This window comes from Vibrio sp. UCD-FRSSP16_30 (assembly GCF_001676025.1).
Lineage (GTDB): Bacteria > Pseudomonadota > Gammaproteobacteria > Enterobacterales > Vibrionaceae > Vibrio.
In genome coordinates, this window is record NZ_LZFW01000007.1 from 1 (window position 1) to 57,671 (window position 57,671).

The 57,671-nt window shown below is 41.5% G+C and carries 48 protein-coding genes; 19 read left to right on the forward strand and 29 right to left on the reverse strand.

Going from position 1 to position 57,671, the window contains the following annotated elements; all coding sequences use genetic code 11:
- Window positions 1–222 (reverse strand): transposase (locus A9260_RS05245; RefSeq protein WP_068696277.1); only part of this gene is annotated, 222 nt, incomplete at its 3' end.
- A 76-nt stretch (window positions 223–298) separates the two neighbouring features.
- Here A9260_RS05245 and A9260_RS05250 point away from each other — a divergent pair.
- Entirely contained in the window at window positions 299–967 is a 669-nt protein-coding gene (locus A9260_RS05250) for an SDR family NAD(P)-dependent oxidoreductase (RefSeq protein WP_269451474.1), read from the forward strand.
- A 238-nt stretch (window positions 968–1,205) separates the two neighbouring features.
- Here A9260_RS05250 and A9260_RS05255 read toward each other — a convergent pair whose 3' ends face one another.
- Both A9260_RS05255 and A9260_RS05260 read right to left on the reverse strand, forming a co-directional pair.
- Entirely contained in the window at window positions 1,206–2,540 is a 1,335-nt protein-coding gene (locus tag A9260_RS05255; RefSeq protein WP_068696884.1) for a reverse transcriptase domain-containing protein, read from the reverse strand.
- On the reverse strand, window positions 2,537–3,106 hold the full coding sequence (locus tag A9260_RS05260) for an SLATT domain-containing protein (protein ID WP_068696885.1): 570 nt from the start codon (window positions 3,104–3,106) through the stop codon (window positions 2,537–2,539). The genes A9260_RS05255 and A9260_RS05260 overlap by 4 nt, the downstream gene beginning before the upstream one ends.
- Window positions 3,107–3,723: 617 nt before the next feature.
- On the opposite strand from A9260_RS05260, the gene A9260_RS05265 reads away from it, so the two are divergent.
- Window positions 3,724–4,821, forward strand: a complete 1,098-nt coding sequence (locus A9260_RS05265) for a Fic family protein (RefSeq protein ID WP_068696886.1) — start codon at window positions 3,724–3,726, stop codon at window positions 4,819–4,821.
- Between the two features lie 256 nt (window positions 4,822–5,077).
- On the opposite strand, the gene A9260_RS05270 is transcribed toward A9260_RS05265, so the two are convergent.
- The 4 genes from A9260_RS05270 to A9260_RS05290 all read right to left on the reverse strand — a co-directional run bounded on the left by A9260_RS05270 (window position 5,078) and on the right by A9260_RS05290 (window position 9,770).
- Window positions 5,078–5,929 carry a hypothetical protein gene (locus tag A9260_RS05270; protein ID WP_068696888.1) on the reverse strand — a complete coding sequence of 284 codons (852 nt, stop codon included), beginning with the start codon at window positions 5,927–5,929 and terminating at the stop codon, window positions 5,078–5,080.
- Entirely contained in the window at window positions 5,926–7,554 is a 1,629-nt protein-coding gene (locus A9260_RS05275; RefSeq protein WP_068696889.1) for an AAA family ATPase, read from the reverse strand. The genes A9260_RS05270 and A9260_RS05275 overlap by 4 nt, the downstream gene beginning before the upstream one ends.
- Before the next feature lie 626 nt (window positions 7,555–8,180).
- Window positions 8,181–8,837, reverse strand: coding sequence for a hypothetical protein (locus tag A9260_RS05285; RefSeq protein WP_068696891.1), 657 nt, complete (start codon window positions 8,835–8,837; stop codon window positions 8,181–8,183).
- A gap of 360 nt (window positions 8,838–9,197) precedes the next feature.
- Window positions 9,198–9,770 carry a hypothetical protein gene (locus A9260_RS05290; protein ID WP_068696892.1) on the reverse strand — a complete coding sequence of 191 codons (573 nt, stop codon included), beginning with the start codon at window positions 9,768–9,770 and terminating at the stop codon, window positions 9,198–9,200.
- A 190-nt stretch (window positions 9,771–9,960) separates the two neighbouring features.
- On the opposite strand from A9260_RS05290, the gene A9260_RS05295 reads away from it, so the two are divergent.
- The 3 genes from A9260_RS05295 (at window position 9,961) to A9260_RS05305 (ending at window position 12,998) form a co-directional block, all read left to right on the forward strand.
- Window positions 9,961–12,027 (forward strand): alpha-amylase, encoded by a 2,067-nt coding sequence (locus A9260_RS05295; protein ID WP_068696893.1) that lies wholly within the window; start codon window positions 9,961–9,963, stop codon window positions 12,025–12,027.
- Between the two features lie 395 nt (window positions 12,028–12,422).
- On the forward strand, window positions 12,423–12,650 hold the full coding sequence (locus A9260_RS05300) for a hypothetical protein (protein ID WP_068696894.1): 228 nt from the start codon (window positions 12,423–12,425) through the stop codon (window positions 12,648–12,650).
- A 9-nt stretch (window positions 12,651–12,659) separates the two neighbouring features.
- On the forward strand, window positions 12,660–12,998 hold the full coding sequence (locus A9260_RS05305) for a DUF1971 domain-containing protein (protein ID WP_068696896.1): 339 nt from the start codon (window positions 12,660–12,662) through the stop codon (window positions 12,996–12,998).
- A gap of 72 nt (window positions 12,999–13,070) precedes the next feature.
- On the opposite strand, the gene A9260_RS05310 is transcribed toward A9260_RS05305, so the two are convergent.
- Entirely contained in the window at window positions 13,071–14,456 is a 1,386-nt protein-coding gene (locus tag A9260_RS05310; protein ID WP_068696897.1) for an NCS2 family permease, read from the reverse strand.
- Between the two features lie 913 nt (window positions 14,457–15,369).
- On the opposite strand from A9260_RS05310, the gene tnaA reads away from it, so the two are divergent.
- The 3 genes from tnaA to A9260_RS05325 all read left to right on the forward strand — a co-directional run bounded on the left by tnaA (window position 15,370) and on the right by A9260_RS05325 (window position 20,359).
- Window positions 15,370–16,836, forward strand: a complete 1,467-nt coding sequence (tnaA, locus tag A9260_RS05315; protein WP_068696898.1) for a tryptophanase — start codon at window positions 15,370–15,372, stop codon at window positions 16,834–16,836.
- 115 nt (window positions 16,837–16,951) lie between these two features.
- Window positions 16,952–18,205 carry an aromatic amino acid transporter gene (locus A9260_RS05320; RefSeq protein ID WP_068696899.1) on the forward strand — a complete coding sequence of 418 codons (1,254 nt, stop codon included), beginning with the start codon at window positions 16,952–16,954 and terminating at the stop codon, window positions 18,203–18,205.
- Between the two features lie 396 nt (window positions 18,206–18,601).
- A complete protein-coding gene (locus A9260_RS05325; protein ID WP_068696900.1) occupies window positions 18,602–20,359 on the forward strand; it encodes a glycoside hydrolase family 19 protein in 1,758 nt (585 codons plus the stop codon).
- A 301-nt stretch (window positions 20,360–20,660) separates the two neighbouring features.
- On the opposite strand, the gene A9260_RS05330 is transcribed toward A9260_RS05325, so the two are convergent.
- Complete coding sequence (locus tag A9260_RS05330) at window positions 20,661–22,523, reverse strand: bifunctional metallophosphatase/5'-nucleotidase (protein WP_068696902.1); 1,863 nt, start codon at window positions 22,521–22,523, stop codon at window positions 20,661–20,663.
- A 376-nt stretch (window positions 22,524–22,899) separates the two neighbouring features.
- On the opposite strand from A9260_RS05330, the gene A9260_RS05335 reads away from it, so the two are divergent.
- Window positions 22,900–25,647, forward strand: a complete 2,748-nt coding sequence (locus A9260_RS05335; RefSeq protein ID WP_068696903.1) for an ExeM/NucH family extracellular endonuclease — start codon at window positions 22,900–22,902, stop codon at window positions 25,645–25,647.
- Window positions 25,648–25,732: 85 nt separating this feature from the next.
- On the opposite strand, the gene A9260_RS05340 is transcribed toward A9260_RS05335, so the two are convergent.
- From A9260_RS05340 to A9260_RS05350, 3 genes are all read right to left on the reverse strand, one after another.
- Entirely contained in the window at window positions 25,733–26,512 is a 780-nt protein-coding gene (locus A9260_RS05340) for a hypothetical protein (RefSeq protein WP_068696909.1), read from the reverse strand.
- 163 nt (window positions 26,513–26,675) lie between these two features.
- On the reverse strand, window positions 26,676–27,155 hold the full coding sequence (locus A9260_RS05345) for a DUF4149 domain-containing protein (protein ID WP_068696911.1): 480 nt from the start codon (window positions 27,153–27,155) through the stop codon (window positions 26,676–26,678).
- A gap of 40 nt (window positions 27,156–27,195) precedes the next feature.
- Window positions 27,196–27,939 (reverse strand): phosphatase, encoded by a 744-nt coding sequence (locus A9260_RS05350; RefSeq protein ID WP_068696913.1) that lies wholly within the window; start codon window positions 27,937–27,939, stop codon window positions 27,196–27,198.
- A gap of 260 nt (window positions 27,940–28,199) precedes the next feature.
- On the opposite strand from A9260_RS05350, the gene yegS reads away from it, so the two are divergent.
- Window positions 28,200–29,096: a lipid kinase YegS gene (gene yegS, locus A9260_RS05355; RefSeq protein ID WP_068696918.1), complete on the forward strand. Its 897-nt coding sequence runs from the start codon at window positions 28,200–28,202 to the stop codon at window positions 29,094–29,096.
- 66 nt (window positions 29,097–29,162) lie between these two features.
- Here yegS and A9260_RS05360 read toward each other — a convergent pair whose 3' ends face one another.
- Complete coding sequence (locus A9260_RS05360; protein ID WP_068696919.1) at window positions 29,163–29,996, reverse strand: CPBP family intramembrane glutamic endopeptidase; 834 nt, start codon at window positions 29,994–29,996, stop codon at window positions 29,163–29,165.
- Window positions 29,997–30,337: 341 nt separating this feature from the next.
- Here A9260_RS05360 and potA point away from each other — a divergent pair, with 341 nt between their 5' ends.
- From potA to A9260_RS05380, 4 genes are all read left to right on the forward strand, one after another.
- Window positions 30,338–31,465: a spermidine/putrescine ABC transporter ATP-binding protein PotA gene (gene potA / locus A9260_RS05365; RefSeq protein WP_068696921.1), complete on the forward strand. Its 1,128-nt coding sequence runs from the start codon at window positions 30,338–30,340 to the stop codon at window positions 31,463–31,465.
- Window positions 31,449–32,306 carry a spermidine/putrescine ABC transporter permease PotB gene (gene potB / locus A9260_RS05370; RefSeq protein WP_197485253.1) on the forward strand — a complete coding sequence of 286 codons (858 nt, stop codon included), beginning with the start codon at window positions 31,449–31,451 and terminating at the stop codon, window positions 32,304–32,306. The genes potA and potB overlap by 17 nt, the downstream gene beginning before the upstream one ends.
- On the forward strand, window positions 32,306–33,076 hold the full coding sequence (gene potC / locus A9260_RS05375; RefSeq protein ID WP_068696924.1) for a spermidine/putrescine ABC transporter permease PotC: 771 nt from the start codon (window positions 32,306–32,308) through the stop codon (window positions 33,074–33,076). Before potB ends, potC begins: the two co-directional genes overlap by 1 nt.
- Before the next feature lie 114 nt (window positions 33,077–33,190).
- Complete coding sequence (locus A9260_RS05380; protein WP_068696925.1) at window positions 33,191–34,225, forward strand: extracellular solute-binding protein; 1,035 nt, start codon at window positions 33,191–33,193, stop codon at window positions 34,223–34,225.
- A gap of 291 nt (window positions 34,226–34,516) precedes the next feature.
- On the opposite strand, the gene A9260_RS05385 is transcribed toward A9260_RS05380, so the two are convergent.
- The 5 genes from A9260_RS05385 to A9260_RS05405 all read right to left on the reverse strand — a co-directional run bounded on the left by A9260_RS05385 (window position 34,517) and on the right by A9260_RS05405 (window position 42,436).
- Window positions 34,517–35,641, reverse strand: a complete 1,125-nt coding sequence (locus A9260_RS05385) for an acyl-CoA desaturase (RefSeq protein WP_068696926.1) — start codon at window positions 35,639–35,641, stop codon at window positions 34,517–34,519.
- Window positions 35,642–35,925: 284 nt separating this feature from the next.
- Window positions 35,926–36,231, reverse strand: a complete 306-nt coding sequence (locus A9260_RS05390; RefSeq protein WP_068696927.1) for a DUF2149 domain-containing protein — start codon at window positions 36,229–36,231, stop codon at window positions 35,926–35,928.
- The gene (locus tag A9260_RS05395) at window positions 36,231–36,707 is read right to left on the reverse strand and encodes a MotA/TolQ/ExbB proton channel family protein (RefSeq protein ID WP_068696929.1); all 477 of its coding nucleotides are present in this window, start codon (window positions 36,705–36,707) and stop codon (window positions 36,231–36,233) included. The genes A9260_RS05390 and A9260_RS05395 overlap by 1 nt, the downstream gene beginning before the upstream one ends.
- Complete coding sequence (gene cobN / locus A9260_RS05400) at window positions 36,704–40,525, reverse strand: cobaltochelatase subunit CobN (protein ID WP_068696933.1); 3,822 nt, start codon at window positions 40,523–40,525, stop codon at window positions 36,704–36,706. The genes A9260_RS05395 and cobN overlap by 4 nt, the downstream gene beginning before the upstream one ends.
- Window positions 40,526–40,528: 3 nt before the next feature.
- Window positions 40,529–42,436 carry a TonB-dependent receptor domain-containing protein gene (locus A9260_RS05405; protein ID WP_068696939.1) on the reverse strand — a complete coding sequence of 636 codons (1,908 nt, stop codon included), beginning with the start codon at window positions 42,434–42,436 and terminating at the stop codon, window positions 40,529–40,531.
- 216 nt (window positions 42,437–42,652) lie between these two features.
- Between A9260_RS05405 and A9260_RS05410 the strand changes: the two genes are divergently transcribed.
- The gene (locus A9260_RS05410) at window positions 42,653–43,630 is read left to right on the forward strand and encodes a transposase (protein ID WP_068696946.1); all 978 of its coding nucleotides are present in this window, start codon (window positions 42,653–42,655) and stop codon (window positions 43,628–43,630) included.
- Window positions 43,631–43,996: 366 nt separating this feature from the next.
- Here A9260_RS05410 and A9260_RS05415 read toward each other — a convergent pair whose 3' ends face one another.
- The 7 genes from A9260_RS05415 to A9260_RS05445 all read right to left on the reverse strand — a co-directional run bounded on the left by A9260_RS05415 (window position 43,997) and on the right by A9260_RS05445 (window position 49,395).
- Complete coding sequence (locus A9260_RS05415) at window positions 43,997–44,248, reverse strand: hypothetical protein (protein WP_068696948.1); 252 nt, start codon at window positions 44,246–44,248, stop codon at window positions 43,997–43,999.
- A 119-nt stretch (window positions 44,249–44,367) separates the two neighbouring features.
- Window positions 44,368–45,534 (reverse strand): tetratricopeptide repeat protein, encoded by a 1,167-nt coding sequence (locus A9260_RS05420; protein ID WP_068696950.1) that lies wholly within the window; start codon window positions 45,532–45,534, stop codon window positions 44,368–44,370.
- A complete protein-coding gene (locus tag A9260_RS05425; RefSeq protein ID WP_068696951.1) occupies window positions 45,531–46,157 on the reverse strand; it encodes an energy transducer TonB in 627 nt (208 codons plus the stop codon). The genes A9260_RS05420 and A9260_RS05425 overlap by 4 nt, the downstream gene beginning before the upstream one ends.
- A gap of 9 nt (window positions 46,158–46,166) precedes the next feature.
- Window positions 46,167–46,571: an ExbD/TolR family protein gene (locus tag A9260_RS05430; protein ID WP_068696952.1), complete on the reverse strand. Its 405-nt coding sequence runs from the start codon at window positions 46,569–46,571 to the stop codon at window positions 46,167–46,169.
- Window positions 46,572–46,648: 77 nt separating this feature from the next.
- Entirely contained in the window at window positions 46,649–47,206 is a 558-nt protein-coding gene (locus A9260_RS05435; protein ID WP_068696958.1) for a MotA/TolQ/ExbB proton channel family protein, read from the reverse strand.
- Window positions 47,206–48,597 (reverse strand): MotA/TolQ/ExbB proton channel family protein, encoded by a 1,392-nt coding sequence (locus tag A9260_RS05440; RefSeq protein WP_068696960.1) that lies wholly within the window; start codon window positions 48,595–48,597, stop codon window positions 47,206–47,208. The genes A9260_RS05435 and A9260_RS05440 overlap by 1 nt, the downstream gene beginning before the upstream one ends.
- A 3-nt stretch (window positions 48,598–48,600) precedes the next feature.
- Window positions 48,601–49,395, reverse strand: coding sequence for a DUF3450 domain-containing protein (locus tag A9260_RS05445; protein ID WP_068696962.1), 795 nt, complete (start codon window positions 49,393–49,395; stop codon window positions 48,601–48,603).
- 428 nt (window positions 49,396–49,823) lie between these two features.
- Here A9260_RS05445 and A9260_RS05450 point away from each other — a divergent pair, with 428 nt between their 5' ends.
- From A9260_RS05450 to A9260_RS17005, 3 genes are all read left to right on the forward strand, one after another.
- Complete coding sequence (locus tag A9260_RS05450; RefSeq protein ID WP_068696964.1) at window positions 49,824–50,264, forward strand: hypothetical protein; 441 nt, start codon at window positions 49,824–49,826, stop codon at window positions 50,262–50,264.
- Window positions 50,265–50,425: 161 nt separating this feature from the next.
- Complete coding sequence (gene yegD / locus A9260_RS05455) at window positions 50,426–51,778, forward strand: molecular chaperone (RefSeq protein ID WP_068697029.1); 1,353 nt, start codon at window positions 50,426–50,428, stop codon at window positions 51,776–51,778.
- Window positions 51,779–51,936: 158 nt separating this feature from the next.
- Window positions 51,937–52,101: a hypothetical protein gene (locus tag A9260_RS17005; protein WP_197485252.1), complete on the forward strand. Its 165-nt coding sequence runs from the start codon at window positions 51,937–51,939 to the stop codon at window positions 52,099–52,101.
- 286 nt (window positions 52,102–52,387) lie between these two features.
- Here A9260_RS17005 and A9260_RS05460 read toward each other — a convergent pair whose 3' ends face one another.
- The 4 genes from A9260_RS05460 to cspE form a co-directional block, all read right to left on the reverse strand.
- The gene (locus A9260_RS05460; RefSeq protein ID WP_068696965.1) at window positions 52,388–53,410 is read right to left on the reverse strand and encodes a S1 family peptidase; all 1,023 of its coding nucleotides are present in this window, start codon (window positions 53,408–53,410) and stop codon (window positions 52,388–52,390) included.
- A gap of 328 nt (window positions 53,411–53,738) precedes the next feature.
- Window positions 53,739–54,311: an elongation factor P-like protein EfpL gene (gene efpL / locus A9260_RS05465; protein ID WP_068696967.1), complete on the reverse strand. Its 573-nt coding sequence runs from the start codon at window positions 54,309–54,311 to the stop codon at window positions 53,739–53,741.
- Window positions 54,312–54,499: 188 nt separating this feature from the next.
- Window positions 54,500–55,720 carry a M20/M25/M40 family metallo-hydrolase gene (locus A9260_RS05470; RefSeq protein ID WP_068696968.1) on the reverse strand — a complete coding sequence of 407 codons (1,221 nt, stop codon included), beginning with the start codon at window positions 55,718–55,720 and terminating at the stop codon, window positions 54,500–54,502.
- Window positions 55,721–56,275: 555 nt separating this feature from the next.
- A complete protein-coding gene (gene cspE / locus A9260_RS05475) occupies window positions 56,276–56,488 on the reverse strand; it encodes a transcription antiterminator/RNA stability regulator CspE (protein WP_021714528.1) in 213 nt (70 codons plus the stop codon).
- A gap of 416 nt (window positions 56,489–56,904) precedes the next feature.
- On the opposite strand from cspE, the gene A9260_RS17170 reads away from it, so the two are divergent.
- Window positions 56,905–57,483: a prepilin-type N-terminal cleavage/methylation domain-containing protein gene (locus A9260_RS17170; protein ID WP_068696969.1), complete on the forward strand. Its 579-nt coding sequence runs from the start codon at window positions 56,905–56,907 to the stop codon at window positions 57,481–57,483.
- Window positions 57,484–57,671: the final 188 nt, after the last annotated feature.

Here is a 57,671-nt window from a genome sequence, read left to right on the forward strand (position 1 = left end):
GCTTAAATCAGCGTACATTTGTTTTAATCGTCGGTTTTCTTCTTCAAGCTCTTTCAGTCGTTTGATGTCCGAACTATCCATACCTCCATATTTGGCTCGCCAGTTATAGTACGTTGCATCTGATATGCCATATTCACGACAGGCATCAGAGACCTTTCGGCCTGCTTCAACTTCCTTCAAGATTTTAACAATCTGTGATTCTGTATAGCGTGATTTTTTCATGATCATTCTCCGTTTTATCTAGTTTAAACGGAAGAACTCTAAATCGGAATACACCTATTTTAGGGGATGGTTACAATTGGTGTTATCTGGTCGTCGTATTGAGCGATTGCTTGATCTGAAAGAAGCACTATCTGTGCCTGTACACGTCATGCAATTGGACGTTCGTGATGCTGACGCAGTAAAACAGGCGGTAGACGCTCTGCCAGATGAGTTTTCAGCCGTAACTGCTCTCGTTAACAATGCAGGCTTAGCCCTTGCGTCACAAGGTGCTCCAGAGGTTGAGTTAGCCGATTGGCATACCATGATCGATACCAATGTGACAGGTTTAGTCAATGTTACCCATGCTCTATTACCTACCCTCATCAAAACAGGCGCAGGCGCAACCATCATCAATGTGGGCTCAATTGCAGGTCAATGGCCCTACCCTGGAAGCCATGTATATGGGGCGAGCAAGGCATTTGTTAAGCAGTTCAGTTACAACCTAAGATGTGATTTACAAGGTACAGGAGTGCGCGTTACTGACCTCTCGCCAGGCATTGCAGAAACCGAGTTCACGCTAGTGCGCACTAAAGGCGATCAAAGAGCTTCTGATAATTTATACCAAGGTACAACACCACTTAGTGCCGAAGATATTGCAGAGCAGATGTTCTACATAGCGTCACTACCGGATCACATCAACATCAACCGTGTAGAGGTAATGCCAACGCGTCAGGCGTGGTCTCCATTTGCGATTGATCGCGACTAATATTGTTCGCAATTGAACTTGTAGGCCCTAGTTATCAACCAGCATCGCCTGAATATCTTGAGCATGTGATAAGCCGTTGCTGACTAGGTGCTCATTAAAGGTAATTAACTCAGTTCTGGACAAAAATGAGTTAGTGACTTTGAAGAATTGGCAAAAGATAAATCAACTCAGGTAAGGAAACTACAACAGGCAAAACCTGTCCCTATGAGGTCGTTTAAGATTAATCGTATAGTTTTACTTAGGAGAAGCTTGAAATGTCTGTTTCCATTGACTTAACTTCTCTATTTACGATGGACCAAAATCGATCCTTAATATCATTGTCTGATAACTTCAATTTATGAACTGGAATTCCCACATCATGAGAAACTACTTCTTTCATACTTTTTATTTTGTATGAATCAAAGTTTGGGAAGTAGTTACTCTTCCATTTATGATGCTTAACTTCATGTATTGCTCTAGTTAGCTTTTTAACGTTCTTATAATCCACACGATTTTTAACGCAAAGATGCTTTATCATGTTGTCGAGTTCAAAAAGCATTTTCATATCGTCAATTTCAGAAAAAAAGAATAACCACCCCTTACACTTATTGCTTGCTATACATCCGGTTATTCTCAAATTGAGTTTCCAGAATAGAAGTGCTTTTGAGCGATGTTTACCCGCATTTGCATAAGAGGTAAAAAGAGCGGCTATGGAGTCTTGAAATCGCTTTCTACTAGATTCTCTTACTGAAATTGACACTTCGTTTTTATGTATTGTTGGGTTATATACATAGCCAAGATAAGAGAATTCTTGATCTATAGGAGTTATCGTTGTTTTATCCGAGTTTTGTTCGAGATCGTGAACGTTCAAGCCTATCTTTGTAGCCTCATGAACAAAATCTTCATAGATTTTTTGAGCATCCTTTTCTTTGCAAAAAATAAGTACATCATCGACATATCTTTTGTAGAAGATGTCAGGCTTTTTCAGTTTCTTGTCTAGCTCCATCATATAAATTTCAGCAAGCACGTTTGAGATAGATAAGCCTTGTGGTACGCCGATTATATTACTTTGATTCTTCTGGAACCCTGTAGATATGGCAGCATGAATCAATTTTATTGCATCACTTTCAACACCTAGTTTAGCTAGTTGATTCAAAAGGTTTTGATGATTAACAGTAGGGTAGAAGTTTTTTATGTCTATCTTTATTGCAGTTTCATAAAGTCTAGAATCAAGAGCTTGTTTTACTTCTCTAGTTACTTGCTGAGGTACCTGAACACTTAATTTTTGTCCAAAGTTTTTCTGTAGATAATTGTTAAGGGCTTTTAGAGTAATTCGATCTCTTAGGGTAGGGATCGCAATTTGTCTGGGATGTTTGTTGGCCCCTTTAGATATCAGTTTTTCTTTGTATCTAGTGAAATTGTATTTACCAAAATAAACCTTAGTGACAATAGTATGGAGTTCTTGGCTTTGTACCTTGGAGAAATGCTTTGGTTGAATACAGTCCACACCGGTAACTTTTGATAGAGCAAAGTGTGTTAAGTAAATGTCTCTTAAGTTTTCAGGGGTAAAGGTGTCGGATATCGAAGTGGTCATAAATTAGTCACACCTTTAAAAATAGAAAAATAGATTAACAACACAGGTGCTAATATTAGTGCTGCGATGCTGATGACTTTGACAATACGTAGCCCAAAATATAAGACAAAGTCCAGCTTAGTCGCGACTATCGTAAGTTCACTTTTATCTTTGGTATTCAGATAAGCTTCTACTTTTGAGTTAATGAAGTCAGACCAAAAATGGTTTTCGCAGGAATCAAGGATCTGTGTGTATCTTGCTTCATCTTCTTCAGATAAGGAGTCTTTGTCTTTAACTTTTGAATACAATGCTTGTAGCTGGATATAGCCACTTTTTAGTTTTGCGACTCTATCACTATAGCGGCCTAATGAGGATAAAAGAGAAGCACAAAAAACAAATACAGAAAAGCAAATAAACAGCTTTGAGGTGAGATCAGGTTGCTCCGCCCCTAGCACTAGCACTGAAGCAAAAACACCACATAGTGAATACCAAAAAAGAGCTAGGTTTGACCATGTAGCCATGCTATTTAATCTTTTTTCGGCATTAATCCAGTTTTTTCGTGTCCACCAAATGTTATCTTTATTCATAGATGCTCCGAATGAATGCCCTGCGGGAATACTTTAAGACCGTTAACGCCCTTAAAAAGAGCTACTTCACAAAGGAAGTAAGCGATAAATCGCTTCATGATTAGAATCACCTCTTTTGGAGGCTTGTAGACATACACACCGACAGGGCGGTTATGATGGTAGCACTTCGCCGTATTGCATACAATTGATGGGAGTGGAACCAGATAAAATTTTAATCGGTTTATTAATATGTTAGCGTCTTTTCCTTACTATACCGATGGGGATAATTGATTATAAACCTGCCAAGCCACATTTAAACTTCTATACCCAATAACTTAAGCTACGTCTTTAATTAGTCGACCAATGTTCTTTCGGATAAGATTCAGTAGTGGAAATGTATGCTTCTAGATTTTAAAAATCATTTGATCTAACGCGTATTGGGGCAAAAGTAATTCAGCCATATTGAGTCAAAGCACAAAAAATGCAAATCATGCCATGTTTACCCTTAGCCACTTCTTAACATTGGAATTCATGATTCGAATTTGACCATTATCAAATCATTTCTTGAGTTGAATAAGGGTTAATTACGCATCATAATATGATTCGTATCGTTCGCTTTTTCAAATCAAGGAAACTATATGTGGATCTGGCAGCAAGAAACTTGGCCTAAATTTAGCTGGGATAAAAATACCATCGAGCCAATCATTAGACAGACTCGCTTAAATCAAGGCATTCTCTTGGGCAAGATCTATGCCCACTCTCAAGATGAAAAAGCAAGTATGCTCGATACACTTTTGGCCAATATTGTTCACTCAAGCGCCATTGAAGGTGAAAAACTGAATGCATTTTCCGTGCGGTCTTCATTAGCGAATAAACTTGGAGTCTCTGAAGAGCGTCCTTTTCCTACTACAGAACAAACTGACGGCCTAGCGGAAATCATGTTAGATGCCGTTGAAAATTTAGATACAGATTTAACACTGGAAAGGATTTTACACTGGCATCATCGGTTGTTTCCTGCAGGTTACACCATGTTTAACCCTGTGATAGGAGGGCAATTACGAGGCGATACACCGATGCAAGTCGTCTCTGGGCGTATCGATAGGCCAATTGTTCACTTTGAAGCGCCAGAGCGAGATATCTTAGATAAAGAACTCGGCTATTTTATTCAGTGGTTTAATGACTCTAAAACGGATATTTCAATAGACCCATTAATTAGAGCGGCAATCACTCACTTATGGTTCGTAACGCTTCATCCGTTAGATGATGGCAATGGACGTATCACTCGTTTGTTGACTGACCTCGCCTTGGCTCAAGCAGAGCAGCAGTCCGTGCGATTTTACGCAATGTCTGTGGGCATCTTAGCGAATCGAAAAAGTTACTATGACATCCTTGAGAAAAACCAAAAAAGCAATACTGACATTACGGCTTGGCTAGTTTGGTTTTTTGAAATTCTAAATAATACATTTGATGAAGTGCTAAAGGAGATCGACCAAACCATCTTTAAAACCCACTTTTGGCATGAGATTGACCAAACTAAGCTGTCTAAAGAGCAAGTCAAAGTACTAAATAGAATGCTCGATGGGGATTTTCCTGATGGAATAAATACATCTCAATACCATAAAGTCACAAAGGTAAGTAAACCGACTGCGACGCGACATTTAGCTGCATTGGTTGAGAATAACGGCTTGGTCAAATCAGGTGTAGGGCGTAGTACTAGATATCGACTAAGGAAGTAAACCGACCTCAACTGGCAAACAAGGGGGGGGGGGTAATAATCAACCTACCTCAGCTTGCAAAAAAAGAGGGAAACCGTAACTCATTAAAGGTAATTAACTCAGTTCTGGACAAAACTTTGTTAGTGATTTTACTAAATTAGTATTTTACGGATTACTTCGGGTATTGAAAACTTAATTGAGTGGCCAGCATCATTCATTCACTAAAAGGTCAATATCAGCTGTATTGACCTTCGTTCCGAAAGCATGTTTCTAAATACTATGGGTACATCACGTTGTGCTTACTGTATAAGAATCGAACTACGCCTTGAGAGTTTAGAATTCCATGAATGAAGATTGAAAACCAGTTATTGGGTGTACTGTACGACTGATCATACCGATTCAAGGCATCATTCAAATATCTCGAAAAGTCCGCTACTGTCGGAATATTGGCTAACGGTAATGTTTGAATTTTAGAGCTTGGATTTTGCGTAGTTGTATCCCATTCACCTTCTAGCCAATTTATAATTCCTGATGGAATAACCACTTTTTCAGCATGATATTTAATGCTGTTAATCTCAGGGTGTTGTGGCAAAACATAATCTATTTTAATTTTAGCGTTTGGGAATTGAGGATCTTGAACAATACTGCACGACAAAAGCCTCTGATTAAGAATAAGATCGTAATAAGGATGTAGTATTCTTTTACTCACACCCTTTAAATTTTTTCCTCTTTTACTATTGCAATCACAAGCTGGAACTAGATTCTTAGAATATACAGCAAACCAAGGGTAATCATCTTTAGGAAATAGGTGATCAAGAGTCCCTGTTTTTAACGAACCACACATTGGACAGACGTTCGGTGAAGATGCTCTCAGTTCATCAATAAACTTTAGGTCAGATGGTGGCGAAGCATAATGCTTCTTTAGGGCTGACGATAAGTTATTGGTAATATTGACGTTAGCAACTAATAGAGCGTTACCATCATTAGCGTCATAGTTTTGATATCCATTTAAAATGGCTTGTAACTGATTACTCAAATAAGGATAGCTTGTTCTATCGAGTCTAGTATTTTGAGAAGTAGCTGTTATTTTTACAGTATCATTTACTACTGGTGCAGGAAGCTTTTTCAAAGTTTAGCCTCCATCATGCGTTTTAATCGCATTAAGGCTGATAGTGATATTTCATTTCCAAGCTGTTCTTCTATGTCAGAAAAGTTCTTGTCTTTCACTTTCTCGTAGAGCTTTTCTGAAAGTCTTATTTCAGTATCTTCCTGAAAGATAAACTGCGAAATAGAGTCTACTGTTGCACCAAATGTCGGTAGCCTAGGTTTATCGGTCAGCAGTCTATTACCTGATAATGAGAGCACTGCTACCTGTTCATTAGGTACTTCACGGACAAAATACGCTGAATGAGTCGCTATGAGTGCCTGAGAGCCTGTTTTTTCTAGTAAGAAGTCTAGTAGCCCTATGAAATCAACAATCATGTTCGGGTGCATGTGTGTTTCAGGTTCATCCATCAGTACAAACGTACCGTTTTCAATGAATAAGCAACTCAGTAAGGCAAACTTAAAGAAGGTTAGCTGACCACTACTAAGAGGGTAAAAACCATCTCCTCTTTTTGCTTTTGGATCTAAATTAGGTTCAATATCAGCCCAGTGGTTTAAAGTGTCCTGTTCAGCACTCCCACATATAAATGTTGATAAGTTTAAAAGTCGTTCTGACTTTAATTGAACATAAATTTTATTAGGGTCTAAGCCTGCTTGCTCCAAAGCGTCTAAGAAAAGCTCTTTACGTGAATATTCACCAATCTCATCTTGACTTCTTGCTAATTTCACTAGGCAATCACCAATATAATGTGTTCCTTTGCGAGTAAGGGTTAAGCGTCGATAGTAGAGCTTTTGTGTTACTTTTCTTTCTTGTGGAAAGGTATTTGTTGTTTCTCCAGGTGTCGCTATCGCAATTATACGGTTGATAAGAGGTCGCTTGCCGTTACCATCAACCAGCGACAATCCTTTATCTTTGTATTGAAGTGCACCTCGACAAAATGCCTTTAGTGATTCGCTTTTGCCAACACCATTTTTACCAATAAGTACAAATATTCGCTTTGGTATAATACTCTGATGATTGTATTTTAGTGACAGCTGATGAGGTTCCTCAAAACCATCTAGGTTGAACTTAAGTTCTAACGAGTTAGATATAGCACTATCAGTTTTTAGCTCTTCACCAATAACAATACTATTGGCGTTATGATAAGCGAAGAACGGCTCCGAGTTCCGCATGAAACCAAGTTTAAACACTTCAGTGTCAATGGCTTTTTTTACCCACTTTTCATCAGTATTTTTATATTTAGAAAGATCGTTTACTGAGCATAAGAATAGTTCGACTCCTTCACGGCCAAACTCGTCGTAAAGGTCTCGGTAGCTTTGCATTTCAGGTAGCAAGGTAAAAAATGGAGGAAGGTCTTCCGAGTAAACGACCTCTTGATTGGTCTTTATAAGGTGTTCCGATAAAGTTTTTCTTTTTTCATAAAATAGAAACTCTTCCTCTTCTTCAATATTGTCAGGTGCCATAAAACCAATGAGCATTGACCCTTCCATCGGTCTATGGTCTTTAGATATACAAACCTTGAATTCACATCTAATTTTGAACCCAAAGTCATTCCATGATGTTTCAGTAGGTGAAATGATCACTTGACCAGGCAGTGGTACATGTTCAGCGCTTTTATTTAAGCTAAATAAAACCTGTAGTAGTTCCATTTATTATTCCTATTTACTGATAGCTTTAACAGCAATAAATTTGGCCAACCTATATACCCAAGTAGATGGTTGTTTGGATTGAAGTTCTATCACCGATTCAGTTTTTAGCTGATGGTTGAAATTTCTTTCAGGGCCTTTCATTCTAATTCTGCTAATTGGAATCGCCCAGTGGCCAAACATTTTATGAAGCGACAGGCTCATTTTCTAGCTGCCTCTCTTCTGCTCATACTCTTATAACCACCTAAATAATCACATAAAAAATGAACATCAACCACATTTACCTGTTGGAAAATGAACTAATTCAGATTTCTTGACATATCCTCCCTGATAGCAAGAGCTAATTTCCTCACTGATAGGATGATTACCTGTCGCTATGTAGCATTTGAGCGACAATGTTTTTCAATGACAATGCCAATATGCAAGTTCTAGTCATAATTTTTTCTAATGCAAAATTCTCTTACTATAGAAGCTAGGAATGCTGATGAAACTCGCCTTGGGGCAGAACTTTGTTAGCTGAACGGTTGACTCAGCTCACTTCTGGGCATTTACATGTTACGATTTTAGTGAATGTGGGACTTTCGGATAAGTTTTGTAAGGAAAAAAGAAAGACTTAACTCCGATAAATTCTAAAAGAAATACTCGAAAGAAGTCACTACCAAAAGCAATAAAACCCATAACATCAGTTTGAACGTCGTATTGTTCGACTTTATCATCAAAAATATTTCTGCAAGGTAATGGTCGTATCGCCCTTTCCCCTGAGCAGAAGAAACCGTTTTTGAATCTTTGAACAATTCCAACGCATGGTAGCAATTTAAATATTCCAAGCCTGCAACATATCGCCGACGTTGCTCTGCTGGTATATACACATTACCTAACTTATGAGGTGCCTTAATGGCTAACGTGATAGAAAACTCACGATAACCCGCTATCAGTGCCCGTTCAAGTTCAGCAAATTCACGCTCAGTAATGGCCAGTTGCACATAAGCTTCATGGACATCCCCCCCAATACACCCATCTTTTATCAAGGTCGCAGGGTCATCATCAAAGGCGTTGAGCGACAATTTGATTCGGTCTGGACTCTGATAATTACCATCATCATCTTCAAAATAGAAACCATCCCCAACCGACGTTACCGTTAGCGTTGCGGAAAGCCCTCTTTTGACTGTAAAGCGTACGTGCTCAGCTAGCTCAAAACGCTCGACTTCCTCGAGCTCACGCTTATTTGCAGGCTCATTAAAAACCCACGGCGCTGAGCGTTCGCTCCAATACTCATACCCTTGCATCTCAAACTTTTCCTGAGCGCAACTTAATGTCGCTTGCCTTAAAGCTAATTCGTGTCCAATTATCGACAAGTTCCACAGTTGCCCCTTCAAGTTTTATTGTCGTGACCACTGTAAACCATCGATATTGAGCCAAGCACAGCGCAATCTTAGGTTCTATTCATAAGCAATGTGACATCAGGAGTGTAGTGGATTAACAGATTTGGCCACATAGCTAGAGTTTTTGCCATAAAGAAAAGTATGTCAGACACCTAGCTCTATACTACTTAGAAAATCCAGCGTAAAACATAATGGGGCATAGATGAGTTTGGAGTGTTTCTAACTAATAAAAAATGCTTACCGAAAAATAGGGTTCATCAACGATTATCGAGTATAGGTAATCGTGATGCCGTTAAGATCACTTTTCCATACAGCAGAACGACTTTTATCGGCGCTTTGCCAGTATAAAGTTCGTGGTTTAGTGGCCGAATAGCGGTTGATCAGCAGCAAAACTTCTCGGTCTACAGAGGCGACAGATTGGTGCTTCATTTCTTGCTCTATATCTAAAGTGACCCCATCAATCAACAGTTTCTTTAACTTAAAACCATCTTGGCGTAGCCCAAGTTGCAAGTTATTAAAATTAACGAGTGAAAATTCACTACTGAGCAGTAATGTTGTCGGTGATGTAGATTTTGTAGAAGTTGCAGATGTGTCATGCTCAAAACTGATCGTGGCATATACCTGTGTGGCATGAATAGTGACTAAGTCACTGCAAAACAGAGGCTTATCTAACTCTGAACACTCAAACCATGCATTTGATGATTGAAAGTCTTGTTCAAGCCAAGGACTGTATTGCGAAGAAATAAAGGAGTAATACCAATAAGGATTAGCGGCGGCCGACACATACACCGACATCATAAGGCTACAAATTAACAGGATAAATTTTTTAACACTCATGTATATGAACTTGATTTCATGGCTGTTTTACTAATATAGCAAAATAAAAACATCAATTTATACCTTTGCGCTTGCGCAGTTAATGATCTGTATTACAAATTCCTTACAGGAGGTTTGAGCTCCTCTCTTAGCTTCGTCATTCTAGCAACATATTATTATAAGAATGATTTGAAACGGAGCATCAATAACAATGAAAAAAAGCCTTACTTATTGCGCTATATTGTCGGCCATCACTTTAACCAGTCCTCTTCTTTACGCCGAACCAAATATATCGATTGCCACTAGCACCACTGCGCGAGACTTTCCGCTCAATGCTAATGAGCCTTTAATTGTGACACTCAATAAAAACAAATATGTTTTCAAGGTTGCAGGACTTGAGGGAAATTGTACTGCGCCAGAATCACAGAGAGTTCGCTTTAACACGCCACTTGGCTTGAATTGTCAAAGCGATACTGAACTGCCATTTAATATTCGTTTTTCTGGCGATTACGCCATTAGTTACGATGAGCAAGCACAAACGTTATCAGTAAAGCGCCAGCCCACCACATCAAAGACTCAACAGTTTGTCAGACCACTACCAAAAGTAGGCTGTGAAACGTATACCGATATGCCTGCTGTCATTAAGGTCGCTGACACTTTTGCTGACGGTACGCAATTAAAAGAAGCCTTTAGTGGGCAAACGGCCACGGTCAGTAATGGCACGGTCACCTTTAATCCAACCCGCAGCACTGGCGGAGTTATGTTGATTGAAAAGGTCGCTGCCAATAAAAAAATCGACCAACCTTTAGATTGGCGAAATGCCAACATCTACTTTGTGATGGTCGATCGCTTTAATAATGGCGATAACAGCAACGATCACAGTTATGGTCGTAAAAGCGATGGGCAACAAGAAATTGGTACTTTTCATGGTGGCGACCTCAAGGGTGTGATTGAGAAACTAGATTACATTCAATCGCTTGGCACTGACGCTATTTGGCTTTCACCTATTGTTGAGCAAGTGCACGGGTTTGTCGGAGGTGGCGACAAAGGATCATTTCCTTTCTATGCCTATCATGGATATTGGTCTAGAGATTTCACTAAAATCGACCACAATTTTGGGGATGATAACGATCTCAAAACCTTAGTCGAAGAAGCTCACAAACGTGGCATCAAAGTGATGCTAGATGCGGTAATTAATCATCCAGGTTACGCTACGTTAGCCGATATTCAATTTGATGATATTGCGGTTCTTACCCCAGAAGCAAAAGGCAAAGATCTGACGCAGTGGAAACCAAAGCCAGGTAATAACTGGCACTCTTCCCATGAATTAATTGATTATAAAAGCCCTAACTGGTCAACATGGTGGGGAGCTGACTGGGTGCGTAGCGGTCTACCTGGGTATGACAAACCGGGAAGTGGCGCTAAAACACTAACATTGGCTGGGCTTCCTGATTTTAAAACAGAATCCGACAAGTTTGTGACCCCTCCACAATGGCTGTTAGATAACCCTGGCACTCACGTCATCGCGCAAAAAGACTATCGAGTGGCTGATTACTTAGTTGAATGGCAAACCGATTGGGTGAAACGTTTTGGCATTGATGCCTTTCGCGTTGACACGGTTAAGCATGTTGAAGGTGAGGTTTGGCTAGATCTTAAAGCGCAAGCCAGTAAAAAACTGGCCCAATGGCAAAAAGACAACGATCGCCCGCAAGAACCCTTTTGGATGATGGGTGAAGTATGGGCTCACTCAGCTTATCGTTCGCCGTATGCCGATGAAGGCTTTGATGCATTGATTAACTTCGATATGCAAAAGCAACTGGATAGAGGCGCAGTGTGTTTGTCCGATATGCGTAATACCTATACAAACTACGCTAAAGAAATTCAAGAAAATCCAGGCTATACACCGGTAAGTTACATGTCTTCTCACGACACGGAGCTGTTCTTCGCACGCTTTAAGTCATTTGAAATGCAACGAAATGCCGCTAATGCGCTATTGCTCTCTCCTGGAGCCATTCAAATTTACTATGGTGACGAAGTCGCAAGAGACATTGGGCCGTATGCTGACGACTTCCACCAAGGCACTCGCTCTGACATGCCATGGGCGCTAAACGAGCAAAGAGAAGCCCTACTCAATCACTGGCAAACCCTTGGTCAGTTTCGTCAAAGGCACCCTGCTATCGGCGGTGGTATCCATACTGACTTAACGCAAGCTCGAGGCTATGCTTTCTCTAGAACCTTAAATGATGACTCGGTGATTGTGTATTACTCGGGTAAATAACTAATATTTATACCCATCACGTCTATTTAGCCCTGCTCTACCTGCAGGGCTATCAGGTACTTTCCAAATAACACTCTACTTTCAAATGGCAGTCTATTTTGTCAATGACGCCCCATTGTTACTGGTAGCCACCCTTTCATTTTTCATTCTTTTACTCTTTCTCTTGGCACACTTCAATTTAAAAAATACGCATCGGCTATTTTTTGAAATTGGTTCAGCAAACATTATCTAAATGATAACTATTTGCATTATTGACAATTGATTGCTGTTGTCTTTATGACAATCAAATAAGTCCGCCAATCATAACCAATTGAATATATTGGTTTTATTTTTTTGGCACGCCATTTGCTATGTATATAGCATCAACCAGACAATCAATTAGACAAGAGAACCTTATGTATCAGATGTTTCTAGAAAATAAAACCGACGAGGCTTTTATTGAAGAACTGCACTGCCATTCAGCTCACTGTGTCTTAAATGATCGCAAATCACTGCTTAGTTCATTTGTTTGCAGCGCAGTACATCGCTTTCACTCTGTCTTGTCTAAATCATTAAGTAGCATGCAGGTTAAACCCGGTCATGTTGCACAACACTTTACATCTATCACACAAAACCATGTGTAGGAGAAAAAAATGAGCCATTTAAGAATCCCAAAAAACTGGACTGTACAACGTTCTACTCCTTTCTTTACTAAAAACAGCGTGCCACCTGCATTGTTGACTCATCACAACACAGCAGCAGATGTATTTGGACAGCTTTGCGTAATGGAAGGCACAGTAACTTACTACGGCTTTGCTGATGGTGATGCGACTGAACCAGAAGTTTGTGTTGTGATCAATGCAGGTCAATTTGCAACAAGTCCTCCGCAATACTGGCACCGCATTGAAATGTCAGATGATGCGCAGTTCAACATCAACTTCTGGTCTGATGCAGACAAGCGAAACCAACAGATGTTTAGCGCTAAGAAATAAACTGATTAAGTTCAGACAAAAAAATACCCAGCCAAATGGCTGGGTATTTTCATATAAAGAAATCGCTTTAGGTTAGATTGCCCAACCACCAGCATAGAAAACAACAAGCATGATGGTAATTAATACCACACCAAAGTTAAGTTTTTTCCACTCGCCAGCAAAGATACGTCCCACTACAAGACACATAAAGCCAAGCATAATACCCGTTACGATGTTACCGGTTAGTACGATAAATACCGCACAAACTAGTCCAGATAATGCATCAACAGAATCGTCAAAGTTAAGCTTACGAACGTTACCTAGCATAAGCAGACCAACATACATCAATGCTGGCGCAGTTGCGTAACCCGGTACTAAGTAGCTAATTGGTGCGACAAATAGCATGAATAAGAACAATACGCCAACAACCACCGCTGTTAGACCTGTTTTACCGCCCGCTGCTGTGCCCGCCGCAGATTCGATATAAACAGCTGCTGGTGCGCCGCCGACTGCGCCAGAAACAATGCTAGACACTGAATCTGATGTTAGCGCTTTGCCACCGTCAATAATGTTACCGTCTTTATCAAGCAAGTTTGCTTGACCTGCTACCGCGCGAATGGTGCCCGTTGCATCAAAAATTGCGGTCATTACTAGCGCAAGAACACTTGGCAATACAAGAGGGTTAAGTGCGCCCATGATATCCATAGTGCCAATCAAAGAGTTTTCGCCACCAAAACTTGGTAAAGCAAAGAAGCCTTGAAACTTAACTGAAGGATCAAAGATAAGGCCGATGATAGAGATCGCCACGATCACAATCAAAATACCACCCGGTACTCGGCGTTTTTCTAGACCAAAAATTGCCGCCAAACCAAGAACAGACATGATCACTGGGAAAGAAGTAAATTCACCTAACGTTACAGGAAGACCTTCAAACGGGTTTTTAATGACAAGGCCAACACCGCTTGCCGCGATAAGAAGAAGGAATAAACCAATACCGATACCTGTACCGTGTGCGATACCTTCAGGTAGGTTAGTTAAAATCCATTGGCGAATGCCCGTTACTGTAATAGCAGTAAACACCACGCCCATTAAGAAGACTGCGCCCAGAGCAACAGGAATTGAAACGCCCTGCCCTAGAACCAAACTAAATGCAGTAAATGCGGTTAACGAAATGGCACAACCAATCGCCATCGGCAAGTTTGCCCAAAGACCCATTAGTAGTGAACCAAATGCAGCAATTAGACAGGTTGCAATAAAGACAGAACCTTGGTCAAAACCTGCCGCACCCAACATGTTTGGTACCACAATGACCGAGTACACCATTGCTAAGAAGGTAGTAAAGCCCGCTAATACTTCACGACGAACATTACTTCCGCGCTGTGAAATTAAAAAGAACTTATCAAGCCAACCACCTGAGGCAGGTGCACCATTATTGTTCAGTCCCGATTCTTGGGGCTGAGTTGATGTATTCTCAGACATGTTATTTCCTTCGTTCTGGTCGAAAAAGTACTTGCTGTAAGTGCCCTTTCGTAAAATGTAAGTAAAAATTTCAGTGGCGAGAAAATACAGGTAAACGTTTGCGTGTGCAATAGATAAAGCTCTAGGATTCAGATTTGGAAGAAAAAACTACAGAAGTATAGGTTTGGAAGCATGCTTCACTGTTAAAAAGTGTGGGGGGCTGGTCCTTGGTCCTTGGTCCTTGGTCCTTGGTCCTTGGTCCTTGGTCCTGCATGATATGAGTCACTAGAATTATTAGTGATAACGATCACTTAATATTATCAAAATCTGGCTATATATTACCTATTTTATCCTTAGCAATTATATATGTGATCTCGATTTGTCTATTCGTCACAATTATAATTAACTTGTATTTTATTAATTAATTATTTGCCTTATTATTCCTGACATCAAGTTATACATTGCAAAATAAAACGGAGACATCAAAATGTCTATGTATCTAAAATCGCAATTTAAAGGAGAGCTGATCATGTTGGCTTGGTATAATATCGATCATCAACTGTCGTTTCACCTTTCATCAGAATAAGCCTTCAACTACTTGTCATTCGATCTATCTCGATAATGACTAAACCACTGTACAGCCAAGCGTAACAGGCAAAGACAACCTCTTTATTTACAATGGCTTATGGTCTTTTATTTATTATCTACAAACTTAGTTTAATCCTTAAGTTCTTTTATGCAGTCTTATTGCTTTATTCTATTTAGATATACCGAATGACATCATCAATTAAATATAAAATTAAAATAACTTATTAATCTCTCTAGATAATAAGCATGTATATTTACGCTTTAAATAAATAAAACAATAAGCGTATTTAAATAAAACTAATTATAAAAGTGGTGTTTTAAACACCCGAAATCTAAAGGTAATATTATGGAAAACTTCAAGCACCTACCAGAACCATTCCGCATCCGTGTTATTGAGCCAGTAAAACGTACCACTCGTGAGTATCGTGAAGAAGCAATCATTAAGTCTGGTATGAACCCATTCTTGCTAGACAGCGACGATGTGTTTATTGATCTACTAACAGATAGTGGTACTGGTGCAATTACACAAAAAATGCAAGCAGCAATGCTTATGGGTGATGAAGCATACAGTGGCAGCCGTAGCTACTACGCACTCTCTAATGCAGTAAAAGACATCTTTGGTTATAACCACACCATTCCAACTCACCAAGGACGTGGCGCAGAGCAAATTTACATTCCGGTTCTCATTAAGAAGCGTGAGCTAGAAAAAGGCCTGGACCGCACTAAGATGGTTGCCCTATCTAACTACTTCTTTGATACCACGCAGGGTCACACTCAAGTGAACTGTTGTGTAGCGAAAAACGTTTACACAGAAGAAGCATTTGATACCTCTGTAAATGCAGACTTTAAAGGCAACTTCGACCTAGTAAAACTAGAAGAAGCTATTTTAGAAGCTGACCCTAAAAACGTTCCTTACATTGTTAGCACCATCACTTGTAACTCTGCCGGTGGCCAACCAGTTTCTATCGCTAACTTAAAAGCGGTTTATGAAATGGCGCAGAAGTACGATATCCCAGTTGTTATGGATTCGGCTCGTTACGCTGAAAATGCTTACTTTATTCAGCAACGTGAAGAAGGATACAAAGACTGGTCTATTATCGACATCACTCGTGAAACCTATAAGTACGCTGATGCACTAGCAATGTCTGCTAAAAAAGATGCAATGGTACAAATGGGCGGCCTATTGTGCTTCAAAGATGACTCAATGCTAGATTCTTACACTGAGTGTCGCACGCTTTGTGTTGTTCAAGAAGGTTTCCCAACTTACGGCGGCCTAGAAGGCGGCGCAATGGAACGTCTTGCGGTTGGTCTTTACGATGGCATGCGCCAAGAGTGGCTTGCTTACCGTATTGGTCAGGTTCAATACTTAGTAGATGGCCTAGAGAAGATTGGCGTTATCTGTCAGCAAGCCGGTGGCCACGCAGCCTTTGTTGATGCAGGCAAACTGCTTCCACACATTCCTGCAGGTCAATTCCCTGCGCACGCACTAGCATGTGAGCTATATAAAGTGGCGGGTATCCGCGCTGTAGAAATCGGTTCACTACTTCTAGGTCGCGACCCTGCAACTGGCGAGCAGCATGTTTGTCCGGCAGAGTTACTTCGCTTAACCATTCCTCGTGCAACCTACACACAAACGCACATGGACTTCGTTATCGAAGCCTTCCAAAAAGTAAAAGAAAATGCCGCTAATGTGAAAGGACTTGAGTTCACATACGAGCCTCAAGTATTACGCCACTTCACAGCGCGACTAAAAGAAATCGAGCCTGCGCAAGTTGAAGTTCAAACACAAGAGAGAGTATTAGAACCAGCATAATTTACTGATAAACAAGGCCTCTTTTGAGGCCTTTTATATTTCCAGCCCAAAACCAACAAAAAAATAAAATAGGTTTGGGTATTAGATTCTAATAACGTGAAACAAGGTATTATCTATGGAACAAACTATTGAGTTAGCACCCGAACGTGGTGCTAAAGACAAAAGCCCATCCTTAATTGGCGGTGCTTGTATTATCGCAAGTGTCTGTGTTGGCGCCGGAATGCTGGGATTACCTAGCGCAGGCGCAGGCGCATGGACAATGTGGTCAATTATTGCCATTTCTTTAACTATGGTGGTCATGACTATCTCAGGTTGGATGCTTCTAGAAGCGTACAAAACCTACGATCTAAAAGCCTCTTTTAATACAGTAACCAAAGACATACTTGGTGAGAAAGTAAATTTCTTCAACAACTTAACGGTTTATTTTGTTGGCGGTATTTTACTTTATGCATACACCACATCTTCAGGTTTGATCCTGCAAGGTATGCTCGGTGTTAGCAGTCAGATTTCTTCTATACTATTTGTTTTAGTGTTCTCCATTTTCGTCTGGCATTCTACTCGCGCGGTTGATCGCATCTCGGTTGTTCTTATCACATTTATGATTCTTAGCTTCGTATTTGGTGTATCAGGACTGGCCTTTAATGTTGATTTCGCCATTTTAACCGATTCGATTAATACTAATGCGACTTACACACCGTATGTATTAGCGATGCTGCCAGTTGCTTTAACCTCTTTTGGTTACCACCACTCAGTAAGTTCAATGCGCGCTTACTACGGTAATGAACACAAAGCTAGCCGCGCTATTTTACTTGGCACTGGCATTGCTTTAGGGCTTTACTTCTTATGGCTATTTAGCATCTTTGGTAACCTGCCAAGAGAGCAGTTTATTCCTGTCATTGAACAAGGCGGAAACATTGATGCCCTATTAGGTGCATTAAGTACCGTGATTGAATCAGACAAAGTAGCCAGCGCAATTAACACCTTCTCTATGGCCGCTATCTTGTCATCATTCATTGGTGTTGGCTTGGGTGTGTTTGATTATCTTGCTGATTTATTTAAGTTTGAAGACACCAAACAGGGCCGTACTAAAACTTGGGCAATCACCTTCTTACCGCCTCTTGCTCTGTCTTTACTGTTCCCATTTGGCTTTGTTATTGCCATTGGTTACGCAGGCGCAGCAGCAACGGTATGGACATGTATTATCCCTGCACTACTTGTTTATAAAGCACGTCAAGCACATAAAGGCGAAGAGTCCTTTAAAGCTCCAGGCGGTAACGCGATGGTATTTGGCGTAATTACTTTTGGTGTCCTAACGGCAATCTTCCACTTAATGTCGATGGTGGGTCTACTGCCTAGTTTTGTGGGGTAAGGAAATCTAAACCCTAGAATAAAAAATAGAGTGAATGCGCTCAGATTACTAACAAACCCCGCTTTTTAGTGGGGTTCTTTTTTTTAATAAGCGACCGTCAGAAAGCGCTTGAAATTTATATTAATGATTTTCATTTTCTGCAAATTCGTTCCTCAATATTTACGTCTATTTGTATCACCTAATCAATACCGCTTAATCAATCAATTTAATTATAAAAACACCTTCTCAGATCACAATTATAGGATGTGACTATTTGCATATTCTCATCCTCACATAGACTAGTCGAAAAATATAACTAACTGATTTAAATGCAAAAATTAACTACAGTCACTTTGGTAGCTTTAGTCGATTTAAGAGTTTTAATCACTTCAATCACTTTAATAACAGGGTGTTATTATGAAATACAAACGCTTAGTCATTCCCATGCTACTGGCTTTTTCGAGCGCTGCTTTTTCTGCTGAAATTTATGATCAAAACAAAAGTTACACTGGCGGTGAGCGTGTCTCATTCAACGGTGCTATTTATGAAGCTCAGTGGTGGGTAAACCCTAACCAATCTCCTGCTGATGTGACTGGAAATAGCTGGGAATCTCCGTGGATTTTAATTTCTGAATCCGGTGGTGAGACGACCCCTCCTCCAGCTGCTCCTGATGAGCCAGTAGAACCAACTCCGCCAGTTGTACCGCCAATCGAGGGCGATTACCCAGCTTATGTTGAAGGTGAAACCTATGTTGGAGGCGATATAGTGCTCAACTCGGGCAAACTGTACCGCTGTAAAGAGGGTGTTACTCAAACATGGTGTTCTGGCCCTGCATGGGCTTACGCTCCGGGCACGGGAACGGCTTGGGATCAAGCGTGGGAAGAAGTTGCAGACGGAACTCCGCCGTCGGATCCACAGCCATCGGATCCTGAAGTTACGCCAGATCCAGACCCAACACCCGACCCTGCTCCAGAACCCGATCCAAGCCCTGACCCAAGCCCAGATCCTGAACCTACTCCAGATCCAGAGCCTAGCCCTGAGCCAGAAGACGGCTATGTGGTTTACCAAGAGGATTTGGACGCTAAAGAAGCTGAGTTAACCAACTTCCCAGCAATGGCATCGGTAAAAGAGTTAATTCGCACCATTGATAATGCCACCGTAAATGCCATTAAACCGCTAGCAGAGAGCAATCCTGACAACGTTAAGCGTATTGAAAGTATTGTTTCAGAAGCGGATTGGGAGTTTATCTTCCCAGATCGTACACCTGAATATACCTATCGCCACTTCTTGCAAGCTACTGGTAAATTCCCTGCGTTTTGTGGCACTTACGATGACGGGCGTGATTCAGATGCCATTTGTCGTAAAGCATTGGCAACTATGTTTGCTCACTTTACCCAAGAGACAGGCGGTCATACCGCAGATTGGCCAGTACCAGAATGGCGTCAAGGTTTAGTTCATGTCCGTGAAATGGGCTGGGATGAAACGATGCGCGGCGGCTACAACGGTGAATGTAACCCTGATGTATGGCAAGGACAAACTTGGCCATGTGGCACCTTCGAAAATGGTGAGTTCAAATCATACTTTGGTCGTGGTGCTAAGCAGTTGAGCTACAACTACAACTATGGCCCATTTTCTGAAGCGATGTTTGGTACGGTTCGCACCTTACTCGACAATCCAGAAATGGTGGCGGATACGTGGTTAAACTTTGCTTCGGCAGTCTTCTTCTTTACCTACCCACAACCGCCTAAACCGGCCATGATGCATGTCATTGATGGCACATGGCAACCAAACGAGCGTGATTTAGCCAATGGCTTAGTTTCTGGTTTTGGTGTCACAACACAAATCATCAACGGTGGCGTCGAATGTGGTGGATCAGTGGAAATTGCCCAATCATTAAACCGCATCGACTACTACAAAAACTTTGCTCAATATTTACAGGTACCAATCGCGGATGATGAAGTCTTAGGTTGTAAAGAAATGAAGCAGTTTGATACTGATGGCGCTGGCGCACTCAGTATTTACTGGGAAAAGGACTGGGGATGGTCATCAGACACACCAACTGGCGAAACATATTCATGCCAAATGGTCGGTTACCAAACACCTTTCTCTGCGTTCAAACAAGGTGATTTCACTAAGTGTGTGGTCGCTAACTTCCCTGATGTGATCATCAAGTAGTTTGATCAATAACCTAAAAGGCGGTCTCTTTGAGGCTGCCTCAGATTACAGATGAACCCCGCTTTTTAGTGGGGTTCTTTTTTAATAGGTACCCATCAAGATTCTTACCTAATTACACGGTTTGAAGTCTCGATAGACTATTTTTACTCTAAAAAGTAACTAAATAAGAGGAGTTTGCAGCATATCAGAGTATTCATATTTCGATACTCCTATATGCTCAAAGGCCTAGCTTGAAAGCCAGACCTTTGTCGGTAGTCTAAAAAAAGAGAGCGAATGCTCTCTTTTTTATCGTTTACTTAGCCTAGTTAAGCGGAGTAAAGTTTTGCACTGCCATTTCTGATACTTCAGGAATTTGCAGTGATTCACCATTGCTTTCTAGCTTTTTGATGTAGTTAATCAATGAGTCAGTGTAAAGCAGACCAGTGTCTTCACGACGCTCCGCATCTTCAAATACAGGGATGAATGAATCATAACCGTCTTTACCACCAGCAATGTAGTCGTTAGTTACCACAACATATTCATTGGTAAGTTCAATCGCGTGCCAGTCTGCAAATGAACCATCTGCATTTTTACGACGTGCTTCTACGTTAGTTAAACGCTCGCCTTTCGCTGCATTCATATCAATATCAAAACGCAGGTTAGCCGCCGCAGGGAATGAACCACTAGAGCCATTAACCACAACTGAATCAATTGCATCTTCAAGCGTATTGACTATTTCTTGGCCTGTCATATCAAGGTTAACCAAGAAGTTAGTAAATGGTAGAACATTAAACGCATGACCTACCGATACGTCACCAGCTTCGATTGTTGTACGCACACCACCGCTGTTTTGAATCGCAATATCAGAACGGATAGACATATCAACAAACGCTTCTGATACTACGTTGCCCATAATGCTGCCATGTGCATTCATAAATTCGCGCTCAGCACTGCCTTCAACACACAATGCACCAGATGAGTGATTTGAACCTGGGGTACGTTCGTTACATAAAAGGCCATCACTGTTACCGATAAGCTCTTCCATTTTCTCATCAACTTGCGCAGCAAACACAGCTAACTTATCTGCTGTCACTTGATCTTCTAGTACTGAACTCAGCTCTGGCTTATCAGCAATGTATTGCTGGATAGTGTCAAGTTCCTCAGCAGTATGAACGCCTTCGCTTTCTTCTGCTGTATTTTCAAAAGTGTCGCCAAGCAGCAAGTGAGGCGTACCCGCACATTGAGTCACATTACCTTGTGCGTCAAAGCTGACATTAAGCTCACCAAGAATCAGGCTGTTATCCCAAGCGTGCACAATACACACTTCCTCGCCGTCAGCATTGCGTACTACTGTTGGGTATTCACCCGCAGCGCTACCGAAGCCAATTTCAGTATAAAAATCATTGTCTCCAAGTAGAGTATGGCTGTCGCCACCAACAATGACGTCAACGCCTGTTAGTTGCTCTGCCATGGCAACATCATTGTTGAAAGTGTAGTGAGTCAGTAGAACAATTTTGTCTACGCCTTCTTCTTGAAGCTCATCGATATAACGCTGTGATGTTTCGACTTCATCGAGGAAGGTAGTGTCATCTGATGGCGATGATGATGCTTGCGTTTTGGCTGCGATATCGATACCAATTACGCCAACCTTTTGACCTGATACATCAAAAACTTTGTACGGCTGGTACATATCGTAAATTGGGTTAGTTGATGGTACTTCGATGTTAGCTGCAAGAACTTCAGTGCCACAGCCATCTTCGCCGTTCTGTAATGTATCGATGAAGTGAGCAAGCTGCTCGTTACCATCATCAAATTCGTGGTTACCCAGAGCGAATGCGTCAAAACAAACTTGGTTCATCATTAAGGCATCAGGAAGCTCTTCACGGAACAAGCTGTAGTACATCGTACCGGTTATTGCGTCACCCGCATGCAAACGAAGCGTGTTGTCATTTTGTAACTCATTGAACTTAGTCACAAGACGAGGGAAGCCACCGACTTCAACTTCTGTTGCAACACCACCAAGGTTCAATTCAACCCCAGTTGCATCCAATTTTGAGTGATGATCATTAATATGTAAAAGACGAAGATTAAATGTTTCTCTATCTTGCGTCTCGTTGTCTGTGCTAGAAGAGTTACAGCCAACAAGGCCGGCAACCACCGCTACTGCTAATAGTGTCTTTTTCATTTTAATTTCCATTTTTATATTTATTTGCTTGATTAACTCAGAATGTATCTCTGTATATGCGGTGCATCGTAAAGACAATAAATTACGAAAATATTACAACAGAGAATAAATATAAAAATTAAAAAATACGCATAATAAAAGAAATAAAGTTAATGAACTTATTATTACAATTATATTTAAAAAATATAATAAATGGCACTTATTCCACCATAAAAAGCCTTTAGGATCAGCGTATTGAGTAATTAACATACAGATAGATTACAGTTTGATTAAGCATTAAATATAAAAGAAAAACGACAATAAATTAAAAATATAAATGTCACATTTACATTTTAAGATTCCGGCCAAGCAAAATAACCCGTATCAAGGATACTTAATGAACAAAATAAAAATGGCTTGGTCTCTACCCTGCTTTTTAATTGCAAGCAGTGCCAGCGCTAATATTATCATCTCTGAAGTGGTCGAAGGTGCAAGCTATAATAAAGCCATTGAGATTGCCAATGTAGGACATAGTGCTGTCACCCTAGATGGCTACGTACTGCAAAAAGAAACTAACTTAGGTGGTGACTGGGCAGCGGATTACTCACTTGATGGTATCACTCTTGAACCATTTGAAACTTTCGTAGTTGGGCATGCTAGTGTTGCTGACGATCTTGCATTAAGAGTTAACGCTCTAAACAGCACTATCACCAATTTCAACGGCAATGACCCACTTCGCCTTCTCTTCAACGGTGAAGTTGTCGACCTATTTGGCCCTAGCGGAATGGGCGGAACTGGTGATTTTAATAAAGACAAAACATTCGTTCGTTGCAACTATCAAGCCAATGCATCTTGGGATGAGTCTCAGTGGTTTACGCTAGCAAAAGATGATTGGACTGATTTAGGCAACATTGAACCATCATGTGAAGGCGCTGTAGTCCCTGAACCTCCGGTTGCCGAAGAAGCAACCATCATGCAGTTGCAAGGCGAAGGCATCTATTCTCCTTACACAGATCCTGATAATTATAAATTTGAGTCCGATGAAACGTTTAAAGTCACGGGCATCGTTACTCACGTACAAACCTCAAATTTAGGTAATGACTTGCTGACTGGCTTCTTTATGCAAGATCCAGCAGCAGACACTAGCTCAAATGCTTCAAACGGCATTTTTGTTAACGCTAATGTTAGCAATATCAAGGTTGGTAACGAAGTTGCGGTTATCGCAAAAGTGCAGGAGCACTACTCTTGGACTCAGCTAGGTTCTACCTCAACACCTGCATTTGTTGAAGTGCTTGGCGAAGGTGAAAGCGTCGAGCCTACTGCGATTACAGCCCTTGAAAGCGATGAAAACTTTGAACAAACGCTAGAACGTTACGAAGGCATGTTGGTTCGCGTCAACAATGCAACGGATATGCATGTTACTCGTACTTTTGGTTTTGATTACAGCGCATACCGTAACAACATGGTACTTGCTCATCAAGCAGTCAACTACCATCCAAACCAGCTCAACACACCACTAACCGCTGGCGCTAGCGCGCAAGATGCAAGCAATGCTGACCGTCGTCTATTTGTAGAGTCATCCATTGAGGCCGCTGACGGCGTTGTACCTTGGTATCCTAACTTTGCACAAGACAACGGCACAGGCACCAGTGATGACTATATCCGTGTTGGTGCTCAGCTTAGCGAAGAAGGCTTAACTGGCGTACTGGGCTACTCATATTCTGAATACCGCTTATACGTACACAACACGGCTGACAACGGCACTTTTGTTGAAAACGAACGCTCCCTAGCGCCTAACCTAGAAGAGGGAGAGTTAGTTGTTTCTAGCTTCAACGTTCTCAACTTCTTCAACTCTCCATTTGGTGGTCGCGATAACCCAACCAACAGCAACCGTGGCGCAGAAAGCCTTGCTGAATTTGATGTGCAATTAGAGAAAATCGTTTCTGCATTAGTTGCTATCGACGCTGATATCTACGGCCTAATTGAAATTGAAAACAACGGTTTTGACGAAGATTCTGCTATTCATGTACTGGTTGAAACGCTAAATAGCCGCCTAGACGAAGCTGATCAATACCAGATTGCAATGCCTAACGATCTTGAAGGCGAAGGCTTTGTTGGTACCGATGCCATCACGAACAAAATCATTTATCGTCCTAGCACTGCTACGTTAAATGACACTTACGTGATTGAACTGCCACAGCAACACGTAACAGAAAATGGTAGCACTAAGAGCGCTTATCAGCGTGATGCATTCACTGCTTCTTTTGCTGTTGAAAATGCCGACAAAGATCTAGTGATTTCGACCAACCACTTCAAATCAAAAGGTTCGACGTGCTGGGAAGATGAAGCCACCGCTGATCAAGAAAACGACGTGAACATCCAAGGCAGCTGTGAGCACTTCCGCGTATCAGCCGCTTACCAACTGGCTCAAGAGCTAACTAAGATTGATGGCTACAAAGTGGTTATGGGCGACCTTAACAGCTACGGCCAAGAAGATCCTATCTTAGTGTTGACCAACCGTGACAATGCACCTGCAGACTATGAAATCTATGCAGCGCGCAACACTTACATTGGTGGTGACGCCACAAGCGGTACTCCACTACACGGTGAAGAAGGCGCGTTGATTGAAGAATCATTCAACTACCTAGACATTGTTGAAGAGCTTAAGCCAAAGACTTACAGCTATTCATACAATGATGCAATGGGTACGCTAGATTACGTTTTGGTTGATAATGAGCTAAAAGATTATGTTGTGGATGCCGAAGTATGGTCAATTAACGCCGTTGAATCCTCTTTGTTCCAATACGCTAACGAGCATACTGGCGACCTAGTGAAACACAATGATGCATACCGCTCTTCTGACCACGATCCAACAATTATTGTATTAGCATTCAACAATAATGATGAAGGCTCTGAAGACGGCGATGATAACTTGCCAGAAGGTGACGACGGATCTGAAGATGGAGACAACAATGCTCCTGAAGCTCCTGAAGCTCCTGAAGCTCCTGAAGATGATAATGGCAGTGATAACGACTCACAAGACGGTGGCAACAATGTAGAAGGATCAAGCGGCGGTAGCTTTGATTTCTTGATGTTAATGCTAATGGCTGGCGGATTGGTAGCACGTCGCCGTTCTAAGCAATAATTGTAAACAGTAACACTGTATTGCAAAGATAAAAGTAAGCCGGCGAATGATTCGCCGGCTTTTTGTTTTGGTCAGTTTATTTAAATTAGCCAAAAAACTTTTTAAATAAATCATCCTTACGAGCACCATCTTGTTTGGTCATCAATTGTACGTAATAAGGAATACTATCTGGCGCTTTATCGTTGGAATAACCAAATGCCGACGTTAATCTCTGTAATAACAGCGGTGCATTACTGCTGAGTGTTGCGGTATCTTGTACTTCAAACTTATTTAAATAGAGATTTGGCTGACCTAATATAGCTTGATGCCTATTAGTCCCATCAATTGAAATTAGTAACGTCTTATCTTTCCATTGCTGTGTTCTATCATTTACTACATTTTTGAATGCGACAAAATCTGCAGGGGGCATCTTGGCATCATCAACTCCTAAAGAGCAACATGCATCTGGTATAGGATTTGCGTCAAAACGGTCTTGAAACTCTTGGCTATTAAGAACAAAAGCTATTTGGCCAAGCACGCGAGTGGCATTAGTATTCTCTGTCTTCGTTGAAGTAGATGAAAACTTGAACTTTATATCGGCAAATACAGGGACCAAAACATCATTAACAACATAGTCAGCTTCGGCTTTATTATGCTCAGTCACATAAACAGCATCGCTATGAGTTAAATGAAATTTATTTTCTAATTTTTTCTCAATAGTCGCATCACTGTGTTTAACAATATCACCAAGATCTTCTCCTGCCTGATCGAGTACTTTTTTCATCTCTTTGCCAACAGAATCTACCTGTTCGCTACCACTATCACAGCCATTTAAAACTAAAGCTGCAACAGCCGCGAGTACCAAACCTTTAACCTTCAAATTCATTGCCAACACCCTAAAACCAATGCTTCATCAACAAGCGCAATATTTAGCAAACAATGCGCTCAGTTGAATAATTGGCACGGAGTATGAAGGAAGATAGCCAAAGCCCAAAACTAAACTATGTTTTCAAATATGGTTTTAAAATATGGCTTTCGTATATGAGCTTTTATCGCATTAACTTCAAAATATTGCGTATCGATAAAACAACACCTGAAAACACGGTGATTTTAAAACAAATTTCCGAGGTCTTATGAATTGAAGTAAATACGTCACTTTGTGTTACCACTGGGCCTTGCGCCTGCATGTGCACTATCTCTGGCACAAAGTAGAATCCGAACAGCAGCCCCGTTGTGACCATTAAGCTCATGCTGATGATCGCTATCCAATCGGTCCCTTTTTTGAAATAGCTGAACAGCTCAAATACGCAGGCAAAAATGCACACCATAACCAAGGGGTACGATAATCGTACAAAGACTTCGGTCATCAATAGTCCTTCTTGAAAACGGCTCAGTAACGAGCTGCCAAGAAAGCTGCTGGAGTTAAAAATAACAGGGGCGACAACCACACCAGAAAATAACGAAAAGCCCATAATAATGGTCAGCAAAATAACGTAAGTCACAGCGACTGTTTTGAACAGTTGATTCATCTCTTTACCTTAAAATTTTTAGCCGAAATCACGTCTACATTTACCAATCAAACTCATGGGCAATATCAATTCCCTTCGTTGCCAAATAGGCAAATACCGACTCGACGGTGTTATTGATTACCCGCTCTGCTGGGTAACCTACGTCAGTGATTAACGCTTTTGCTTTATCAAAGCGCCCTAGATCCCAAGCATTATGCGCATCAGAACCCACGCTAATTGGTGCATCATATTTTTTGGCTAACTGAGCAATTTTTTGACAGTTATCAAAACAGCCTTTTCTAGAATATAAGAAGGAACTATTATTTATCTCAAGCGCCACATTTTGTTGCGCGGCCAATTTTACAATCTGCTCAATATGGATAGGAAAACGAGTATTACCGGGGTGAGTCACAACATGAATCTTGCCACTTTTTATCACATTACTCATCGCTTCTGTATTGGCATCGATATCTCGCGGCGCAAATACTGGCGGATGAAAACCGGTAAGAATAATATCTAAACTGGCGCGAGTAGGCTCATCAATATCAATGTTACCTTCAAGATCTTTAATATTACTCTCTATGCCACGTAATATGCCCACGCCATCCGCAACACGAGGGAAGGTAAGGCTGTTAACAAAGTGCCAGCGATGCGGTGCGTCTTCCATATCCGGCCCATGATCGGTATTCGCAAACAAGCGAATACCTCGCTTTGGCGCTTCACGCACATAATCATGTATGGTGCTATAGGCATGATGACTGGCTAAAGTATGGGTATGCAAATCCACTTCTAATTTATAACTCATGATTCAAACCTTTGTTTAACTAAACGACTGAGATCAGTACCAATATATTTCACTACCATATACGACTTAGTTTTGATTTTCATTGCTTTGATTAGCTCTACTTTATTAAACCCTGCATTTCACCCTATCGAACGATAACCATGACACCCAAATCACCATCATCATAAACACACAAGATCCTGAGCATGAACAGCTATTAAGCATTCAATTGAACTGTGTTAAGGTTTGTATTGCTCTATAAACACGGATGAGGACTTACAGTGAAAGTGAGATTATTGCTTAACGGGAAAAAAGCATCTCTAGCGACAGTGCGAGAAGCTGTTTTTGCCATTAGGGCTGACGGAACCGACTTAGAAGTTCGCCCCACTTGGGAGGCTGGAGATATCGATCGCCTCGTGCAAGAAGCCGTTGAGCAAAACTGCGACCGGTTAATAGCAGGAGGTGGTGACGGGACAATCAATGAAGTCGTGAATGCTTTAATGAAGATTCCAAAACTACAGCGTCCAGAACTCGCAGTACTGCCACTGGGCACAGCAAACGATTTTGCAACCTCATGCCTTATCCCAACTCAACTTGAATACGATGCACTAAAATTAGCCATTAGCGGTGAAAGCCACTATGTCGATGTCATCAAAGCAGGCTCTCACTACTTTATGAATATGGCCACTGGTGGTTTTGGCGCGCAAGTTACTGCAACGACCCCTGTAGCATTAAAGAACTTCCTTGGTGGCGGCGCTTATACGCTTACTGGTTTGGTTCAAGCACTTAACTTTCAGCCTTTTTCTGGTCAAGTTATTTTTGATAATAATGTTATCGATAGCAACGTTATTGTCGGCGCGGTATGTAATGGCCGACAAGCTGGCGGTGGACAAGTGCTATCACCGAACTCATTCATAAATGACGGTAAAATGGAGGTTATATCCCTTAGTGACTTTCCAAAAACTGCTCTTCCCTTAGTGTTACAAGAGCTCAACGATCCTAAGCCTGACGGTCAATATGTGCGAAAAATTCAAGTAGAAAGCATCGAATGGCAAGCTGATACTTTAATGCCGATTAATTTGGATGGTGAGCCGATTACAAGTAATAAGATTAAATTTGAAGTCTGCGCATCTCAGATCAAGATGGTTTTACCTGCGGCGTGTCCGTTATTAAAATAACAGATGAGCATTAGATGTAGATTGTAATTTTAATAAGGCATTCGATGTTAAGTAAGGGGGTAAATCCTACCTAATCACTGAAATAGGATAAGTAAAAAACAGTAGGTGGCAAAAGTTGAATAGAAAATGTGTTAATACCGCAATCCATAATCGACCAGATAAGTGGAACATCATTCCGTAGCCTACCCCTGCAAGTGTTGCAAAAATGACAAACGCTAACCCACCCGCAATATGCGCAAAGCCAAATAATCCACTGGCTACAGCTAAAGCAATTTTCCAATCAAACTTAGAAGTTAAGCTTTGCTGAATAAGACCTCGAAAAATGGCTTCTTCAACAACACAGGTGAGTAGCAAATTATTGAGCGCAAACAGCCACCACCAAGCTGGAATCGTCACTTCTATGCCTATTTTCCCCATCATTACGGCAATGGGAAGTAACGTACTAAGAAAAAGTAATGAGGTGATGATAGCCCTTGGATTCAGTGTTTTGTTTTGCCCAAGAAGCTGAGGGTAAGCAAGCAGTAAAGCGAAGAAGATAATAGGTTTATCTAGATTTAGATACAAATTGAATGTAATGCTGTTTGGTCCAGTTCGCACATTATCGAGAACATGCAAATTATCAAAACCAGGCAATAGATGCAGTGCTAATCCAGCGCACCATGCGATAACGACCACCCATGCACTGTATTTGCGCCAACCACTTAGCTGTGGGATTTGCCAAGCCATAGCAAGGCCAAAAATGATAGTGCCAATGGCTAGAATGGACAGTCGGGACTCAAGATACGCCCCAATCACCGCAATGGCTAAACCAATAAATCCCGCTTTAGAATAACCAAACAGCGCGCAGGCCATCGCAACCGCTAACGGAACCCAAATCCAAAAATCACTACTTAATAGCATTAGTTACTAACACATATTAAAAACATATATTAAAAACATAGCGTCCTCAAACTAGCGTTGATGCAGAGTAAATACAGCCTTAACCTGCTTTTACTTTTTCTTGTGGTCATCATCAAGATAACCACAATTCAATACATTAAAGAATAATACTGATAAATCATAGGCATATAGGTGCACCACTTCAAGCATCGTGGCTTTAGTTTACGGTTGTTTTTTCTACAATCACCTATAATATTCAAAACTCTATTTGTGGTTAGATAGCCAAAACTATTTGAGATATATAATATCGCCACTTATTATCACCAAATGACCTAGTCCTATAGCCCGGAGAGAACTCAACGTTGAACGCACAACAACCCACTAAGCAATCGACTAAACAGCCCGTTATTCGTTTAACTGGAGTCAGTAAAAGCTTTGATGGCAAAGAGATCATTGGCAATCTCAATTTAGATGTTAATCATGGCGAGTTTCTTACCATTCTTGGGCCATCTGGGTGCGGTAAAACGACAGTACTGCGCATGATTGCAGGATTTGAAAACGTTGATAGCGGCAATATTGTTCTGGATAAGCAAAACGTTACCGATATCCCCGCCGAGCAAAGACACGTTAATACGGTCTTTCAAAGCTATGCGTTATTTCCTCACATGAGCGTATTTGAAAACGTTGCTTTTGGGCTACGAATGCAAAAAGTACCTACTGCCGAAATTGAACCTAGAGTCATGGAAGCGTTGCAAATGGTGCGTTTAGGCTCAATGAGTCAGCGTAAGCCAAGCCAACTTTCCGGTGGTCAACAACAACGTGTTGCCATTGCTCGCGCGGTGGTCAACAAACCCAAAGTATTGCTACTTGATGAGTCTTTATCTGCATTGGATTACAAGCTTAGAAAGCAAATGCAGATAGAGCTTAAACAACTGCAGCGCCAACTGGGCATTACCTTTATCTTTGTGACCCACGATCAAGAAGAAGCACTTTCCATGTCAGATCGCATTATTGTGATGCGAGATGGCATCATTGAACAAGATGGTACGCCGCGGGAAATTTACGAAGAGCCTAAAAACTTATTCGTGGCGCGATTTATTGGCGAAATTAATGTGTTTGATGCAGTGGCAAAGCAGCGAATCGATGATAAGCGCATCAGTGCAACCATTGAAGGCATCGATTCTGTCATCTATTTTGATCAAGATGTCACTAGCGGAGAAAAGCTGCGAGTACTGCTTCGCCCAGAAGATCTTAGGCTAAAAGAGATCAAAGAATCCGAACAAAAAGGCATTGTTGGGCACGTTATTGAGCGCACCTATAAAGGCATGACACTAGATTCAGTGATTGAACTTGAGTCTGGATTAAAAGTGATGATCAGTGAGTTTTTTAATGAAGACGATCCTGATGTTGACCACTCCCTAGGGCAAAAAGTAGCCATTACTTGGGTTGAGAGTTGGGAGGTCGTATTGCATGATGAGCAAGAAATTTAATCTACAAAACATCATCATTGCAGTCATTGTCTGTTGGTTAACGCTGTTTGTTTTAGTCCCCAATTTAATGATTATTGCCACCAGTTTTTTAACTCGTGATGATGCCAATCTTATTGATCTGACTTTCACTTTCGATAACTATGCCCGATTAATTGACCCTTTGTACGCCAAAGTACTGTGGCACTCATTTTATATGGCAATTATCGCCACCACGATATGTCTTGTCATTGGCTACCCTTTTGCCTACATCGTCAGCAAAATGCCGACAAAATGGCGACCTTTGATGCTATTTTTAGTGATTGTGCCTTTTTGGACTAACTCATTAATCAGAACTTATGGCTTAAAAATTGTGCTTGGCACACAGGGAATATTCAACAAATCTTTAATGGCCTTAGATATTATCGACAAGCCGATACGAATTATGTACACCGAAACCGCGGTCATGATTGGCTTGGTCTATATTTTATTGCCATTTATGATATTGCCCCTTTATTCCGCCATCGAAAAACTCGACAGAACCTATATTGAAGCGGCCAAAGATTTGGGTGCTAATAAACTGCGCACGTTTACCAAAGTCATATTGCCCCTAACGATGCCAGGCATCATTGGCGGATGCTTATTAGTACTTTTACCTGCGCTAGGAATGTTTTACGTCGCCGACCTCCTAGGCGGAGCGAAAAACTTACTCATTGGTAATGTCATCAAAAGTCAGGTACTCAACTCCCGCGATTGGCCTTTTGGCGCAGCCACCAGCATAGCGTTAACTCTAGTAATGGCGATTATGCTTTACGCCTACTATCGAGCCGGAAAGTTATTAAATAGAAAAGGGGAGCTAGGCTAATGGGACGCACACTTAGGTTTAGCTTTATGAGCTTGGTGTACGCATTTTTGTACCTGCCCATCATAGTGTTAATTGCCAATTCATTTAATGCCAATAAATTTGGTATGAAATGGGGTGGATTTACCACTAAATGGTATGAGAGTTTAGTCAATAACGACAGCTTAATGCAGGCCGCGTGGCACTCATTAAACATTGCAGTTTTCTCGGCAACTGCTGCGACCTTAATCGGCAGTCTTACCGCTGTGGCGCTTTTCCGTTATCAATTTAAAGGTAAAAAAGCGGTCAATGGCATGTTATTTGTGGTGATGATGTCCCCTGATATCGTAATGGCTATCTCTTTGCTGGCACTGTTTCTTGTGATTGGTGCGCAGCTAGGGTTTTTCACCTTACTGATTGCACACATTACGTTTTGCCTACCGTTTGTGGTGGTCACGGTTTACAGTCGCTTAAATGGATTTAATGTAAAAATGCTGGAAGCGGCCAAAGACTTAGGCGCAGGTGAATGGACGATACTCAAAAAAATCATCTTACCGTTGGCGATGCCTGCGGTCGCCGCAGGGTGGTTACTGAGCTTCACCTTGTCATTAGATGACGTCATTATTAGCTCTTTTGTAACCGGCCCTGCTTATGAAATATTGCCTTTGAAAATCTATTCAATGGTTAAAGTTGGCATCTCTCCTGAGGTCAATGCATTGGCTACATCGATGTTGGTAGTGTCATTAGTCTTGGTAATAATTTCACAGCTTATTGCACGAGAAAAAGTGAAGTAGTCTAGAATTATCAAGTTATCCCTCCTGCCGAATATACCAATCAGCAGGTTAATTACTCTTGTTCATTAAGGCTTTGTCATTAAAGCTGTGAAGTGACTAAAAGATGGAAATGTGATGAAACGTAAATTGTATGCGACCGCCCTTTTTATGGCGACACTGTTCTCTCTCCCAGCATGGTCTGCGGACAAAGAACTGTATTTTTATAACTGGTCAGAATATATCCCAGACCAAGTGTTAAAAGACTTTACTAAAGAGACTGGTATCAAGGTGATTTATTCAACCTATGAGTCTAACGAAAGCATGTACGCCAAGCTTAAAACACAAGGTTCAGGCTATGATTTGATTGTACCTTCTGCCTACTTTGTCTCTAAAATGCGTAAAGAGGGCATGCTACAAAAGATTGATAAATCGCAACTTAAACATTTTGCCGATCTTGATCCTAAATATCTTAATAAGCCATTTGACCCAAGCAACAATTACTCTATCCCTTATATTTGGGGCGCAACTGGCATCGGTGTGAATACCGATATGATAGACAAATCCAGCATCACCAAATGGGACGATTTGTGGGACAAAAAGTGGGAAGGTCAGCTAATGCTGATTGATGACACTCGAGAAGTGTTCCACATTGCATTAACTAAGCTTGGCTACTCACCTAACACCACCAACCCAGACGAAATTAAAGCCGCCTATGAAGAGCTTAAAAAGCTGATGCCAAATGTCTTGGTATTCAACTCGGATTTCCCTGCAAACCCTTATATGGCGGGTGAAGTGTCGCTAGGTATGTTGTGGAATGGTTCTGCTTATATGGCTCGTCAAGAAGGCGCTTCAATTGACATCGTATGGCCTAAAAAAGGCACTATTTTGTGGATGGACAGCCTAGCGATCCCATCTGGTGCTAAAAACACCAAAGCGGCGCACATGATGATTGATTTTCTACTGCGCCCAGAAAACGCGGCCAAAATTGCTTTAGAAATTGGCTACCCAACACCAGTCGCTACTGCCCAAGCGTTATTACCGAAAGAATTCTCTGAAAACCCGAATATCTACCCTCCTCAAGAGGCACTAGATAACGGTACTTGGCAAGATTCTGTGGGTGACGCCAATGTATTGTATGAAGAGTACTATCAAAAACTCAAAGTAGAATAAGCGAATAATGCTTTTCTGACTGTTATTTGAAGACATTAAAAAGCCCGCAGATGATTTCATCGCGGGCTTTATTTTTAGACCGTATCCACTAAGCGAAGCGTCAACTAGGTAGGGCGAACGCATGAGCGAACACTTATCGACCAATCATGTACATCATCTCCACAAGACGCCGTGAAATCATCCTTGATGGCTTCATAGTGGCATCCATGCTACAAATCCATGCAACAAAGGCTTGTTCCGCTAATGCACATGATTTTGTTCAAATAACGTTCGTGATCTCACCCTAGTCAACTAAGCGAAGCGCTTTACTTGGCTCATCCAAATTTGCTGCTGGGACTGAAATTGATCTTTAAGTTGCTGATGGTGAATCATAAACACTTCCAACTCATGACTTTTTAAAACCTGCTGCTTTTTGTTCTGCAATAAGTGCTTTTTGCTATTGTAGTAATCCTGCATGCTTTCAATCAGAGACTCAAATTCTTGCTCCAACTTAGTGGTAATAGAAGGACAAGCGTTCATCTCATTAAGCTTATGATTGGCATTTTGTAGCATCATCATAGCGCGCGCTTTTTCAATTTTAAATTGCGGTGTGACACGCAGCTTTTCGGTCCAACCAATCCAAGAACACGCTTTAATTAACCACTTCGTCGGATCGTAATGCCACCAACAAATCCCATTGCGATAGTCGTTCTCAAATAGATGATGGAAGTTGTGATAACCTTCGCCAAAAGTAAAGAATGCCAGTATGCCGTTATCTCTCGCCGAATTCTTTTTGGTAAAGGTTTGCTTACCCCAAATGTGCGCTAACGAGTTGATAAAAAAGGTGGTGTGATGACTTAAGACCAACCTTACAGCGCCAACCACTAAAAACATTCCAATAATGTCATTATAAATAATGCCCAGTAATATCGGGAATCCAAAGTTAGTCGCTATCGCAAGTGGACCATAATATTTATGTTGCCACTGCACTACCCTATCCTTTTTCAAATCACGACAGTTTTCATAGTTCGAATAGGTTTGCTGATTATAATCACGCAACATCCAACCCATATGCGAATACCAAAAACCGCGTGATGCCGAATAAGGGTCTTTCGAGTCATGATCCACATGCTTATGGTGCTCACGATGATCGGATGACCAGTGAAGGGCGCTATTTTGCAAAGAAAATGCACCGCCAATCGCAAAAATACCTTTCAGAATCGAATTAGCCTGATACGTCTTATGACTCCAAAGACGATGGTATCCCGCAGTAATGGACAGATTAGTAAAACTAAACGCAATAATGAACCAGATTAGATGTGCCCAGTTCAAGCCATAGCTAAAGGCATACCAAGGGGTAATGACCACAGCTAATAATAAACTCGATACAAATATAAAGATGTTAAACCATAGTAAAGGTGGACGTTGAGTGCTCACGGTAACTCCATTTTTCAGTTTCAGCTTACAACTGTTCGCTAGAATATCTGGCTTATTGCCGTAAATCAAATAGCGTGATCACATTGAAAGTAAAATTATGTTGCTGTTCGAAGCGGAATTTATCGAAATTAAAGCTTGAGTAGCTTTAAAAATAAAGCCTAAGCCGTGAACAATCAAAACTAGATCCAAACTCAAACGACCAACTGCATTTCATTAAAAATGCTTGTTGGTCGTTTTTTGTTTTCGCAATAGATTTCTTCGTTCTGAGGAGGTTCTAGCCGTCGTTACTTTTTATCCGCAGGCACGTAAATAAGCCGTCCATCATCTAGCATATAGGTTTGTCCGGCTAGGCTGCCTACCCCTTCACCTATTTCATCAGAGGTTTCATAGCGGGTCATGGTTTCACCATCTTTAATGGTGATTTTCATGTTTTCCTGCCCCGGATTTTCAATTAAAACTGAATTATCCGGTAATTGACTACTGGTTACGTTCAGTATCATCAAAAATGCCATGATAATGGCGAACAGATCTACCATATTAATTATCGATAAGATGGGATCATCGGCGTCATCAGATTCAAGAAAGCGCATTATTTTTGCTCCTTGAGTTCAATAGCGCACATATCCTCTAACATCCAACGACGACGAATGGTCATGATGCTAAAGGTAATACTGGCGGCGATCAGCGCTAGTATCGATGCCGAAAATGCCACGATCATTTCTTGAGCAACCTTATCAATCGCGCCTTCTCCCATTGCGACCAATGCAGGGCCAATGGCAATCATGGTGGTGACAATACCTAACATTGGACCTGAGCGACTCACGATGCGCAGCGGTTCTAATTGCTTGATAATCCAGAGCTCTAACTGGTCACCTTGATAGACATTTTTTGCCTTAGCGTAGCGGTGCAGTATTGGTACATAGCTTGAACGTTGGCGTTGAATAAACTCCATAGCAAAGCGCCCAACGCTATAGAGCGAATAAACAGCAATAATGATGACCAGCACCATAATCGGTTGCATGAATAGGGTTGCGAATTGGTAAATTAAACTTTCTAGTTGATTCATTTTTCATCTCGATAAATAAAGTGTTGTCGCACTGCGCCAAAGGCAATGCAGGCAAAAATAGCAATGATAAGGAACAGCATTTTTTTGTCGCTCATTGACTGCGGTTCTTCATAGGCTGGGATTTCTTGCATCACATTGCCTGAGACTGTGGGCGCACTAGGCGCTTGCCCTGCACTGCCAGATAAACCAAAGCCAGCGGCAGTCTGCTCAATAAACTCAGCGGTCACGTTATGGGTTTGATGATAATCCACCATAGACTCAAGCTGCTGATGTCGCTCTAGTAGTGCTTGTAACCTTGCCTCATCAGCTTCCCAATAGCCTTTACGCACCGCTTCTAACATACGTTCAATGATTTGCATTTGGGCGGCAGGTTGATGCTGTTTAAACCACTCATTTATCCCAAGATCGTGCTTATCATCTATATACACTTCACTTAATGCTTCCCACTGATAATCACTCACGGTTTCTGGCGCCGTTACCTGCCAGCCGAATAAATTGTTAGTGATATCAAGCATATTAAGTGCGCCAGCGTAACCTTCATCTTGCATAGCTTTGATCCAAACTGGATTCATGTAGCGAGCATTGAGCTCTTCGGCGATAAATTTACCGGCAGAAACCGTGCGACTGTTAGACTCCCTTAAATCATTAATATACAGAGAAGGATCTTGACCTGATGCTCGACGTACAGCGGCGGCTAAGCCACCGAGATATTCAAAAGGATGATCGGTTGATAGCAAGCCGTGCAGACGACTGGTTCGAGTCATAACCGCCGCATCAACAGAGGCTAACTGAGATTCAAATAAATTGGTGTCACCCAATTTTTCTCCCCAAACCTGCGTGCCATAAGCGTATTGCAGTCGGTTGGTAAATTGTTCACCAAGTGCATCATCGTCTTCCCAGTCTTGCGACTGAACAGCAAGATGGTTGACTCCACTGCCATAGTCACCCGGTTCATTGCTAAAGATCCGCAGTGCCGACAACATAGACGCACGTTCACTGCTATAACCAAGATCTCTAAGCTTATCGCTCAATTTTTGGCTATTTTTAGCTATAGCATTACCATCATCAAGCTGACTAAGTTGCTCAATCGCATGACTTAGCTTTAGCATAAACCCGTCAAATTGATCGCGATAAACTGATGTTGCTTGAATAACGACATCAATGCGCGGATGAGTAAGCTCCGAGGTTGGAATGATATCAAGGCGAAGCAAATTGCCGCCTCGATCCCAAACCGGTTTTAACCCTAGCGCACGTAATACCTGAGCTTCTAGCATGCCAAAGTGACGTTGGGTTTCTCCTGCCCACAGCGAAAAAGCAATTTTATTTGGATACTCGCCATTTTCCGCTAAATGTACATCCAGTAAGTTTTGCAGCTCTTTTTCTGCCGCAGTATAAGCCTGTGAACTTGGGACTTTGGCTGGATCAAAACCAAACAGATTAGTGCCACTGGTGGTTGATGGATTTTTCAATGGATCGCCGCCACTCCCCGCTTTTAAAAACCCGCCATTCATGCCCGTAATCAGTGCTTCTATCTCACCCGGTTGGGACAAGGATTGATAAGATGTGACAATGCTTTTTGCCACAGTTTGTCGCGCCGGTTCAACACTGGTTGGATCTTGCAATGCTTGGCTTAACCACTGGTAAGGCTTGGTATGCTCAAGAGGATCAAGACTGCCTTCAAACTGTTTCCAGAAATTAGCAGGCTCATCCATAAACAGCTTTAGGTACTCATCACCTTGCTGCTGCAAAATGGTGTACAGAATATCTTGCTGTGATTTTGTATGTCCAAATACATGTAAGCCCAGCGGCACCGATGATGCAGCGAGTCTATCGATATGCTCTTCGAGCTCATCCAATACATCGTCAAAATGATTTTCAAGCTCGGTTGCCTGCTCATTAATCGAGACACCCATATCATCAAGGACATTAAGCTCTAGTATTTTGTTGCGCAGTGATAGTTGAATCTCATCTTTGACCGAACCTGGTAGCGCTGTTTTGTAATCCCCTAGCAGACGATTTAGCTCAACGTATTCACCATATAACCCCGCAGGACCAAACGTTGGCGTTTGATGACTAATGATGGTCGCACGGCCTCGGCGTTTTGCCTGAATCGCTTCGGCAATATTGTCTTGAATGTACGGATATAAGACCGGAAGGTCACCCAAAGTAAGAAATGGGAAATCGTTTCTTGATAACCCTCTAGATTTACCCGGTGTCCATTCTTGGGTGCCGTGAGTACCTAAGTGGACTAACGCATCTAGATTGTTTTCTTGATATTGCAGTTGCAACCACAGATAAGCGGCAAGATACAAATGATTGGGTGGCTCTTTTACTGCATGAATAGAATGGCCAACTTCTCCAGCGCGAGGAGGCTGTGGCAGTAACCACAAATTGCCTTGCTTGAGCAAAGGAAACACAAAAGCGGGTTCACCATTAACTTGCAGTAACCCCTTATAACGCAATGGATGTCCCCACCACTGATTGACAAAAACGCGCGTTTCCATCGGCATCGTTTTATACCAACGCATGTAAGATCTCAGTGGCAAAGCAACGGCGTAGCCTTTATCTAAAAGTTGTTGAAGCTGACTTGGTTGGTAGTAGCCCGATAATAATTCCTTGGCATCAGCAATGACTTTTTGCTCATCAAGCTGCGGAATATCAAAGCCTTCTTCGCGTAAACCACTGGCAATACTTGATATGCTAAGTGGAATGTTAAGGTTTGAGGCCGAAATATTTTCAGCCCCAGCAGGTGCATTCCAAAACATAACGGCTAAAGACTTATCCTGAGTCACTTTTGTTTGCAGGCGATAATAAGAGTGAGCACGCCCAAACAATAGCTCCAACTGCTCTGGAATGTAGTGTTTATCAGTATCACTTTCAGCAGAAATCACTAGTGGGTCTGTTAACCCCCATGTTTCTGGCGTAGAAAGCATGACTGATGCACTGCGCTGATCAATTCCAACATCGCTATTTCGCCAATCATCAATGGTCCCACTACGATAATGCAGAGTTTGGATCATTGGCACATTCAGCTTTGCTAGCTCACTCTTACGCTGTTCACCTTTCTGCAAGTGCGTCATATTGACTAGCATGGTTGGTTTGATGTCATTCCATGGCCAATCCAGTCCATTATCGTTATCTAAATAGAAAATAACAGGAGTGATATTAGCTTTATTAGCCGCTTCAATCAGCTGGTCAAGCGGTTCAAATTCTTGATTGGTAATTTGGTTTCGCGCAGTGACAAAGCCCACCAGCGGTTGATCTTTGTTGTATTTTACAGATTTTAAATAGGCATTAAGATCCGTCGTTGTCCCTTCATTATAATAAATGCCGTGTGATGGCACACGCTCTGCTACAGGCAAGTTTTTAAGTGAGCGACCATTATTTTTCGCATCGATAGCAGCAAAAAACGCATTATAATTATTCACTGTGCCATTAAGGTAATAGCCCATGAGAATACGATGGAATCCTGTGTCGATTTGGTCGCTTGCACTTGGCGGCCCCCCACCCAGCATTACCCAATTTTTAGTCTCGGGAATGGATGAAACAATCTCCATTAACCTTTGACGGTCGGGTCTACGAGGGGTGTCTAATACCACCAAATCAACATCATTTAACAGGCCAACATTGTATTCCAACGGAGTGTAGCTAACTAACTCAACTTGTTGATTATTAGCGTATTGTTTAAGGCGCTCTATTTTGGCATGAGGGACAAAATCCGTATGCACTATAGCAACTTTCGTTGCTACAGCAGGCGTTGACAAAAACAATAAAAAGCAGCCAATAACCATGGCTGCTTTGTTTATTAAATTATGCATCCATTAAAACCTGTATGTACCGTTTAGGTAAACTTGACGAGGCTGGATTGCGTAAGTAAAAAACTCTGACTCATCTTCTAAATAGGTATCAAGTAAATTTGAGACACCCATAGAGACATCAAAACTATTTAGGCTATAGTTTGCTGCAAAATCATAAACTTGGTATGCAGGTAGTTTTTCACCTTCATCCGTTTGAGAGCCAATATGACGCATACTAACTTGAGTGGTTAACTGCTCTGTAGTTTTCCAATTAATGGCTAAATAAGCTTGTGATTTAGGCTTATTCTCAATGACTTCACCTGTTGATTTATCTTCTGTATCCAGCAGGGTCAGGTTCATGTTTACGTACCAAGCAGGAGCTAAGGTAACATTACCAGACCATTCAATACCTTTGATTTCTGCTTCATTAATATTGACGTATTGATATATCGTTGAACCTGCAATAGGACGACCACAGCTTGCAATACATTCCAAATCAATAAGATTTTCTACGTTATTTTGAAACAATGTAACCGTACTTCCCCAGCGTTCAGTATTATACGCTGCTGATATTTCATACGATTTATTCACTTCAGGTTTTAAATCTGCATTGCCTTTAAGATCAAATGGGCGACCAACAGCGGTACTGTAGTACTCTGGAGAAGATTGCTTAATGGTTGGTGCTTTAAAGCCTTCACCATATCCACCTTTAAAGGTCCAATTTTGCGTTGGGTTATACACTAAGTAAGCACGAGGAGAGAAATGGCTACCAAAATCGGCATGGTTGTCATAGCGACCACCTAAAAGCAGTGACAGTTCGTCAGTTAGACTAATATCATCTTGTAAAAATAGCGCACCTTGGCTTGCCGAGCCTCCACCAGTGGTGATGTCAACACTATCAAGACGTTGCTCACTCCATTGGCCACCCAGTGTTACGTGATGAATATCAAAAGCAAAGAACTGGATGTAACCATCAACAATATCTTCATCAATATCGTTGGGATCGTTTGGTGCACCTATTGTTTTTTCATTGGTTTGAGAGACGCGTGAACCGTATACGCGCAGCTGAGTGTCTGCAAAATCCCAATAACCGGAGTGTGTAACGCCATATTCAAAGGTATCGTAAGTCGTTGTGCTGCGGATTTTATCACCCGAGGTATCATCATTTGAGTCATACCAGCTGTCAGTTTGTGCGACGCGAGTATAAACATCGACTTCTTGTTGTGGGCTAATAATAGTTTGCAGTTCAACATCAACAAAAGTATTACGATTTCCGGCAATATCCGTCTCATTTTCACGATTACGATTTTCGATAAGGCCTTGATAAGCATGCCCTGTCGTCACTTTCATCAATACCGTGTCGTCAATAAGAGCACCCGATGCACTGACTTCAATATTTCCAGTATCACCATCTTCACCAATCGCAGTTGAGCCGCCGCCACGAACACTGCCAGACCATTCATTCGATTTTGGTTTTGTAATAACGTTAATCACGCCACCCAAGGCATCTGAACCATAAAGAGCTGACATAGGGCCTTTGATAACTTCAATACGCTCAATGTCTGAAACTGGGATATTTTGCAGCTCAAAGTTAGAGTGACCTAGCATGTCCGAAGCACGACTCATGCGGCGACCATCAATCAATATCAAACTTTGTGAAACGTCCATTCCTCGAATCTCAATACCCTGACGACCTTGACCGATATCAGCAATATGAACACCAGCGGTCGTCGCCAGTGCGTCAGCTAAATTGTTGTATGGCATCAACGCCAACTCTTCTTTAGTGATGATCGAAACACTTGCCGGTACTTCAGATACTTTGGTTTGATAAGAGGTTGCCGTGACAACCATTACTTCATCTGTGTTTTGTGCAGCAGAGACACCTGCACAGAAAAAAGCAGCCGCCAACGGGGCTAAACGAACGTTATTCATAAAATTCCATAATACTTTGAGTGAAATTACAATCGGTCGATATGTTACAACATAACATAAGACTTTCAAGTGCTTGTTTACAAAAGATCAGAAATAATTAAGAACAACGTAATATGCATGTCACTTATCTAGAGCTTATCTAGCCACCCAAGTTAAATCGCACAATCCACAACCATCAACTAAACTCATACTGTCAAAATATGTTGGAGAAGTACTATGCCTCGCCCTCGTAGGACTCAAATTAGTATTGAAGACACACCTTATTACCATTGTTGTAGTCGCGTTGTTAGGCGTGCTTATCTTTGTGGTGATGACCTATTTTCAGGCAAAAATTATGACCATAGACGAAGCTGGGTTGAAGGTTTATTGGTTAAATTGGAAGCTGCATTCTCCATCGATATAGCAGCTTTCGCAGTCATGTCGAATCATCTGCATGTGATACTACGAATTGATGTTGATACCGCAAATAATTGGAGTGATAGAAAGGTTCTCCAGCAATGGCACAAGTTATTTAAAGGCGATGAGTTGACACAAAAATTCGTTCGAGGTGAACTAATTGAAGCCCACGAAGTTGCTAGATTAAAACATTCTATAGCAACCTTTCGAAGCCGATTATGCGATATTAGCTGGTTTATGCGCTGCTTGAATGAACCGATTGCAAGACAAGCAAATCAAGAAGATAACTGCGGTGGTCGCTTCTGGGAGGGACGGTTTAAGTCTCAAGCACTGCTCGATGATACGGCATTACTAACTTGCATGGCATATGTCGATTTAAACCCTATCAGAGCTAAGATGGCTCAAACATTAGAGCAGTCAAATCACACCAGCATTCAGCTCCGTATCAAAGCTGCATTGAGAGGAAAACAACCTAAAGCACTTCTGCCATTTACTGGAAATGAACGTGAGAATCAACCAAAAGGTATTGCATTTTCGCTAAAAGAATACCTTACATTAGTCGATGAAACTGGGCGTATTATCCGTAATGATAAACATGGTGTTATCAGTGAAAACAGTAAGACGTTGCTCTCTAAAATGAAAATACCTCATGACAACTGGATCAAATTAACCACAGAGTTTGGCCTGCTATTTCATGGCCCCGTCGGGACTATCGAAGAGCTTACTTACTACTGTGAGCATTTAGAAAAACAAAGACGACATTTTTCTGGCGATTGTCAGTACTTTAAGTCTGGCTAACTCTGCTACAAATTTATTATAACTCTACTTTATAACCCTATTGGCATAATGGGGATTGAGCGTGCCCAAATTTCATGTTTTCTCCATGTATCCGTTCATATCGATAGATAAACACCCGATATGCTCACTTCAAAAGCCTTATTTTTTAATATCTGTATTTCTGGGTCAGTCACAGTAAATTTATGCGGCTATGTGGTTGATTTATCTTGGGTGGCTTGATTTAAACACCATAACATAAAGGCTGCTATCATATTGATATTACTTAGAATCTTTAAGCAAAAAAATTCCAGCACACTCATGTACTGGAATTTAAAAATAATAACACGTATTTTTATTTAATATTAAACTGAGTGGACATCAAACAGATTAATGCTTCTTACGCTTTGGCCCACCACGGACTAGGTCTTGCCCTGTTTGGAATACATCTTCTGTTACCCAGCGAGACAACAATAATTGGTGCTTGTCATCTAACACTGCCACAAAACGGCGACCGTCTTTATTGCTTGTTGCCAACGCAAGACCTTCAACGTTACTTAAACTAAAACCGCCATCTTCAACAGCGATTAAGAAAGCTTCTAGCTCTTCTAAGGTAGTGATGATATCAGCATCATTGTTCATGTTTATCTTCTCTATTAAGCAATAATAATGGCGAGATGGTGCGATATTTTGCGGTTAAATGCAACTGTGTGAAAGCCCATCTGGAATATTTAATGACTTAGCCAAACATCTCACTACTTTCATTGAATCTGCGTTAAATAACGAATCCAGTTAAGCGCACTTTGACTCGATTCTATCTGATTTGCTTTTTGCGCATGACGCAGTGCGCGGTCTTTATCCCCTAAACGATAATAGGCATCCACACGAGTTAGCTCTCTTCGACTACTGGATTTAACACTGTTCAATTGGGTCAACGCCGTCTTATATTGCTTATGCTGCATCAACAATTGGATATAAGACCATTGATATTTACGGTCTTTTTCAACTGCTCTTGACCACGCTGATAGAGATTGCTCCCAATCCCTTGCTTGCTGCCAATATTGCGCTTCCCTCGCCAAATCATTGGCTTTGCTGTTGTCTGCTTTATTTAACAGATGAAAAATCTCAGCGGATTTCTGCGGTACTTTTTGTTTGGAATACAGTTGCGCCATTAAACGATATTGGGCATCAGTTAATGAAAAACCAGCACGTTCATATTGTTTTAGTGTGGCTAACGCCTGCGGAAATTGTTCAACTCTCAAATATAAATTCAGAGTTTGTAACCACCAGCGCGATTGCTCTGGCTCAAATCCTCTTAAAATCAGGGTCGTTTTTAGCGCGCTATTCCAGCGTTTTAAGGATAATTCAGCGCCCAAGCGTAAATTAAGCATCGGAACCGTTACTTTTCCGCCATTGTTGCGATAGCCATGAGTGGCCGCGATTACTGCTTTCCACTCTTCCAGTTGGTAATTACCTTGAGCAATGCGTAACCAAACTTGCTGAATGCTCGTTGCATCAATAATTTTATGAGTATTATTTTGTACGATAACCTGATGATAGGTCGCTAAAGCTTTACGGGTGTGCCCGTTAGATAGCTGAATATCCCCTAGCATACGTTGCGTTTCTATCTGTTGCTCAATGGGTAATCCATTTACACTAACCGCTTGGGTTAGCGCTTCTTCAGCTTGGTTATTTTGTTTCTGTTGCCAGTATAAAATGCCCAGCATTCGCTGCACAAAAGCAGTATCGTAAGCATGATTCCCTTTTATCTTTTCTAAAGTCTGTATGGCTTTTACATTGTTATCTTTGTTTTGTAATTCATAAGCTTGATGCACTCTAGTGGCAACAGAACGGCTTAATTCTTGCGCACTGACCTGCATTGATAGCACACTAAGTACTATGGCTAAAACAATCGCTAAATTTGTCATTTTTGCAGTTTAAACTCCAACTTTAACGTCTGGCCTTTTCTCGCCGTTGCCTTACCATCGACGATAAGCGGCTGATACTTCCAGCGCTGCAGGGCTCTTTTGGCCTCTCTGTCGAAGATTCGGTTAGGTTGACTTTGCAAAACTTGAATGTCCGTTGGTCTGCCATTTTGATTAATGGTAAAACTCATCACCACAAAGCCTTCAATTTTTCGGCTAAGCGCTCGGGTTGGGTACCTTGGCTCAATTCGATGCAGTGGCATTGCCTGCTGATTTTGCCCAATACTGAGAGGGCCAGGGCTTGAAATGGCAAGACCTGAAACTGAAGTATCAATAGACACCTGCGGCAATTCAAAATGACTTAACGCCATTGGCGTACTGGAGACATTATTCGAGCTACTGGATTTCATCTCCGGTGGCTGTACTGGCTTTTTCGGCGGATCAGGCAGTTGTCTTTGACGTCGCTGTGCTTGACTGTCTTGCTCTACTTGCAAGATATCAAAGCTCAACAATGGCTTGGTCACTTGTAGCGGCGTTTTACCTAAATTAACCAACCAAGTCATGAAACCAAATACAAATAGGGTAAGCAAAAATGCAATGGGTGCCGCGATAAATAGTCGTTTCATGAACTGTCTCTATTTCGCCGCAGTGGCAAGAGCAATTTTTTCAACGCCCGCCCCTTTTACTCCGTCCATCACTTCAACCACAGTACCGTTAAAGGCAAATTTGTCTGCTTGAATGACAACAGAAGCATCTGGCTTATCGATTAATAGGTTTTCTAGGGTGGCTTGTACACGCTCTGAGTCGACTAAGCGTTTATCGATATACACTTGATTATTATCGGTAATCGCAATAAAAATACCGGCATCTTGCTGACTGGTTGAATTTGCCGCTTGAGGACGATTCACCTCAACACCGGACTCTCGCACAAAGGAGCTGGTAACAATAAAGAAGATCAACATGATAAATACGATGTCGAGCATTGAGGTCATATCAACCTGCGCTTCTTCATTTTTCTCACGACGTCGCCCTAATCTCATTTTAATAAAACCTCTATATGACGAAACTGCAGTGATGCTCTAAAGATTGAATCAGCATCACTCATTAACTACAAAAACTATGGGGTATGAATACGAAGCAAGCGCTCTAAATGCAATTGTTTACGCTCTGCTAACCCACATAACCTTGAATACACAAACATACTGACTAAAGCTGCGACCATGCCTGCCATGGTTGGGATAGTCGCCATGGAAATTCCCGCCGCCATTAAACGAGGCTCACTATTGCCTTGCGCAGCCATGACATCAAACACGGAAATCATCCCAGTCACAGTGCCAAGCAAACCCAGCATAGGAAAGAGCGAAATTAACACCTTCATCAAGGATAACCAGCGTTTAAGATCCAACTCCGATTGCGCAAGCCAAGCCTCTCTTTGAGATAAGGCAAACCATGAATGACGGTCTGTTCGCACCTGCCATTTTAGAACCCACTTCTGCTGGTATTTTGGAAAAACCCACACAAAGTACATCACTCTATCCAGTACCAAAATCCAGAAAAAAAGCATCACAATGGCAAGCCACCATAAAACCGGACCACCACGAAACATTAACTGCTCAATTGAGCTGATAACGCTAAGATCGGTGAACCAAGTAAAATTCGTGACAAGATCAATCATTACGCAAGACTCGCCGAATTCTGCTCTGGCTGCTGCACTACATGATTCGTTTGGCTACCCGCTAACATGGCCTGTCGCTCTGCACTTTCAGCAACAAGACCGACACCCTGCTTCTCAATAATATTACGAATGCTCTCCGATAGGCTCGATAACATATTGTGAACCAGCAGTAGTGGCATCGCCGCAACCAAACCTAGCACAGTGGTAATCAAAGCCATGGAAATGCCACCTGCCATAATACGAGGATCGGCATTACCAAATTGAGTAATGGTTTGGAACGTATCAATCATGCCCGTCACCGTACCCAACAGTCCCAACATAGGGGCAATGGCGGCCAACAATTTAACCGTCGAGATGCCTTTATCTAGCTGCTCTTGCTCATCCATTACCGCTTCTAGCAAGCGCAATTCTAAAGCTTCCAAGGTCGGGCTATTATCCACTTGGTGAACCAAGATAATACGTCCAAGCGGGTTATCTGATTTTGGTGTATCAACCTGCTTTAATTGCTTATTAATTTTTGACTTAATCGCAACTAACACAATAGAGCGATACACACCAATTAATAGACCAATGCCTAACAGACTAATGATAATTTTACCGACAATGCCACCTTGTTCGATGCGCTGCATTATCGTTGGGTTATTTGCCAATTGTTCAAGCAAAGCGCCACGCGAAGCATCAATCGTCACCAGCGTAGTCGCAGTGGTTAAATTAGCAGAAACTAACAAAGGATTGCTCGGCTGCACAATATAAGACGTGGCCATTTTTTTAGCCGGATCCCATGTTAAATAACCGTGTTCATCAGCTAAGGCAAATGCCCCCATACGCAGAACACGTTTTTGCTGTATCTCACCTGCGCCATTAACATACGGCACATTAAGTAGCGTTGCTTGCGCGCTATTGGTGATTTGGTTCTCATAGGCATGCCACAAGCCATATAACTGAGCTTTAGAAGGGATTGATTTTGCATCAATAATGGTATGAATAAGGTCAATGTCCTTATCTAAACCAATCGAAGCAACCGAGCGTTCTTGCTCTAGTTGCACATCTTTTGCACCTTGACGGACAACACCAAAGATTTCACCTAAGCTACCGGTTGCCAGCGTCAGTTGCTTCTCTTTCTCTGCCAATGTTTGCTCATTATCATCAAATTGATCACTTAATGACTCGATGCTTTTATTGAGGCTATTACGCTGTTTAAGTAATGCCTTGTATTCACTTTTGAGCTGTTGCTCTGTAGCTTTAAATGCTTGTTCACGCTGTTTATTCTGCTGTTGCTCAGCCTGTTTTGCTTTTGCTGTATTTTGCAAAAGGTCTTGATTAGCATAGCTTGACGTCGCTGAAAATAGCGTAATAACAGCCAGTGTAATGATCGTGAGGTAATGTTTCATAATTTACTCCCCCTCGCCTTTAGGTAACGAACCTTTAGATAGCGAAACCGGCAGTTCTAATAGTGTTGGAGAGGCTTGTTTTGCCGCAACATCAAATGCCTTATCAATATCATGACCAATGCTACGATCCTGCGCTATCCACATTTTCTGACTGTGATCCCAAGCCCAGTAACCTTGATGATCTTTAGAGCGAGCAACCAATGAAATTCGTCCAAGATACAGTTTTTCGACAATAATTGACTGACCATCAATGACAATTGGACCTGAATACGCAGCCATCTTGGTGCCGTAGTCCATCTCAATCTGATACGCTTCAAGAATTCGACGATACTTTTCAGCATCACTAATGTCAGCTTGTGTCATCATAGTCGACAGTTTTTCTAATCGCTCGTGACGAGCTTCACAGCGGATAGGACGATCATTATCCTGAATGGTTTTCAACCCTTCGAGCATTTCGTACATTAATGGCACGATACTCTGTCTGATCTCATCAATTTGAGAAATTTGTGCGTTATAACTGTTAATTTCATCAGCTTGACTCGCAATAAGCCCATTAAGGTGTGTTTGATACACTTTTAGATTGTTGACTTCTTGCTTTAGAGCGGCAATATCCGCTTCTAATCTAATGGATTCATCACTGCTTTTGGCAACTTTAGTTTGACTATGAGCGGCATTTTTAGTGATTTGCGTTTCTAAATTTTGTGATTTCTGCAAATTGGATTGCGAAGTAGCAAACGCTAAAGTACTTGTTATCGACAAGCTTGCAACTAGCACAGCTCGCACTGATTTGTGGTTCATATTTATCTCGTTAAATCTTTGATTTAGCTTATATTGAATACGGTACTGCACCAAAGAGAGTCACGACCCTACTTTGGGATATTTGACGATATAGTAAAAACAAATCATTCGGCTATATTTGATCTCAATCCTTTTTAACCGAAATGTATTTCATTTATCGTGGTAAAACATCCATATTGTGACATTAACGCAAATGAGAAGCGGTATTATTTGCAATAAGTTTCGCCATACTAGAGATAAACATCAATTGTTGCAATAAAATTGCATCCATACCGCAAACTCTCACACAATAATAACTTGTTATATCAATTCCCTAATACTCCAGCTAGAACCCTTGCAGTTGGTCTTTACATAACCTTACATTAGCTTACGCTAACATTCATTCCAGCGCCTATTCTTTGATTGTAGACATTAATGAGGACAGGATTATGAAACACTCAACAGCACTAGCACTACTTACTACACTGATTGTATCTGTCGCTTTTGGCGTCAATGCCGCAGGCCAAGGTAAACAAGCAAACAGTGCAAACCCAACGCCAAACTTCACCGCTGTGGATGCAGATCAGGATGGAAAAGTCAGCGCCGATGAATTTAATGCCTTTAAAGCTCAAAGAATGACACAGCGAGCACAAGAAGGTCGCCAAATGAAGAATGTCTCTAAAGCTGCCACATTTGATTCTTTAGATGCAAATCAGGATGGATACATTGATAAGGCTGAGTTTGATGTGCATGCCCGCAATGCTAATCGTGACGGCAATGCTAATCGAGACGGCAAAGGCAATCGTGATGGTAGTGGTAATAAAGGAAACCGAAACAACGGCAACAAAGGAAATGGCGACGGTATAAATGCGATGGACCTTGAAAGCTAATCATTTAAATCAAAAGCGAGTACTTCAAATTCAGCCTAATTTGAAATACTCGCTTTTCTGTGCAATTTTATTCCCTCCAACTCTTGACCTAGCAAACCCAAACAGTGTTTAATTGCGCCCCTTTTATTTATGAGTCGGGCTGCAAGATGGATAAAGATACAATAGCAATAGGTTTTGATTACGGCACAGCAAACTGCTCTGTCGCCCACATTATTGATAACCAAGCTATCCAAATTCCACTGGCAAATGGTGATAAATACATCTCCTCGACTCTCTGTGCTCCAACATCTGAAGCACTGTCTGAATATCTGTATAAAAGAAAGAATATTCTCCCTGCCACTCCTCATGGCGAAAGCATTTTGCAACGTGCTATTCGCACCAATAGAGAAGAAGGCATTGATGTCATGGAAGAAGAGTTCCTGTTTGGTCAGGCCGCTCTTGATCTCTACCTGCAAGACCCAAAAGATGTGTATTACATCAAATCGCCAAAGTCTTTTCTTGGTGCTCGTGGTTTAAGGGATGCTCAACTGGCCTTCTTTGAAGATCTTGTTTGCGCAATGATGGAAAACGTTAAATCTCAGGCTGAACAGTCATTAGGCAAAACCCTTACCGATACCGTTATTGGTCGCCCAGTAAACTTTTTAGGGCGCGGAGGGGAAGAATCGAACCAACAAGCGCAAGATATTTTACTTCGCGCGGCCAGTCGAGCAGGCTTTAAAAATATAGAGTTTCAGTTTGAACCCGTTGCCGCTGGCCTAGATTATGAAAGCACATTACACACCGACAAAAATGTATTAGTAGTCGATATTGGCGGCGGTACAACAGATTGCTCGATGATTCAAATGGGCCCATCTTGGTTTGGAAAAAGCGATCGTAAACAAACGTTACTCGGTCACACGGGGCAGTTAGTCGGAGGTAATGATCTTGATATTCATATCGCCTACAAACAGTTTATGACTGAACTGGGCAGAGGCAGTCGCAAACAATCAGGGCTTGAAATACCCATCAGCCAATTCTGGCACTCAATTTTAATTAATAATGTGCAAGCTCAGCGAGATTTTTATGCAAAAGAGAATCTAGCGGTTTTGAAACAGTTGCAACGAGAAGCGCTTGAGCCGGCAAAACTTGCTCGTATGCTTGAAGTTCATCAAGGGGCGCTCGGCTACAGCATTGTTTCAGAAGCGGAGCAAACCAAAATAGCACTGTGTGAAAATAGTGACTACTTAGCCCAGCTTCGATTACTAAGTGAGACCGTCGAAATCCCGGTGCTTCAACAAGAGATGGAACGCGCTATCGAAGTCCCTAAAGAGAAAATCACCAAATTGGTACTCGAAGCGGTGCAACAATCTCAAATTACACCCGATGTTGTGTTTATGACTGGTGGCTCGGCGCGCTCGCGAGTGTTACAACAAGCGGTTAAATCTGTACTGCCAAATGTACCTATCGTCAGTGGCAATTATTTTGGTTCAGTCACAGCAGGGCTTGCTCGCTGGGCAGATATTTGCTTTAAATAACACTTAATGTAAATATTGATGCATATCAATTTTTGATTGCTTACTTATTTAAAGCTAAGCTTAATCATTAAAGCGTTATCAATTGCTAGTGGCTAGCGATTAACGGCTAGTGATTAGAGATTAACGAATAAAGTTAAGTTGCAGTATTAGAGGGACGTATGAATATAAAGCCAATCCAATTTATCATTTTAGGGGTTATTGTGGGCTTTTGTATGAATGGCTTATACGATGTTGCCCATGATGATCAACACTCATCAAACCAAATGGCTAATCAAGGTCAGGTGACTTTTTCAAATTGCACTAATAATGCAAAAGACAGCTAACTCATCAACTCGATAACCAGAGTGATATCACGAACATTATTTGAACAAAATCATGTGCATTATCGGAACAAGCCTTTATTGCATGGATTTGTGGTATGGATGCCACAATGAAGCCATCAAGGATGATTTCACGGCGTCTTGTGGAGATGATGTACATGATTGGTCTATAAGTGTTCACTCATACGTTCGCCCTAACTCGATAACAAGCTGAAAAGTACCGTTAATAACGCCTAGAAAGCTAAAATAGTGAGCCCTGAACGGCCAACAGTTGGCTCACTTATTGATTTTAAATTCGCGCTATTTGAAATCGACGACCAATAAACAGCAGCACTAACCAAGCCCATGCCAAGCTGCCACCAGATTCTTCCTCTGGGCTATCCGCCTCATCTTCCTCTGGTACATAATTTTCTCGGTCAAAGTCTGTGACAATTGCCTTTGGTGTCTCTTGCCCTGCTAACACACTGTCAATCCAATCTCTATACTCAGCAACTTCTATATAAGCCGAGGAATAGTCCGCACTAGAGTCTCCACATTGTGACGGACCAAAGCTAGTGATCCCAACCTGAATATATTGGTTGCCGTTATACCAATATAACGGTCCTCCAGAATCCCCACCACAAGTCGAGTTTCGCAGTTGAGAGGTAAAGTCGACATCACCTTGCAGACATAACTGCTTGCTACTAATATCGGCTGATTCACAATCAGAGCTGGAAATCAGAGTTTGTGTGACACCTTGCAGCACATCGGCATTATCAGTAACAGAGCGAGTATACCCATGTCCAATCGTCATCATTTGTGTGCCAACCACATCATACGATTGAGCGTCAGTTAAAGAGGCTAAAGTAGCGTAATCGGATGCTGATACCGACATAGGTTGTTCTAGTTTAATGATGGCAATGTCATCAGGCCAACTCAGTGATGCGCTATCAACAAAGGTGCTTGGGTAATAAAACTCACTTGCTCGAATAAGTTCGACCTTAGGCAGGTCGCCGACTTCATGGAAGATCTGTTCTTCGTTTTGCAATTGCGGGGCAACAGAGGTGTAGGTGTAATAGTACGAGTCACCCTCGACACAATGCGCTGCGGTTAAAATATGGTATTGATCTAAAATGGTTCCGCCACAATAGTTTTGATATAAACCTGAATCATCAAGCTGATCAAAGATAAGGCTGGAAAATGATGGAAACGTTTCAATGGAAACCGAACTGCCATTAACGATATAAGTGCTGACATTACCTTCTGCCGAAGCGACGTGAAAAGGGATGAAAGTGATAGCGGCATACACAGCCACATGAATTGATTTAAGCATACCCGACTCCTTTACATCATCAGTCTTAAAAGGTAATTCCTTTACCTGCTGATTCCACCTTCAACTGATGGAATGTACATTAATTTAATATTAAACCAATATTACCGCAACAATAATAACAATCTAATATAAGTTAGCCGATTCAACATGAGAATGATGGGTATAAAGAGACAAATTTACTGCGCCACTACAAATGATACCAATCACAGTAAGTAAATGATCAGAGATTTACTACGATTGGTATGAAGGGGCATCAAAAATCACAAGGAAAAAAAAACGCAGCCCTAGAATTAGGTTACTGCGTTTTTTATATTCAAGCTGAGAGTGCTTACTTGTCAGCACGACCCATAAAGGCTTTATCAGAAGTGTTTACTCGAACCTTCTCACCACCAGCAATATACTCAGGTACCTGAATAGTAAGGCCAGTTGTTAGTGTTGCAGGTTTAGTACGAGCGGCAGCTGAAGCTCCCTTAATTGAAGGGTCAGTTTCAGTAATTTCAAGCTCAACCACTGATGGCAGTTCAAGAGCTACTGGGCTACCGTCAACTAGCAATACGAAGATGCCTTGTGTTTCTTCATTGATGAACTGAAGCTCTTCTTCAATGCTCTCTTTGTTAAAGTTGTACGGCGTGTAGTCTTCGCTATCCATAAATACATATTCATCACCATCGATGTATGAAAATGTAGAAGGGTGACGGCTGAAATCTGCAAGGTTAATGATTTCATCAGCTTTAAAGCTTTCATCGGCTTTTGCGCCTGTCGCAACATCATACATACGCATACGATACAAACTTGCACCAGCACGACCACTTGGCGTTAGTTTATTGATTTCTTTAACGAAGTACACTTTACCGTTGTGCTCAATCGCAGCACTTTTTTTGATTTCACTTGCCTTAGGCATGATGGTTCCCTTGTTTCATTAAGATCGTTCTTGCCAGAGTATACAAGGTCAAAAAGCGTTGATCACCCTCTAGTGATTAATTGTGACCGATATAGGCAAAAAGTCCTGACTTATACGGCAATAGATTAACTTACACGCATAAAAAAACGCCCAATGAATGAGCGTTTGATCATAAATCGGTCAAGCTATTACAGATTATCTAATCTGATGTGGCTGTTCTTAAGATCATCACGAGTCATGCCTTTACCATCATTCATAGTGTTGAAATGACGTAACAACTCAGTGATCGCTTCAATTGAAGCTAATAGATCGCCAGTGTGTGCAGATTCTGATGAAGTATGCATGTTACGAATTGGGTAACCAATCGTAATCGCTGCGCTATCTACACCGGCAAGTGCTGCGGCCATACCGTCAGTACCCATGTCTCTACCAGAAAAATCTAACTGCATTGGAATGCCTTTTTCACGGCATAAGTTATCCAGTGTTTGCACTAAGTACTCAGAAGATACAGAGCCACGTCCAACCGTAAAGCCTTTGCCCATTTGTAATGGGTTCATGTTGCGATGACCAATGCCAGGTGCGGCTTCGTAATCGTGGTTTACATCTGTTGCAATCAACACATCAGGTCTAAGCTCACCAACAACTTGTGTTGAACCAAAGCGACCAATTTCTTCATGAGTAGCGATAGTGTAAAGCACACGAACATTATCTAGGCCTTCAGCGGCAAGAGTACGTGCAATCTCCGCAACAGAGAAACAGCCTAGGCCGTTATCTAAGTAAGCGCCAAAGAAGGTATCTGGTGCAACGCCGCGTTTAATTGGGCGATCAAGCAAGATAGGGTCACCCACACGTAGGCCAAGTGCTTCCACTTGCGCTTTACGATCGTCTCCGTGCATTTGCAGTTCTAGATAAATTGATTCAGGTTTAATACCTTGCTCACCCGTACGCTGCGCAGGAGTTGAGAAGTGAATGGCACCTAGCGCTTCTACTGTGCCACCTTTGATGACTTTGTAAGCGCCTAGTTTTGCAGGATCTTGGCAGAATACTTGAACTTCATGGCCAATCAATGTGGTGGGTAGGAATGAATCCGTATTGATCCAAACTTTGCCGTCTTTATCAATTTTACGCACTTGCATACGGATTTTGTCAGCGTGACCAACAATCATTACGCTAGTCAAATCATCACGTCCCGGATGAGAATCAAATACGATGCTAGCATTGCCTTTAAATTGATGCGTTCCCCACCCTTGTGGCATGAAAGACTCAAATTCTGGCTTAATGATGCCGTAGCTCATTGCGGCTTCAAAACCAATTGGAGAAGGTGCAGACAATACCTTCGACATAAATTCAAATTGAGATTGTGGCATTGGTTGTGCCCATACAGGGCTATTACTGTTTTCGCTGGTCATTGGTACATCTCTATCCATTTACTATTGGCAGTTAAACTAATGCCTGAAGCCAATGAATTCAAGAGATTTACAACGAACAATTCAATCAATAAGCAATAAGATGCTGATTAATTTTCTTTAAGAAAGAGAAAGTGTGGCAGTTTGAATATTAGAGGTAGAGGGGTAAATCAGGGTGGTGCTCAAAGCGTTCTGAATCACGAAAACGGCTTGAGTCTATATACAACGATTGGCTAATGTTTGATTAGCTTACTTTTTTAAATTTGATGCTGGTTTGAGTGCGCAGTTTTTGAAACCAAAAACGTTTGCGTCCAATAGAACGAGACATACATTTCCTTAAATTTTACACGGCAGATCTTGTTCAGAACACATTGGTGCTGAATAGGATAGGTGTTTTGATATTTATATTGATGTAGCGTAGGAAATAACTAACTTGACGACATTTACGTTTTGCAGATGTGAGAGAGATGTTTACTTACGGTGTTACGATATAAATTTTCTATTATGGATAAATGAGAAAGTTAGCGTAGATGCAAAAGCATCTACGCCGACTAAAACTTAGATAGCTACTACGTCAGCAGCTTGAAGGCCTTTTTGACCTTGCTCTACAGTGAAAGACACTTTTTGGCCTTCAGCAAGAGTTTTGAAACCTTCAGAAGCAATAGCACGGAAGTGAACGAATACGTCCTGGCCGCCATTGTCTTGAGTTAGAAAGCCAAAGCCTTTCTCTTCGTTAAACCATTTTACGATACCAGTAGTTTTGTTAGACATAATCTGTCCCTTATATAAAAATCATTTATTTTCGCGAAATTGCGAGACGCTGAAATTTGAATTATTGAATGCTACGATGAAGCTAAGGAAACACTGAGGATGACAACACTAACGAAGGAATACTAAGGGTTTTGCTTTTAACTTATATTTCATTAATAACTCTGAATCACAGAGTGAAGGTGGAATATACACTATATTTATCAGCTGTAAAGCTTTTATCAAATATTATTTTTATAATTTCGACCACCCTATTGTCATAACAGTGGCTAGACCCTAGTGTTTATAGGCATTGACGGGTAAATCAAATTCACAATTTGATACATTTTGCACAATGGGTGAGTGACAAGTATGACCAGCTACTCTATCGTGTGCATATCGTAATTCGTATTCAATAGCAGTCAGTACCAATCACTCTCATGACATACTTCACTACAGTAACCCAGCAACAAAGAACCCAAGGCTTTACTCTCATTGAGTTAGTTGTTGTCATTGTCATACTTGGCGTATTAGCTGTTGTCGCAGCCCCGCGTTTTATCAATCTCAAAAGCGATGCAACAACCTCAAGCATTGAGGGCGTTGCAGGTGCATTACATTCTTCACTAAATCTAGCTAGCGCACGTATTCAAATAGATAATGCACAAGACAGCATTGAATACACCGGCCAAACCATTACCTTAAAAGCTCAGATGCCTGCCGCAAGCGCTGATACGCTGCGCGCCTTACTGCAAATTGATGTCCCAACATCATGGACTCGAAACTGGGAGACAGTGCCCTGCTCAGAGCCAGAGTTTTGTATTCTAGGAAATATGTATCCAGGGAAGTCAGGCTATGTCGAAGTACCCGGACACCCGTTAACTGCAAATGGCGGTCAAGACCGAGCTTCTTATTTGTGGCCAAGAGGATACACCCTAAATTCAAACGGTTGTTACGCCTTCTATATCAACGAAGCGACAAAAGAAGCCTATTATTCAGGTTCAAGAACTGACGGCTGTTAACTTAGTAACCTGTGAAAGCACTATAGTCCAACGCTAACAATGATCTGTGCGAATGATAATATCGGGTTGGTAAACTTGAGTATTGGTATATTGAACGTGGCAGTTAGTTCCGACATATTGTTCAGAAGTATAGATTTTACTGTACGCCAGATAGGAAAGAACCTCAGAGAGAGGGTGAGTCACCTGAG

Coding starts and splice junctions, on each gene's coding strand:
- A9260_RS05255 (WP_068696884.1), bottom strand. CDS start 2,540: ATGACCACTTCGATATCCGACACCTTTACCCCTGAAAACTTAAGAGAC.
- A9260_RS05260 (WP_068696885.1), bottom strand. CDS start 3,106: ATGAATAAAGATAACATTTGGTGGACACGAAAAAACTGGATTAATGCC.
- A9260_RS05265 (WP_068696886.1), top strand. CDS start 3,724: ATGTGGATCTGGCAGCAAGAAACTTGGCCTAAATTTAGCTGGGATAAA.
- A9260_RS05275 (WP_068696889.1), bottom strand. CDS start 7,554: ATGGAACTACTACAGGTTTTATTTAGCTTAAATAAAAGCGCTGAACAT.
- A9260_RS05285 (WP_068696891.1), bottom strand. CDS start 8,837: ATGCAAGGGTATGAGTATTGGAGCGAACGCTCAGCGCCGTGGGTTTTT.
- A9260_RS05290 (WP_068696892.1), bottom strand. CDS start 9,770: ATGAGTGTTAAAAAATTTATCCTGTTAATTTGTAGCCTTATGATGTCG.
- A9260_RS05295 (WP_068696893.1), top strand. CDS start 9,961: ATGAAAAAAAGCCTTACTTATTGCGCTATATTGTCGGCCATCACTTTA.
- A9260_RS05300 (WP_068696894.1), top strand. CDS start 12,423: ATGTATCAGATGTTTCTAGAAAATAAAACCGACGAGGCTTTTATTGAA.
- A9260_RS05305 (WP_068696896.1), top strand. CDS start 12,660: ATGAGCCATTTAAGAATCCCAAAAAACTGGACTGTACAACGTTCTACT.
- A9260_RS05310 (WP_068696897.1), bottom strand. CDS start 14,456: ATGTCTGAGAATACATCAACTCAGCCCCAAGAATCGGGACTGAACAAT.
- tnaA (WP_068696898.1), top strand. CDS start 15,370: ATGGAAAACTTCAAGCACCTACCAGAACCATTCCGCATCCGTGTTATT.
- A9260_RS05320 (WP_068696899.1), top strand. CDS start 16,952: ATGGAACAAACTATTGAGTTAGCACCCGAACGTGGTGCTAAAGACAAA.
- A9260_RS05325 (WP_068696900.1), top strand. CDS start 18,602: ATGAAATACAAACGCTTAGTCATTCCCATGCTACTGGCTTTTTCGAGC.
- A9260_RS05330 (WP_068696902.1), bottom strand. CDS start 22,523: ATGAAAAAGACACTATTAGCAGTAGCGGTGGTTGCCGGCCTTGTTGGC.
- A9260_RS05335 (WP_068696903.1), top strand. CDS start 22,900: ATGAACAAAATAAAAATGGCTTGGTCTCTACCCTGCTTTTTAATTGCA.
- A9260_RS05340 (WP_068696909.1), bottom strand. CDS start 26,512: ATGAATTTGAAGGTTAAAGGTTTGGTACTCGCGGCTGTTGCAGCTTTA.
- A9260_RS05345 (WP_068696911.1), bottom strand. CDS start 27,155: ATGAATCAACTGTTCAAAACAGTCGCTGTGACTTACGTTATTTTGCTG.
- A9260_RS05350 (WP_068696913.1), bottom strand. CDS start 27,939: ATGAGTTATAAATTAGAAGTGGATTTGCATACCCATACTTTAGCCAGT.
- A9260_RS05360 (WP_068696919.1), bottom strand. CDS start 29,996: ATGCTATTAAGTAGTGATTTTTGGATTTGGGTTCCGTTAGCGGTTGCG.
- potB (WP_197485253.1), top strand. CDS start 31,449: ATGAGCAAGAAATTTAATCTACAAAACATCATCATTGCAGTCATTGTC.
- potC (WP_068696924.1), top strand. CDS start 32,306: ATGGGACGCACACTTAGGTTTAGCTTTATGAGCTTGGTGTACGCATTT.
- A9260_RS05380 (WP_068696925.1), top strand. CDS start 33,191: ATGAAACGTAAATTGTATGCGACCGCCCTTTTTATGGCGACACTGTTC.
- A9260_RS05390 (WP_068696927.1), bottom strand. CDS start 36,231: ATGCGCTTTCTTGAATCTGATGACGCCGATGATCCCATCTTATCGATA.
- A9260_RS05395 (WP_068696929.1), bottom strand. CDS start 36,707: ATGAATCAACTAGAAAGTTTAATTTACCAATTCGCAACCCTATTCATG.
- cobN (WP_068696933.1), bottom strand. CDS start 40,525: ATGCATAATTTAATAAACAAAGCAGCCATGGTTATTGGCTGCTTTTTA.
- A9260_RS05405 (WP_068696939.1), bottom strand. CDS start 42,436: ATGAATAACGTTCGTTTAGCCCCGTTGGCGGCTGCTTTTTTCTGTGCA.
- A9260_RS05410 (WP_068696946.1), top strand. CDS start 42,653: ATGCCTCGCCCTCGTAGGACTCAAATTAGTATTGAAGACACACCTTAT.
- A9260_RS05415 (WP_068696948.1), bottom strand. CDS start 44,248: ATGAACAATGATGCTGATATCATCACTACCTTAGAAGAGCTAGAAGCT.
- A9260_RS05420 (WP_068696950.1), bottom strand. CDS start 45,534: ATGACAAATTTAGCGATTGTTTTAGCCATAGTACTTAGTGTGCTATCA.
- A9260_RS05425 (WP_068696951.1), bottom strand. CDS start 46,157: ATGAAACGACTATTTATCGCGGCACCCATTGCATTTTTGCTTACCCTA.
- A9260_RS05430 (WP_068696952.1), bottom strand. CDS start 46,571: ATGAGATTAGGGCGACGTCGTGAGAAAAATGAAGAAGCGCAGGTTGAT.
- A9260_RS05435 (WP_068696958.1), bottom strand. CDS start 47,206: ATGATTGATCTTGTCACGAATTTTACTTGGTTCACCGATCTTAGCGTT.
- A9260_RS05440 (WP_068696960.1), bottom strand. CDS start 48,597: ATGAAACATTACCTCACGATCATTACACTGGCTGTTATTACGCTATTT.
- A9260_RS05445 (WP_068696962.1), bottom strand. CDS start 49,395: ATGAACCACAAATCAGTGCGAGCTGTGCTAGTTGCAAGCTTGTCGATA.
- A9260_RS05450 (WP_068696964.1), top strand. CDS start 49,824: ATGAAACACTCAACAGCACTAGCACTACTTACTACACTGATTGTATCT.
- A9260_RS17005 (WP_197485252.1), top strand. CDS start 51,937: ATGAATATAAAGCCAATCCAATTTATCATTTTAGGGGTTATTGTGGGC.
- A9260_RS05460 (WP_068696965.1), bottom strand. CDS start 53,410: ATGCTTAAATCAATTCATGTGGCTGTGTATGCCGCTATCACTTTCATC.
- efpL (WP_068696967.1), bottom strand. CDS start 54,311: ATGCCTAAGGCAAGTGAAATCAAAAAAAGTGCTGCGATTGAGCACAAC.
- A9260_RS05470 (WP_068696968.1), bottom strand. CDS start 55,720: ATGACCAGCGAAAACAGTAATAGCCCTGTATGGGCACAACCAATGCCA.
- cspE (WP_021714528.1), bottom strand. CDS start 56,488: ATGTCTAACAAAACTACTGGTATCGTAAAATGGTTTAACGAAGAGAAA.
- A9260_RS17170 (WP_068696969.1), top strand. CDS start 56,905: ATGACATACTTCACTACAGTAACCCAGCAACAAAGAACCCAAGGCTTT.